Raw genomic sequence first — 55537 nt, 5'->3', positions numbered from 1 at the left:
GTCAGGGCGTGCTGGGCGTACTTCGCGGCGTTGTAGCCGCCCCCTCCTTCGTAGACCGCCAGACCGGCCGTGGACGTCAGGTTCAGGACCGTGCCTTCACCGTTCTCGCGCAACATCGGCAGGAAGGCCCTCGTGAGCTTCATGGTGCCCAGGACGTTGACCCGGTACATCCAGTCCCAGTCCTCGGTCACGGCCTCGCCCACGCGGTCCGCCCCGCGCGCACCGCCGGCGATGTTGACCAGGGTGTCGATCCCGCCGGCGGAGGTCACCTCGGCCAGCAGGCGGGCCACGTCCGCATCCTCGGAAATATCCGCGGCCAGGGCAACGGCGCCGGTCTCGGCCTCCAGCGCGGCCAGCCGTTCCTGGCGGCGGGCGACGGCGTAGACGGTCCAGCCGTCGGCACGGAGCGCACGCACGGTGGCCTCGCCAATGCCGGAGCTGGCGCCGGTGACCAGGGCTGCTTTGTTGGTGGACACGTCGGAGTTTGCGGAAACGTCAGTCATGGCACCACCCTAACGGGCTGCCAGGAACTCCAGCAGCACCCTGGCATGGTTCACCTCCGGATCCCGGGCGGCGTACAGCAGTGTCACCTTCCGGTGCTTTGCGGCCAGTTCCAGGAGCTGGCCGACGGCGGGGTTGCCGGCAAGTTCGTCCTCGTACTGGGTGCGGAAGTCGTCAAACCGCTCCTGCATGTGGGCGAATTCCTGCCGCAGCGGCGGCGAGGGGGCAACGTCCTTCAGCCACAGCTCCAACTGGGCCCGTTCCTTACTGACCCCGCGCGGCCAGAGCCTGTCCACCAGAACCCGGCAGCCGTCGTCGTCCGCGGGTTCCTCATAGATGCGCTTAATCGCGAAGGAAGCGTCTGCTTTGGCCATAGGCCGCATGCTACTCCGGCAGGAAACAATTGGGCGGCATGGAACAATTGGAGACATGGCTGAATCAACGCAGGGTACAGACACGCCCGCCACCACCCCCATCAACGTTCCCGACAAGCCGGCCCTCGAAGGCCTGGAGGCTGCCCTCACGCAGCGCTGGCTCGCGGAAGGAACCTACCGGTTCGATCCCAACACCACCCGGGAACAGGTCTACTCGATCGACACTCCCCCGCCCACCGCGTCCGGCTCCCTCCACGTGGGACACATGTTCTCCTTCACGCAGACCGACGTGCAGGCCCGCTACATGCGCATGACCGGCAAGAACGTCTTCTACCCCATGGGCTGGGACGACAACGGCCTGCCCACCGAGCGCCGGGTGCAGAACTACTACGGTGTCCGCTGCGATCCCGCCATCCCGTACAACCCGGACTACCAGCCCCCGGCCCAGCCGGCGAAGAACCAGCGGGACTTCGACGTCGTCTCCCGCCAGAACTTCATCGAACTGTGTGAGGAACTCGCGGTCGAGGACGAGAAGGTCTTCGAAAACCTGTTCCAGACCCTTGGCCTGTCCGTCGACTGGAACCTCACCTACCGCACCATCGATGACACCTCCCGCGCCGTCTCCCAGCGTGCGTTCCTTGCCAACCTTGCTGCCGGCGACGCTTACATGGCCGAGGCCCCCACGCTGTGGGACGTCACGTTCCGCACTGCCGTGGCCCAGGCGGAGCTCGAGGACCGCGAGGTGCCCGGCGCGTACTACCGCTACCCGTTCTTCACGGCCGACGGCGAGAAGATCTTCATCGAGACGACCCGTCCCGAACTGCTGGCGGCCTGCGCCGCGCTGGTGGCAAACCCCGACGACGAGCGGTACCAGCCGCTGTTCGGCAAGACAGTGAAGTCCCCCCTGTTCGACGTCGAACTGGAGGTCAAGGCGCACCCGCTGGCCAAGGCCGACAAGGGCTCGGGCATCGCCATGGTCTGCACCTTCGGTGACCTGACCGACGTGACCTGGTGGCGTGAACTGCAGCTCCCCACCCGCGCGATCGTGGGCCGCGACGGCCGCATCCTCGCCGAGACTCCGGAGTGGATCACCACCGACGCCGGCCGCGAGGCGTACGCTGCCATCGCCGGCAAGACGGTCTTCTCCGCCAAGGAGGCCGTGGTGGAGCTGCTCACGGCAGCGGACCTGCTCGACGGCGAGCCCAAAAAGATCACCCACCCGGTGAACTTCTTCGAAAAGGGCGACAAGCCCCTCGAGGTTGTCACGTCCAGGCAGTGGTACATCCGCAACGGCGGCCGCGACGAGGACCGCCGCGAACGCCTGATCGGCCGCGGGCAGGACATCGACTTCCACCCGTCCTTCATGCGCTCCCGCTACGAGAACTGGATTGCCGGCCTCAACGGCGACTGGCTGGTGTCCCGCCAGCGCTTCTTCGGCGTGCCGATCCCGGTCTGGTACCCGCTGGACGCCCAGGGCAACCCGGACTACGACAACCCCGTCCTGCCGTCCGACGACCTGCTGCCCGTTGACCCGGCAGCGGACGCCGCGCCCGGTTATGACGAGTCCCAGCGCGACCAGCCCAACGGATTCACCGGCGACGCCGACGTGCTGGACACCTGGGCCACGTCCTCGCTGACCCCGCAGATCGTGGGCGGCTGGAGCCGGGACGAGGACCTGTTCGCCAAGGTCTTCCCGTTCGACCTGCGCCCCCAGGGACACGACATCATCCGGACCTGGCTGTTCTCCTCCGCCGTCCGCGCCGACGCCCTGCAGGACGTCGCCCCCTGGAAGCACGCCGCCATCTCCGGCTGGATCCTGGACCCGGACCGCAAGAAGATGTCCAAGTCCAAGGGCAACGTGGTGGTGCCGACGGATGTCCTCAACGAGTACGGCTCCGACGCCGTCCGCTACTGGGCTGCCTCCGCACGCCTGGGCGCCGACACGGCCTACGAGATTGCGCAGATGAAGATCGGCCGCCGCCTGGCCATCAAGCTGCTGAACGCCTCGAAGTTCGTCCTGAACCTCGGCGCCACTGAGAACTCGGTGGTTTCCACGGACCTGTCCGTCCTGACGAACCCCCTGGACCGTGCCCTGCTGGCCCAGGTTTCCGACGTCGTGGCCCAGGCCACGAAGGCGTTCGACAACTACGACTACGCCCGTGCACTGCAGATCAGCGAATCGTTCTTCTGGCAGTTCACCGACGACTACGTCGAGCTGATCAAGGACCGCGCCTACGGTGCGGCCGGCGAGACCGAGCAGGCTTCCGTGCTGGCTGCCCTGGCCACGGCGCTGGACTCGCTGCTGCGCCTCTTCGCACCGTTCCTGCCCTTCGCCACCGAAGAGGTCTGGGGCTGGTGGCGGGCCGGTTCGGTGCACCGCGCCGCGTGGCCGGCCCCGCTGGAGATCGCCGACGGCGACACCGGCATGCTGGGCACCGTGGGCCTTGCGCTCAGCGGCATCCGGAAGGCCAAGTCCGAGGCCAAGGTCAAGCAGCGCACTGAGGTCCTCGCGGCAACGATCACTGCCCCGGAACCGCTCGTGGCCCAGCTCCAGGCGGGGCTCGGGGACCTGAAGGCAGCAGCCAACGCTCAGGAGATCTCGCTCAGCACGGGCGAGGGCGAGCTCACGGTCAGCGACGTGGAGCTGGCCCCGGCCGAGGAACCGGCGCAGGCCTGACAATAAAATAGGCCCGGACTAAATCCGGGCAGCCCATTTTTGGGCAGTCCCATTTTCGGGCAAAGGGGAAGCCCCATCAGCGTTTTGCCGTTGGTGGGGCTTCGACTTTTCGGCTGTCTGGTGACATCTTTGACAGTCTGGCAAGATCCTTAGAATTTCAGGTCTTCCTACCTTGTCACTGGTAGCCTGCTTCTAACTTCGCCAAAGGCTGCGTTGGAAGCATGTCACTGAATCTTTGGTTCCTGCGTCTCACTTCTTTCGAAGTGGGTAAGAACTATCTTTGTCCTCCGGTTCCGGATGCGCAAGAGCCCCGGCAGAACTACTCTGATGTAGTTCTGCCGGGGCTCTGACCCAATTCAGTCGAAGGCGGGGCTTTCGGTGCGGCTGCGCTTGATCTCGAAGAAGTGCGGGTAGGCAGCGAGGGTAACCGACGCGTCCCAGATCTTGCCGGCTTCCTCGCCCCGCGGGATGCGGGTGAGGACGGGGCCGAAGAAGGCGGTGCCGTTGAAGGCGACCACGGGGGTTCCGACGTCCTGGCCCACCAGGGAGATGCCCTTTTCGTGGCTGGCACGCAGTTGCTGGTCGTACTCGTCCGAGTCCGCGACGGCGGCCAATTCAGCCGGGAGGCCGCACTCGGCCAGGGCCTTGCTGATGACGATCGGGAAGTCCTTCTGGCCGCCGTCGTGGATCTGCGATCCCATGGCGTCATACAGCGGCTTGACCACGTGGTCGCCGTGCTGTTCCTGCGCGGCGATGATGACCCGTACCGGACCCCAGGCCTTGTCCATGGCTTCGCGGTACTTCGGGTCGAGGTCCCGGCCCTCGTTGAGCACGGACAGGCTCATGACGTGCCATTCCGTCTGGATGTCGCGGACGCCCTCCACTTCACCGATCCAGCGGGAGGTGATCCAGGCGAACGGGCAAAGGGGGTCGAACCAGAAATCGGCCTTGTTGGCGGCGTTCTCAGACACAGCAAATCTCCTCAGGAAAGTCTTCGGGGTGTGGCGCGCCGCAAAAGGGCTACAAGCAGGGCACGCTAAAGCGACAGCAACGGACGCGGTGAATTTATTCCGGCTGGGCTTGCTCCGGTCAGGCGGACTTGTTCCGGCGCTTGGCCACGACGTCGTGCGTGATCATGGTTGGCTGGGCCTTCTTGGCCACCACGTCGGCGGTGATGACCACGCTGGCGATGTCGTCCCTGCTGGGCAGGTCGAACATGACCGGCAGGAGGACTTCCTCCATGATCGCGCGCAGTCCGCGGGCTCCCGTTCCCCGCTCCAGCGCCTGGTCGGCAATCAGGTCCAGGGCGGCGTCGTCGAACACCAGCTCCACGCCGTCCAGCTGGAACATCTTCTGGTACTGCTTCACCAGGGCGTTCTTGGGCGTGGAGAGGATCTGGATCAGCGCGGGACGGTCAAGGTTGGACACCGTGGTGATGACCGGCAGGCGGCCAATGAACTCCGGAATAAGGCCGAACTTCAGCAGGTCCTCCGGCATCACTTCGCCGTAGGAGTCGGTGTTCTTGACCTCGTTCAGCGGCGCACCGAAGCCGATGCCCTTGCGTCCGGACCGGGAGCCGATGATGTCCTCCAGCCCGGCGAAGGCGCCGGCAACGATGAAGAGGACGTTGGTGGTGTCGATCTGGATGAATTCCTGGTGCGGGTGCTTGCGGCCGCCCTGCGGCGGAACCGAGGCTACCGTTCCTTCGAGGATTTTCAGCAGAGCCTGCTGCACACCCTCGCCCGAGACATCGCGGGTGATCGAGGGGTTTTCGCTCTTGCGCGAGATTTTGTCGATCTCGTCGATGTAGATGATGCCCTGTTCGGCCTTCTTGACGTCGTAGTCGGCGGCCTGGATGAGCTTGAGGAGGATGTTCTCCACGTCTTCGCCCACATAGCCGGCTTCGGTCAGGGCGGTGGCGTCGGCTACGGCAAAGGGGACGTTCAGCCGGCGGGCCAGGGTCTGCGCAAGGTAGGTCTTGCCGCAGCCCGTGGGACCAATCAGGAGAATGTTGGACTTGGCGATTTCCACGTCGTCATGGTGGCCGCCGTCGGCCAGCGTGCCGCTCTTGGGCGAATGGCCGGCCTGGATCCGCTTGTAGTGGTTGTACACCGCGACGGCGAGGGAACGTTTTGCCGGTTCCTGGCCGATGACGTATTCCTGCAGGAAGTCAAAGATCTCACGGGGCTTGGGCAGTTCGAAACTGCCCAGGTCGGCGACTTCTGCGAGTTCTTCCTCGATGATCTCGTTGCAGAGCTCGATGCACTCGTCGCAGATGTAGACGCCGGGCCCGGCAATGAGCTTGCGCACCTGCTTCTGGCTCTTGCCACAGAAAGAGCACTTGAGCAGATCCGCGCTCTCGCCAATCCGAGCCATATGTGAACCCCTTTAGTATCTTGCCGCAAGGGCAGCTTTGCACCGGTCGCTTCTGGTCACGGCCGTGAACCGGCAATGACTACATCCACTCTAGGTCACATTCGGCCCGAGGGGTGGAAACCGGACGCCGGTGCGGTTCAAAATTCTCAACCGCACCGGCGTCCGTTACTGCTGTTTACCCGGCATGTGCCCGTATTTACCGGGCGAGTGCCTGCGGCTTGATCTTGCGGGAATCGAGGACCTGGTCGATCAGGCCGTAGTCCTGCGCCTCGGCGGCGGTGAGGATCTTGTCCCGCTCGATGTCGTTGTTGACCTGTTCCGGCGTCCGGCCGGAGTGCTTGGCCAGGGTGTCTTCCAGCCAGGTCCGCATGCGCATGACTTCAGCCGCCTGGATCTCCAGGTCGGACGCCTGTCCACCCTGGCCGCCGGAGAGTGCCGGCTGGTGGATCAGGACACGTGCGTTGGGCAGGGCGAGCCGCTTGCCCGGCGTTCCAGCGGCCAGCAGGACGGCCGCCGCACTTGCCGCCTGGCCCAGGCACACGGTCTGGATCTCAGGGCGGATGTACTGCATGGTGTCGTAGATCGCTGTCATGGCGGTGAAAGAGCCGCCTGGCGAGTTGATGTAGATGGTGATGTCGCGGTCCGGGTCCGTGGACTCCAGCACCAGCAGCTGCGCCATGATGTCGTCGGCAGAGGCGTCGTCCACCTGCACACCGAGGAAGATGATGCGGTCCTCGAAGAGCTTGGTGTACGGGTCCTGGCGCTTGAAGCCATATGGCGTCCGCTCCTCGAACTGCGGCAGCACGTAACGGCTTGTCGGCAGGTTACCGGCAGACGATCCGAAATTGTAGTTCATGTTCATTGCTCCTGGATTCAGTTCTGTCGTGATGCCGGTTAGCTCTGGCCGTTGGATGAAGCGTTCTGGGTTCCGCCGCCGCCGGCGACAGACCCTGCGTGCGCCGAGATCTTGTCGAAGAAGCCGTATTCCAGCGCCTCGGTTGCGGTGAACCACTTGTCGCGGTCATTGTCCTTGAGGATGGTTTCCACGGTCTGGCCGGTCTGGTCGGCCGTCAGCTCAGCCATGACCTTCTTCATGTGGAGGATCAGCTCGGCCTGGATCTTGATGTCCGATGCCGTTCCACCGATGCCGCCGGAAGGCTGGTGCATCAGGATGCGGGCGTTCGGGGTGGCGTACCGCTTGCCCTTGGTGCCCGAGGACAGCAGGAACTGACCCATGGAGGCAGCGAGGCCGGTGGCGACGGTAACGACGTCATTGGGAATGAACTGCATCGTGTCATAGATGGCCATGCCGGCAGTCACCGAGCCGCCGGGCGAGTTGATGTAGAGGTAGATGTCCTTGGTGGGGTCCTCGGCGGACAGCAGCAGCAGCTGCGAGCAGATCGCATTCGCGTTCTCGTCGCGGACCTCGGAGCCAAGCCAAATGATGCGCTCTTTCAGCAGGCGGTTGTAGATGTAGTTGTCCTGGGCTGCAGGATCGACGGTTGCCATGCGGGGGGCCGCTGCTTGCTGTGACATTTGTACTTACCTCTCGCTGGTGACGGTGACGTTACTGTTCGACATCACTGAACTTCACTACTTGGACACTAACCGCTTTCGCAGCGGATTTGTTCGCCGGAATCGCGCTGTTCGCTGACGGCGCACGATTGCCCGCAGGAGCCGCACACCGGCGGTTAACGCACCAGCCCCCGGATCCAAGGACCCGGGGGCTGGCGCCACTGCTCAATGTAGCTGCTAGAACTTCACGGCCGCGGGATCGTCGTTTGCGACGGTCTCGTCGGCTGCCTCTTCAGCGTCGGTTACTTCTTCGGCCTCGACGGCCGGAACCTCTTCGCCGCCGGGGCGGACGAAGTCGCTGAGGTCAACCTTGTTGCCCTCAGAGTCGGTGACCTCGGCCTGGCCCAGGACGACGGCCAGCGCCTTGCGGCGGCGGACCTCGGAGACCATCATGGGGACCTGGCCGCTCTGATCGATGATCTGGGCGAACTGGTTCGGGTCCATGCCGTACTGGCTGGCGGTGGTGACGATGTAGTCGATCAGCTCGTTCTGGCTGACGCCCACTTCTTCCTTCTCGGCGATGGCGTCGAGGATGATTTCGTTCTGGAAGGCCCGCTCGGTGTTGGCCTTGACCTCGGCGCGGTGCTCCTCGGTGTCGTGCTCGCCTTCACCGTGGGAGTTTCCGGCCTGGAAGTGCTGCTCCAGCTGCTCTTCGACGACGGATTCCGGAACCGGAACCTCAACCAGCTCGACGAGCTTGTCCAGGACCTTGTCGCGGGCTTCGACGCCCTGCTCCACGACCTTGGAGTCGGCGGCCTGCTTGGCGAGGTCCTCGCGCAGTTCGGCGAGGGTGTCGAACTCGGAGGCCAACTGGGCGAAGTCGTCGTTCGCTTCGGGGAGCTCGCGCTCCTTGACGGACTTCACAACAACCTTGACCTGCGCGGCTTCGCCGGCGTGGTCGCCGCCCACGAGGGTGGTGTCGAAGATGGCGTCCTCGTCAGCGCTGAGGCCGGTCACGGCCTCGTCCATGCCCTCGAGCATGGTGCCGGCACCAACCTGGTAGGACAGGCCGGAAGCGGAATCCACCTCGGCACCGTCCACGCTGGCCGTGATGTCGATGCTCAGGAAGTCGCCGTCAGCGGCCGGGCGCTCAACGGTCTTCAGCGTGCCGAAACGGCCGCGCAGTTCATCCAGGGCCTTGTCGACGTCGGCGTCGGAGGACTCGGCAGCGGCAACCTCAACCTTGATGCCGGAGTAGTCAGGCAGTTCGATCTCGGGGCGGACGTCAACCTCGGCCTGGAACTTCAGCTCACCATCGGTGGCGGACGGGTCCGGAACCTCGGTGATCTCAACCTCGGGACGGCTCAGGGGGCGGATGCCGGACTCCTGGACAGCAGCCTGGTACCAGCCGTTGAGGCCCTCGTTGATGGCGGTCTCCAGGACGTAGCCGCGGCCGACGCGCTGGTCGATCAGCTTGGCAGGAACCTTGCCCTTACGGAAGCCAGGAACCTGGATCTGCGAAGCAACAGTCTTGTATGCCTCGTCGATGCTGGGCTTCAATTCCTCAAAGGGGACCTCAACATTGAGCTTGACCCGCGTGGGGGTGAGGTTCTCGACAGCGCTCTTCACGGTCTAAGTACTCCTGGTTTTGTTGGATGGTTTCTGCAAACGCGTTGTTGTGACCAGGCCTGGGGCCCGGGCCGCAGAGTCGGGGTGACAGGATTTGAACCTGCGACTTCCTGCTCCCAAAGCAGGCGCTCTAGCCAAGCTGAGCTACACCCCGTAATGCACAGGACAGTCTACGTTCATCCCTGCCGCGATTGCACATTTGACACTTGGGGCATGAATTAGGTTTAGTTATATCCGGCTTGAACAGCCGCCGAAGAAAAGCCCGAAGGCCAGTGCGCCGGAACGCTTTCCTCGGGGACGTAGCTTAATGGTAAAGCCTCAGTCTTCCAAACTGATTACGCGGGTTCGATTCCCGTCGTCCCCTCCACAACAAAGAGGCCCCTCGCTGGAGGGGCCTCTTGTCGTTGAGCCGAGGTTTTCATTAAGCCTCGTGACATCGCCGGCCGTCGTTGGGCAAAGTCAGGGCTGCTGGCAGGACGGGCACCAGTACAGCTTGCGTGCGGCGTGTTCGGCGAGGGCAACCGTGGTGCCGCAGACCCGGCACGGCTGGCCGTGGCGGCGGTAGACAAAGTGCGCCTCCTCCCCCGGCGGAAGCTGTCCGCTCCGGGTCCAGAAGCCGGCGGTGGTGGTAATAATCCGCCCGTCGCGGACGCCGTCGGACATCACCGCCGCCGTGTCGTCCCAGAGGAGGCCGGCGGCGTCCTCAGTGAGCGCGCGGCCGGGGAGCAGGGGGTCGATCCTGCCCCGGAACAGCACCTCGGCCCGGTAGACGTTCCCGACGCCGGCAATCACCTTCTGGTCCATCAGCAGCGTGGCCACGGGCGTCCGCTTCGTCAGGATGCGCCGGATGAAGTCATCCCTGCTTGCGCCGGAGTTGTGGAGCGGATCGGGACCCAGCCTGTCCAGCACCGCGGCCGCCTCGGCCTCGGTGATGGCCGCGCACGTGGTGGCGCCGCGGAGGTCGGCCCAGCCGTGGGCACTTGCCAGCCTGACCCGTACAGCGCCCACCGGCGCCGGCGGACCGGCGTACCCGGCAGGAGCAGGATCGCCGGTGCTACCGGCCACTTCCCGCTCCCCCACCCGGCGGGGCGCGCCGATGCTGGAGGCCCCGCGGAACTGGCTGTCCCCGCCGAAATCCCAGGCCCCGTAGAGGCCCAGGTGGACGTGCAGTACCAGCCCGTGTTCGAAGTGCAGGAACAGGTGCTTGCCGTGTGCGGACGCGTCCAGCATGGCGTGCCCGTCCAGCAGGGCGGCTCCGGCGGCAAACCGGCCCTGCGGGCTGCTGACGGCTAACCGCTCGCCGGCGAACACGTCACCGAACTGGCGGGCCAGCCGGTGGATCGAGTGGCCTTCCGGCACTATTCGACGATCTCGCCGGTGGTTTCGTAGGTGGCGATCTTGCCGATGCGGCGGACGTGGCGCTCATCGTTGCTGAAGGGCTCCTGCAGGAAGGCTTCGATCAGCGCCGTGGCTTCCTCAACGCTGTGCTGGCGCCCGCCGACGGCGACGACGTTGGCGTCGTTGTGCTCGCGGGCCAGCGTGGCGGTGGCGTGGTTCCAGGCGAGGGCCGCGCGGACCCCCTTGACCTTGTTGGCCGCGATCTGCTCGCCGTTTCCGGATCCGCCCAGCACGATGCCCAGCGCGTGGACGCCGGCTTCCTGGTCCGCCACGACTGCGAGCGCCGCGTTGATGCAGAACGACGGGTAGTCGTCCAGGGCGTCGTATTCCTTGGGGCCGTGATCCACCACGTCGTAGCCGTTCGCCGTCAGGTGCTTGACCAGATGGGCGCTCAGCTCCATGCCGGCGTGGTCGGTGGCGATGTGGACCCGCGGAAATGCAGGGTTTGTTGTCACGGTAGCTTCCGTTCAGTTCTGAGCACCGGGGCACGGCCGGGCTGGTACAGGTCAAATCAACAGATCCAAGAGTACTCGGTGCGCTTCCCGCGGCGGGGTGCCGCCCGGGCCGTTACGCGGCAGTTACGCCGCGGTGCCTACGTCTCTGCGCCGCCCTGGGCTGGCGGGCGGGTGTCCGGCGGGCGTGTGTCGCGGCGCGCCCTCGCCGCAACGCGGGTCAGGACCTCCGCGAGAAGGGCAGCCGAGTCGGGGTTTTTGCCGCTAACGGCGAGCCGGTGGCCGTCGGTCTTGCGGACGACGACGGCGGGGCCGCTGCTGACGAGCACTGCTGCGGTTCCGTCGTGGTTGCGGTAGCCCCACCCGCCGTAGTCGGCGGCGCGGACGTCAGCCGGCTGGGCCGCGGAGATGGCGGTGGCGGGGACATCGATGACGCGGAGGATGCCGGCAAGGAAAACGCGAAGCCCGCTGCGGTCCGCGGTCACCCTGGCGAACAGGAACGCGGCCCCGACCAGGGCGGCCGCCACCAGCAGGGCCCCCAGCCACGGCACGGCGATGGCGATCAGCGAAGCGGGAAACAGGCTGGCGACGGCGATCATGACAAAGACGGAGCTGCGCGCATGCACCCAGAACCGCACGGAATCCCCGGCAAGGTCGGGGTCGAGCTCCTGCTCCAGCGCCCGCTGCAGGGCGAGGTCATCCTCCGGCGTCCATTGGTGGTCCGCCTTGAAGACGAACCCGATGATGACGCCAAGGGAAAGCGCAGCCCCGCTGCCAGAGGCCAGGACAATCACGTCCACACTGGACTCCCTGGCGTCTGTTACCCCGGCCTGGCCCACGAGAGCCGCCGCCAGCACGGTGGTGACGAACAGGCTCACCGTGAGCCCTGCGCCCATCATGATCCGGCGCATCACGGTTGGCCGCGAAAGCGGCACGGACTGCAGCAGCACCAGCCAGCCGACGAGGACAATCAGGGCAGCCCCGCCGCCGGCAAAGGCGGGGAACGGCGCAAAGGCGGTGCCGCCGTCGTTATTCCACATGACCGCCAGCGGTTCCGGCAGATCCGGCCGCAACAGCACGGCACAGACGGCGAACCCCGCGGCAAGCAACACTGGGAAGCCGATCGCGAACCGCAGCGCCTTGGTGTCCACAGCATCGAGGATCTTTCCCATGCCTTAACGCTACCCCTGCGCCTGCCGGCTGGAGAGTGGGCTGCAGCGAACCGGCCCGGGAAGTGAGCTGCGCAACTTGCCAAGGGGCGCCGGAATGAAACAATGGCTTCACAGTGATGCAACCGCGCGTGTGAACACCGTGCGCGGCAGCCGGCGGGCCGGGGCAGTCCGGCCACCACAACCTCTGGAGGCACAACCTTGCCAGGCATGAACCTGACCCGCGCCGAAGCACGCGGGCGCGCCGCCCTGATCGCCGTCGACTCCTACGATGTCAGCCTGGACCTGACCAGGGGCGAGGCGGTCTTCGGATCCACCACCACCGTCAGGTTCACGGCGTCGCCGGGATCGTCGTCGTTCATCGACGCCGTGACGGACACTGTCCACACCGTGATCCTGAACGGCCGCGAACTGGACCCGGCCGAGGTTTCCGACGGCATCCGGATCCAGCTGCCGGACCTCGCTGCGGACAACGAGCTGACCGTGGTGGCGGACGCCCCCTACATGAACACCGGCGAAGGGCTGCACCGCTTCGTGGACCCCGTGGACGGCGAGGTGTACCTGTACACGCAGTTCGAGGTGCCGGACTCGCGCCGGATGTTCGCCGTGTTCGAACAGCCTGACCTGAAGGCCACTTTCCGGTTCCGCGTCACCGCGCCGTCCCACTGGGACGTCGTCTCCAACTCGCCGACGCCGGAGCCCGTGCCAACGTCGCCGGCGGACGACGGCGGTGCGCGCTCGGTCTGGGACTTCGCCCCGACGCCCCGCCTGTCCTCCTACGTCACCGCGCTGATCGCCGGCCCGTACCAGTCGGTGCGCAGCGACGTCACCAGTTCGGACGGCCGCGTCGTGCCGCTGGGCGTCTTCGCCCGCAAGTCCCTCATGCAGTACCTGGACGCGGACAACATCTTTGAGCTCACCCGGCAGGGGTTCGAATTCTTCGAGGCCCAGTTCGGCTGCCCCTACCCGTTCGAGAAGTACGACCAGCTGTTTGTGCCGGAGTTCAACGCCGGCGCCATGGAAAACGCCGGCGCGGTCACCATCCTCGAGGGCTACGTCTTCCGCGGGAAGGTCCCGGAGGCTCAGGTGGAACGCCGTGCCATCACCGTGCTGCACGAACTGGCCCACATGTGGTTCGGTGACCTCGTGACCATGCGCTGGTGGAACGACCTCTGGCTCAACGAGTCCTTCGCCGAATACATGTCGCACCTGGCCGCCGTGGAGAACACGAAGTTCCAAAGCGCCTGGACCACGTTCGCCTCGGTGGAAAAGTCGTGGGCCTACCGCCAGGACCAGCTCCCCACGACCCATCCGATCTTCGCGGAGATCAACGACCTGCACGACGTCGAGGTGAACTTCGACGGAATCACCTACGCCAAGGGCGCCTCGGTGCTGCGGCAGCTGGTGGCCTGGGTGGGACCGGACAAGTTCATGGCCGGCGTGCGTGAATACTTCGCCAAGCATTCCTGGCGGAACACCGAGCTCGGCGACCTGATGGTTGAACTCGAGGCGGCCAGCGGACGCGACCTGGACCAGTGGGGCCGCCTGTGGCTGGAAACAGCCGGGGTGAACTCGCTCAAGCCGGAGCTGGCCGTGGACACGGACGGCACCATCACGTCATTCGCCATCCTGCAGTCCGCCGTGGCCGAGCAGCCCACCATCCGGCCGCACCGCCTCGCGGTGGGGTTCTATGACCTCACCGAGGAGGGCACGCTCGAGCGCGTGCACCGTGAGGAACTGGACGTCGACGGCGAACGGACTGAGGTGCCGGAACTGGCCGGGCTGAAGCGGCCGGACCTGATCCTGCTCAACGACGACGACCTCGCCTACGCCAAGGTGCGCCTGGATGAGCAGTCCCTGGCCACCGCCACGGCGCACCTGAAGGATTTCCGCGAGAGCCTGCCGCGGACCCTGGTGTGGGGTTCGGCCTGGGACGCCGCGAGGGACGGGGAGAGCCCTGCCCGCGGCTACGTCGAGCTGATCCTGGCCAACATCGCGTCCGAGTCCGATTCCTCGGTGATCCTGGTGCAGCTGCGCCAGCTGGCCACCACGCTGACGTTCTACGTGGCGGAGGAGCACCGCGAAGCCACCACCGTTGCCGCCGTCGACCGTCTCTGGGAACTCGCCACGGACGTTCCGGGCGGCTCGGACGCGCAGCTGCAGTTCATCAAGTCGTTCGCGCTCCTGGCCCGCAGCGGGCAGCAGCTGGACCGGATCGCCGGGCTGCTGGACGGCTCGGCCACCCTGTCCGGGCTGACCGTGGACCAGGACCTCCGCTGGGAGCTCGTGGCCGCCCTCGTGGCGGGCGGCAGGCTGGGCCAGGAAGACATTGACGCGGAACTGGAACGGGACAACACCTCCAGCGGCCAGAATGCGGCCGCCCTGGCCAAGGCCGCCATCCCCACGCCGGAGGCCAAGGCGGAGGCCTGGGAATCGATCGTCGTCAAGGGCGAGCTCTCCAACGCCATCCAGGCCTCGGCCGTCGCCGGCTTCACACGCGTGCTGGACACTGCCCTGCTGGAGCCGTACGCGGAGAAGTACTTCGAGGCCGTGCCCGGGATCGTCGCCGAACGGACCTTTGCCCTGGCGCAGCAGATCGTCCTCGGACTGTACCCGGCGCAGCTGACCACCCAGGGCACGGTGGACCGGACCGACGAATTCCTGGCCTCATTGCCGGAGGAGAGCGCCGCGCTGCGCCGGATGATGCTGGAAAACCGCGACGGCGTGGCCCGGGCGCTGCGGGCCCGCGCGGCGGATGTCTGATGGCACTCGACGAGCACCACTATTCGCTGACGGTGCGCTGGACCGGCAACCTTGGAAGCGGCACGTCGTCCTACCGGGACTACTCCCGGGACCACGACATCGAGATTCCCGGACTTCCGGTGCTGCACGGCTCGGCCGACCCCACGTTCCACGGCGACCGCTCCCGGTACAACCCGGAGCAGCTGCTGCTGACGGCGCTGGCGCAGTGCCACATGCTGTCCTTCCTGCACGTCGCGGTGCGGCATGGTGTGGCGGTCCTGTCCTACGAGGACAACGCCACGGGCATGATGCGGCTGAACCGGGACGGCAGCGGCCAGTTCGAAACCGTGACGCTGCGCCCGCAGGTGACGGTGGCGGATACCGCGCACATTGCGCTCTCGGAACAGATGCACCAAGAGGCAAACCAGGTGTGTTTCATTGCCCGCAGCGTAAATTTCCCCGTGCTGCACGCACCTGTTACCACAGCCGGAAGTCGCTAGCCAGCGGCAGACCCCGCTAGGCTTAAAGGCGACCAAAGAGCGGCCGGCCTCCCCGGTAAGCGGGGAGACCGGCCGCCGCCGGACAGCAGCTAGGAGCCTTCCTGCAGATGTACAGCATGTTCACAACGCCCTCGGCCTCACTGGAACCCACCGGACTTGACCTGGCAGGCGTGGCGATCAGCCTCGGCGCGGGCATCGTCCTGTGGCTGGTCGCGAGTTTCCTGATCGCCAGGATCACCAAGCGCGTGGCGAGCGGCACATCGCTGTTCAAGAAGCCGCATTTCCGCTGGGTGGCCCCGGCGCTGCGCGCCCTGGACCACGAGCGGCGAGTACAGCGGGCCAACACGATCGGCTCGCTCCTGAAGAGCGGCATCGGCGTAATCATCGCCGTCATTACCAGCATCTACATCCTGAAGAACCTCGACGTCGATGTGGCGCCGCTGCTGACCAGCGTGGGAATCCTCGGTATCGCCATCGGCTTCGGCGCCCAGCAGCTGATCAGGGACTTCCTTGCCGGCATCTTCATCACCATCGAGGACCAGTACGGCATCGGCGACATCATTGAAACCAGCGAGGTGGTGGGTGTCGTGGAGTCGATCGGGCTGCGGATCACCCGTGTCCGCGACGAAAACGGCGCCATCTGGTACCTCCGCAACGGCGAGATCCTCCGCGTGGGCAACCGCTCCCAGGGTAACTACGTCGCGCCCGCGGAGCCCGAGGAATCAGCTGCCGAAGCCGAGCACGCACCCCAGCAGAAGGCCGGAGAATAGCCATGACCATGCCATCCGTTCCCACCCCGCCGGAGCCCGGGACCCGCCAGCCGCTGATGCGCAATGATCCGTTCAGCCAGCCGGGCTACACGGACAACTTCTATGACGCCGTCGGCGGCCACGAGACGTTCGTGAAGCTCATTGACGTCTTTTACGACGGCGTGGCCACGGACCCGTTGCTGCGCCCGATGTATCCGGAGGAGGATCTGGGACCGGCCAAGCGGCGGTTCCTGATGTTCCTGGAGCAGTACTGGGGCGGGCCCACCACTTACGGGGAGGAGCGCGGCCACCCGCGGCTGCGGATGCGCCACATGCCGTTCCGGGTCACGCCCGAGGCGAAGGACCGCTGGCTCCACCACATGCGGACGGCCGTCGATTCCCTCGGCCTGCCCCCGCTGTACGAGGGCACACTGTGGGATTACATGGAGCGGGCTGCCCTCTCCATGGTGAACAGCCCGGCAGGGGCCAACTAGAGGAGGCCGGCGCCCGTCCGCGCCAGTACGTGCCCGCGGCTGCCGCTGAGCCGGAACCAGCGCCCGGCCCGGTAGAGCTTCTGCTCGTCGCCCCCCAGGAATCCCAGCGCAAGGGCGGCAAACGCCGCTCCCGCCGGCACGCCGTGCCGACCCGCCAGTTCACGTCCCCAGACGGCGGCGCGGGCATTGTTCACGATCGCGGCGCCCGGATTGTCCGGAACGATCCCGGCCACCTCTGCCATGCCGTCTTCGGCGGCCAGCCGCAGTTCCGCATCGGGCACGGTGTCCACCAGTTCCCAGCCGCCGCGCGGGGCGCCCACGCCGGCCCATGATTCGGTGACGGTCGACGGCGGAACCGGCAGTTCGGCGTCGTCCTCCCCCGCCCGGGCCAGCCGGTCCAGAACGGCAGCAAGCGGAACCGTGACGTCGACGGCGGACGGCTCCGCCAAACCCATGGTGCGCAGGCCGAGGATCGTGGGTGTTGACTCTCCCAGGATCCGGGGCCGGAGCACGCAGACGTAGGCAGCCAGTACCGTGCCGGCCGCCTGCAGGCGGATGGCGCCGTCGTCGATGGCTTTGGCGCGGGTGACGAAGGTCTTGAGATCGGCGAGGTCGCGGGGGTCCGCGAAGCGGAAAGACTGGGTAAGGAGATCAGACACGTTAAGAACACTACCGGCTGGGGCCCGGTTGAGCGGTGCCGGGGCGCCGTCTAGAGTCAAACCATGACTGAAGCGGACGCCGGATTGCAGGCCTTGCCCACGAATGACCCCACCACTTCCCTCCTCGACCTGCTTGACCTCGGCGAGCTGGAAGGCGCCCGCACCGACGAGGACATCTTCATGGGTCCCTCGCAGCGCCAGCCGCACCAGCGGGTCTTCGGCGGCCAGGTCCTGGCCCAGTCGCTGATCGCGGGAATGCGCACCGTGGACGAGGAGCGCACCGTCCATTCCATGCACGGCTACTTCCTGCGGCCCGGCGACGCGAACAAGCCCATCACCTTCGGTGTCCAGCGCCTGCGGGACGGCCGCTCGTTCTCCGCGCGGCGCGTCCACGCCTATCAGGACGGCACGCCGATCCTGTCCATGATCGCCTCCTTCCAGGCCGGCGATGACGGGATCGAGCACCAGTCCGAGATGCCCGCCGGCATCCCCGACCCGGAGACGCTGCCCAGCACCGCCGACCTGCTGGGCAAGTTTGACCATCCCGTGGCCCGGCACTGGTCCTATGAGCGGCCGTTCGACATCCGCCATGTGGACCCCGCCCTGTACGTGGCGGCCACCGGGAAGAAGGAAGCGCGCAACGCCGTGTGGATGAAGACCTTCAGCCCCATGCCGGACAACGCCAACACGCACCGCGCCGCCCTGGCCTACGCCAGCGACTACACGCTCCTCGAGTCAATTCTCCGCAAGCACGGGCTGAGCTGGATCACCCCGGGCATGAGCGTGGCAAGCCTGGACCACGCCATGTGGTGGCACCGTCCCGTCCGCGTGGACGAGTGGCTCCTGTATGTGCAGGAATCGCCCAGCGCCCAGGGAGCGCGGGGCCTCGCGACCGGAAAGATCTTCAACCGGGAAGGCCTGCACGTGGCATCCGTGGCCCAGGAGGGCATGGTCCGGGTCCCGACGGACATCAAGAGCAAGGTGGCCGGGGCTGTCCAGTCAAAGATCCTGCAGCACCAGATGCGCAAGGCCTGACCGAATCCCGGCACGCAAAAGGCCGGCCCCGGGTTATTCTCCCGGGGCCGGCCTTTTCCATGCTCAGCGCTTGATTAGTCGCGGGTCAGCTTGCGGTGTGTGACGCGGTGCGGCTTGGCGGCGTCGGGTCCGAGGCGCTGCACCTTGTTCTCCTCGTAGGATTCGAAGTTGCCTTCGAACCAATACCACTTCGACGGGTTCTCCTCGTCACCTTCGTAGGCGAGGATGTGCGTGGCCACCCGGTCCAGGAACCAGCGGTCGTGGGAAACCACCACGGCGCAGCCCGGGAACTCCAGCAGCGCGTTTTCCAGGCTGCTGAGGGTTTCGACGTCGAGGTCGTTGGTCGGTTCGTCGAGAAGCAGCAGGTTACCGCCCTGCTTGAGGGTCAGCGCCAGGTTGAGGCGGTTGCGCTCACCACCGGAGAGCACACCTGCCTTCTTCTGCTGGTCCGGGCCCTTGAAGCCGAACGCCGCGACGTAGGCACGGGACGGCATTTCAACGTTGCCCACTTGGATGTGGTCGAGCCCGTCGGACACGACCTCCCAGAGGGTCTTGTTGGGGTCGATGCCGCCACGGCTCTGGTCCGCGTAGGAGATCTTGACTGAGTCGCCGATCTTCAGTTCGCCGCCATCGAGGGGCTCGAGGCCCACGATGGTCTTGAACAGCGTCGACTTGCCCACACCGTTCGGGCCGATGACCCCGACGATGCCGTTGCGCGGCAGGGAGAACGACAGTCCGTCGATCAGGGTGCGGTCGTCGAAGCCCTTCTGCAGGTTCTTGGCCTCGAGGACCAGTCCGCCCAGGCGCGGTCCCGGCGGGATCTGGATCTCTTCGAAGTCCAGTTTCCGGGTACGGTCGGCCTCGGCTGCCATTTCCTCGTAGCGGGCAAGACGTGCCTTGGACTTGGTCTGCCGCCCCTTGGCGTTGGAGCGGACCCATTCGAGTTCCTCCGCGAGGCGCTTGGCCTGTTTGGCGTCCTTCTTGCCCTGGATCTCCAGGCGGGCGCGCTTCTTCTCCAGGTAGGTGGAGTAGTTGCCCTCGTAGGGGTACAGGTGGCCGCGGTCGACCTCGGCGATCCATTCCGCAACGTGGTCCAGGAAGTACCGGTCGTGGGTGACGGCGAGGACGGCACCCTCGTAGGAGGAGAGGTGCTGTTCCAGCCACAGCACGCTTTCGGCGTCGAGGTGGTTGGTGGGCTCGTCCAGGAGCAGGAGGTCCGGCTTCTGCAGGAGCAGCTTGCAGAGCGCCACGCGGCGGCGCTCACCGCCGGAGAGCAGGGTGACATCTGCGTCGGCCGGCGGGCAGCGGAGGGCGTCCATGGCCTGCTCGAGCTGGGAGTCCAGGTCCCAGGCGTCGGCGGAGTCGATGGCCTCCTGCAGGTGGCCCATCTCCTCAAGGAGTGCGTCGTAGTCCGCGTCCGGGCTGGCCATCGCCTCGGAGATTTCGTTGAAGCGCTGGATCTTGCCGTAGATCTCGCCCACACCTTCCTGGACGTTGCCCAGGACGGTCTTTTCCTCGTTCAGCGGCGGTTCCTGCAGCAGGATGCCCACGGTGTAGCCGGGGCTCAGCCGGGCCTCGCCGTTTGAGGGGGTGTCCAGGCCGGCCATGATTTTCAGGATGGTGGACTTACCGGCACCGTTGGGGCCAACAACACCGATCTTGGCGCCCGGGAAGAAGGACATGCTTACGTCGTCGAGAATAAGTTTTTCGCCAACAGCCTTTCGGGCCTTGGTCATTGTGTAGATAAATTCCGCCATGATTCCAAATCTAGTGGGTTGGCGGGCATATCTCACATTCGCGTCAGGCTTACTTTTCGCATCAGGCCGGAGCGCCGACGAAGCACTTCCCGTTCGACAGCGCCGGCAGCACGGTCACCGTCACTTTTCCGTCGCGGATCTGGCCGACCACACATTCCTTGCCCTGGACCGCCGCCGCTTCCATGGAGTCCACGTCAAGTCCGGTGGGTGTCCGCCCCGCGGATACCTCAAGGTTCCTGGCCTGAACACCTGCCGTGGTGAGTGCCGAGGTGATATCGGCCGTAGCTGGCTTGGCGTTGGCTTTGACGACGTTGCCCAGGACCTCAGCCATGGTCCGCTGCAGAGCGGCCGTCGCGCCGGCAGAGCCGGAAGCGCTGGAGGCAGAGTCCGGGGCGTTGGACCCCGGCGCGGTTGCCGGCGGTTCGGCCGGCTTCGCCGCACTGGCCGTTGCTGCCTGGGTGGCCGCCGGCTGGTTCACCGTGGCCGAATCCTCTGGCGCCGTGCAGGCGGCGAGCGCCGACAGCAGTACAACCGCCACTGCCAGCCGGACGGCTACCCGGTTGCATCTCCCCCGGGCAGCAGTGGCATTGCTGCGGAGTGCACCGTTCCGCTGAAGTGTCGTCGCTCGAATCACGCTGCCATTCTGCCATGCGGCACCGCCAGGGGTGCGGTGCCGCACGCCTCCGGCGGTCAGGCAGCGGCTCCGGTGAGTTCTCCGGTATCGGGGTCCAGCTGCAGTTCGTCGCCGTTGTCATCCAGGAAGATGCCGGCCGCATCCTCATCCCGCCCGTCGCCCTCCTCCCGGTCCTCGTCCGGCCCGTCGTCGCACGGAGCCGAGGAAAGGCTTCCGTCACCACTCCCTGGACCGTATCCGTCGGCAGCCTGCGGGTTCCACGAATTGCGGAGGAAGTTGGCGGTGCCCCACCTGAGATCGTGGCCGACGGCGTCGGCGTCGATCTCGACGTCATGGTAGCTGCGGCCGTCCTTCTCCCAGCTGCGAATCTTCAGCTTGCCCACAACGATGACGCGCTGGCCCTTCTTGATGCTGCAGCCCATGTTCCCGGCCAGCTGGCGGTAGCCCTGGACGGTGAACCAGCTGATGTTGGTCTCCACCCAGTCGTTGGCGGTCTTGTCGAACCGCCGTGCGGGGGAGCCGAGCCGAAAAGAGGCGGTGGGAACGCCGCCGGGAGTTGTGGAACTCTTGATGTCCGTGGCCACGAAGCCGCGGAGCATAATGGTGTCGGTCATCTTGGTGTCCTGTCTCGAAATGTCGTGCCCTAGCAGGCATTTCAAGCATCAACCTCCGGCAGACTGACGGCGAGGGCCGAAGTTCCGTATGTGGAAAACCGCAACGTCAGGGCCTGTGCCGCAAAGGACAGCCCAGCGCCTGACGCTGGCGGCATGCAAGTCAATGTAGACTTTTTTAGGCGCCAGGAATGCGGCGCCCAGCCAGTGCCCCAGTAGCTCAGGGGATAGAGCAGCGGCCTTCTAATCCGCCGGTCGGGGGTTCGATTCCCTCCTGGGGCGCATTCTAAAACACCCCGGTCTTCGGACCGGGGTGTTTTCTTTGCCCGGAAGCTAATTGCAAGCATGCTTACTAACGTGCGCCAACTGTGTCTATGATCGGACTGGACGCCGGCGAAATGCCGGACCGGACAACCTGGACCCACCGTCGAGGAAGGAACACCCGCATGCAGCAAAGCCAGTCGGGCGGATACCCAACAGGCCCGGACGCTCCACGGCCCGCGGGCCCCCCGGCGGATCAGCCAAACGCCGCGGCTCCCCGTGACCGGACCCGGCAGGACGCGGCCGCGAATACGGCCGCCGCGGGCCGGCATCCCGGGACCGCCGCAATTCCGGGTTACGACGGCACCACGTCGCCGCAGCCCGGCGCGGCACAGTCCGAACGGCGCGTGACGCGGGCCGGCATGATCTGGGCGGCTGTGGCCTCGGCGCTGGTGGTGCTGGTGCTGCTGATCGTCTTCATCCTGCAGAACCAGGAACTCGTCCAGGTGAAGTTCTTCGGCCTGGAAGGAGCGGTCTCGCTCGGAGTCTCCCTCTTCATCGCGGCAGTCGGCGGCGGAGTGCTCGTGGCGATGGCCGGCGCAGCCCGGATCATCCAGCTGCGCGCCGCTGCCCACCGTCGCAGGGTGCGGGCCGTCCGCAAGCGGTAACCCCGGAAGGGCAGTCAGCCCTCCAGATACTCCTTGAGGTTGCCGAGCACCATGCCCCAAAGCTTTTCCGACTCAGCAGCCTCGCCGTCACTTTTGTTGTTGCCCTGGGTGATGCTGACCCGGGTGCCCTCTGCCACCGGCTCCAGCCCGTATTCCACGGTGTGGTAGCTGTCCGGCTCGTCGGGCAGTCCCGACAAGGGGCTGTAGTGGGTGATGCGCAGGCGTTCGTTCGGGCGGGCTTCCAGCACCGTCCCCTTGTCCTGGTATGACTTGCCCTGCCACTCCCCCTCGAACGTCACAGGATCACCTTCCCGCCAGGTCGAGGTGACGTGGGTGCCGAGGAAGTATTCCTTGACGGCGGCCGGATCTGTCAGCGCCTCCCAGACCCGCTCCGGCTGTGCCGCGACCACAACGCTCGCCTGCGCGTCCCTGAATTCCTTATCCATGGCTTCCCCTCCTGGCGCCACCCTACCCGCGGACGGCCGCGGTGGTAAGGGCACCGGGATTCGCGGGGCACGCAGGCAGAGGCCCGGTCCCGCTTCGGGAACCGGACCTCTGCTTGCGGTAGCCACTGCCTGGGTCTAGGCAAAGGGCAGGACGAGTTCGGCGTACCGGTCCTTCATCCGGGCCAGGACGTCGTCGCCGTCGGCATCCCAGATCTCCTTGTTGAAAATTTCCACCTCGATGTCGCCGGTGTAGCCGGCGTCCCGCACCCAGGTGCCGATCGTGGCGAAGTCGATCACGCCGTCGCCCATCATTCCGCGGGAAAGCAGGGCGTCCGCCGCGATCGGAAGGTTGAAGTCGCACACCTGGTAGGAGGCGATCCGGTTCTCCCTGCCCGCCCGTTCGATCTGGGCTTCCAGCTCCGGATCCCACCAGACGTGGAAGGTGTCGACGGCGACGCCCACTGCCCGGGCGTCGTACGGAGCCGCAAGGTCCAGTGCCTGCCCCAGCGTGGAGATGAGGGCACGGTCGGCGGCATACATCGGGTGCAGGGGTTCCAGCACCAGCCGGACGCCGTGTTCGACGGCGAACGGGATGAGGTCTTCGAGGCGGTCGGCCACGCGCTGACGGGCTGCCACGACGTCCTTCTCCCCCGGCGCCAGGCCACCGACCACGAGGAAGAGTTCCTGTGTATCGAGCGCGACGGCCTCCAGGACCGCGGCCCTGTTGTCGGCGAGGGCTGCCGCCTGGCCCTCGGCGTCCGGAGCCGTCAGGAACCCGCCCCGGCACAGCGAGGAAACCCGCAGTCCCGCGTCTTTGATCAGCCTCGCCGCCTTGTCCAGCCCGGCCTCCGCCACAATGTCCCGCCATGGCCCAATGGCGGGGATGCCGGCACGGGCGCACCCGTCGACGGCCTCGGCGAGAGTCCACTTCTTGGTGGTGGCGCTGTTGAGGGAAAGCCGTGAGAAGTTGCTCATACTCCCACTCCGTTGATGCGCAGGAAATCGGACATCCGGAACGCTGCGAGCGCAGGGTCCTTCAGCAGTCCGGCTTCGTCGGCCAGTTCAAAGGTCCTGGCGAGGTGCACCACTGAACGGCCCGAATGCAGTCCGCCCACCATCTGGAAGCCGGGCTGTTTGCCGTTGAGCCAGGACAGGAAGGCAATCCCGGTCTTGTAGTAGAACGTGGGGGCACTGAAGATGTGCTTGCCCAGTTCCCTGGTGGAGTCGAGGATGGCACGCGCCCTGCCGGCATCCCCGGCGTCGTAGCTCTGCAGCGCAGCCGACGCTGCAGGATAGATGGCCGCGAAGATGCCCAGCAGGGCATCCGAATGGCGGGTGCCGTCGCCGTCGATCAGTTCCGGATAGTTGAAGTCGTCGCCGGTGTAGAGGCGGACTCCTTCGGGAAGTGCCGCGCGCAGCGCGACTTCGTGCGAAGCATCCAGGAGGGAGACCTTGACGCCGTCCACTTTGTCCGCGTTTTCGCGGACGAGGGAGAGGAACGTCTCGGTGGCCGTGGAGACGTCGTCGGAGCCCCAGTAGCCGGCGAGTGCGGGATCGAACATGGTGCCGAGCCAGTGCAGGATGACCGGCTGCTCGGCCTCCTGCAGCAGCGTGGAATAGACCTTCAGGTAGTCATCGGGGCCGGCCGCCACCCGGGCCAGCGCCCGGGATGCCATGAGGATCACCTTGGGCCCTGCCTCGCTGACGACGGCGACCTGCTCGCGGTAGGCGGCCAGGACAGCCTGCAGCCCGGCCTCGCCGGACGGCAGGGCGGCAAGGTCCAGCTGGTCGGTGCCGGCGCCGCAGGACACGAGGTCCCGGACCGTCATGCCCGCGGTAGCGGTTCCGCCGGCGGTGACCACGGAGGCCGCCTCCGCGCCGGTGCGCTTGATCAGCTGCTGGGTGGCGGCCCAGTCCAGGCCCATGCCGCGCTGGGCGGTGTCCATGGCGTCGGCGACACCCAGCCCGTAGGACCACAGCTCATGCCGGTAGGCCAGCGTGGCATCCCAGTCGAGGCGGGCGGGAGCGCCCGGGGTGTTCTCGGCGGTGACTTCGGGGATCACGTGCGCGGCCGCGTACGCCCGGCGCGATGCCAGCGGTGCCGTCGGTTTGGCCCAGGTGGTGGCGGCGCGGAGGCGGTACTCGCGGGTACCGCCGTCGGAGGCGGGAAGGATCAGTGACGTCATCAGAGCGTGATCTCCGGGATGTCGATGGTGCGGCGCTCGTCGCTGGACTGCAGGCCGAGCTCGGCGAGCTGCACGCCGCGGGCGGCGGAGAGCAGCCCGAAGCGGTGCTCACGGCCGGCGACGACGTCGCGCAGGAACTCTTCCCACTGCAGCTTGAAGCCGTTGTCCAGCTCGGCGTTGGCCGGCACTTCCTGCCACTGGCTGCGGAAGGATTCCGTGACCGGCAGGTCCGGGTTCCAGACCGGCTTGGGCGTGTGGGCCCGCTGTTGCGCGACGCACTTGTTCAGGCCTGCCACGGCAGATCCGTGCGTGCCGTCCACCTGGAATTCGACCAGCTCGTCGCGGTAGACGCGGACGGCCCACGAGGAGTTGATCTGGCCGATGACGTCGTCCCCGCCGGGGGTCACGAGTTCGAAGATGCCGTAGGAGGCGTCGTCCGCCGTGGCCTTGTACTCCTTGCCGGCCTCGTCCCACCGGGTGGGGATGTGGGTGGCGGTCTTGGCGTTGACGCTCCTGACCTTGCCGATGATCCCCTCGAGGACGTAGTTCCAGTGGCAGAACATGTCCGTGGTCATGCCGCCGCCGTCCTCCTTGCGGTAGTTCCAGGACGGGCGCTGGGCCGCCTGCACGTCGCCTTCGAAGACCCAGTAGCCGAATTCGCCTCGGATGGACAGGATCCGGCCGAAGAAACCTTCATCCACGAGGCGGCGCAGCTTGACCAGGCCGGGGAGGTACAGCTTGTCGTGCACCACGCCGGCGGTGACCCCGGCTTCCTTGCCGATCCGGGCCAGTTCGATGGCCTCTTCCAGGGTTTCCGCCGTCGGCTTTTCGGTGAAGATGTGCTTGCCGGCCTTCATGGCCTTCTTCAGGGTCGCGGCCCGCAGGCTGGTCATGGAGGCGTCGAAAACGACGTCGACAGTGGGGTCGTTGATGACGCCGTCAAGGTCGGTGGTCCATTCCGAAATCTTGTGGAGCTCAGCCAGTTCGCGGATTTTCGCTTCGTTGCGGCCGACGAGGATGGGTTCGACCTGGACCTTGGTGCCGTCCTCGAGGGTGAAGCCGCCGGCGTCGCGGATCGGCAGAATCGAGCGCAGCAGGTGCTGACGGTAGCCCATCCGGCCGGTGATGCCGTTCATGGCGATACGGATCGTCTTTGTTTCGAAGCCCATGAGTCCTCATTCAGTCGTTGTTGAAACCTAATCGGGAAAGCGCATTCCCTCCTGTTCTATAGTGCAGAACCGGAACCGATCTGGCAAGCGCTTTCCTAACCTTTTTGGAACTGCGATAATGTGGGCACCAGCCGAGTTTCCCGAACTGGGGCCCGTTGAAGAGGAGTTGCGTCTGTGGCCGCAAGCACGCTGACCGAAGTAGCCCGACTGGCCGGAGTCTCCCCCGCCACCGCCAGCCGTGTGCTGAACGGTTCTGCCAGGACCCCCGGACCTGACATCGCGGAGCGCGTGCGCAAGGCCGCGGACTCCCTGGGCTACATTCCCAACGCCCAGGCGCAGGGCCTCGCGAAGTCGAGCTCCGGCCTCATCGGGCTCATCGTGCACGACATTGCCGACCCCTACTTCTCGGCCATTGCCCGCGGTGTCCAGGCCGCCGCCCGGCACCAGAACAAGATGGTGCTGCTGGCGACGACGGCGGGCAGCCCCGCCGATGAGCGCGCGGCGGTGGCTGCCTTTGCAGCGCGCCGGGCGGACTCGATAGTCATCGCGGGATCACGTTCTGCACGGACTGCCGACAAGCAGGGCAACGCCGAACTGGCTGCTGAGCTTGACCGCTACTGCCGCAACGGCGGCCGGGTGGGCGTGGTGGGACACGCTGTGGTGGGCGCCGAATCCGACGAGGGCTATCACGTGGTTGAGGTTCCCAACGAGGAGCTCGCCGCGGAACTCGCCCGCGAACTGGCGGCCCTCCATGCCGGTGAGTTCGTCATTATTGCCGGCCCGGAGGGTCTCCTGACCTCTGACGACCGGGTCCGCGGCTTCCAGCGCGGCTTGTCGGACGCCGGGCTGCCGCCGGCAGAAGTCCTGCACACGGGGTTCGACCGGGCGGGCGGATACGAGGCCGGCACGGAGCTCGCCGCCCGCATCGGGCCGCACGGCGGAAGCGGCGAGGCCGATCCTGACTCCACAAGACCCCGCCTTTGCATCTTCGCCGTCAACGACGTCATGGCGATCGGGGCCACTGCCGCGCTGCGCTCCCAGGGACTGCGGATCCCCCGGGACGCCGCCATCGCCGGGTTTGACGACATTGAAACCCTGCGCGATTTCCGTCCTGCACTCTCCACTGTCCGGCTGCCCTTGGAGGAGATCGGCAGGCTGGCCGTTCCCGGCCCGGGTTCCGGTCAACCGGAACCCGCCGCCGTGGCGGTCACCGGCGAGGTGACGCTGCGCCGCAGCACCGGGCAGGCCGGCGAACCCGCTTCCTAGGTCCGGCAAACCCAGTCGAGGCGCCACCACAGTCCGGCAAACCCACTCGAGGCGCCACCACAGTCCGGCAATCCCACTCGAGGCGCCACCACAGTCCGGCAGCAAGGGAAGGCGGCCATGACAGAGCGTTCACACGGGGCAGCGGAAGGCATCACCACAGCGCCTGCCGAATGGCCCGCCGTCGAGCAGCTGTTCGGCGTCCGCGGTGAGCCGTCACGCCGCTGGTGCCGGTTTTTTTGCCCTGCGGGTGCGGATTTTGCGGCCACGCCACCCGCTGACCGGAAGGCACAGCTGAAACAAAAGTTCGACGCCGGCGGGCCGGCACCGGGGGTCCTGGCCCGCCGCGGCGGTGCGGCTGCGGGTGGGCTGAGCCGGTCTATTACGGCAGGGTCAGGATCACCGGCCCGTCCGCGGTGACGGCCACGGTGTGTTCGCTATGGGCGGCCCGGCGGCCGTTGGCTGACCGCAGCGTCCATTCGTCCTCGTCATGGAAGTAATCGCCGTTGCCGCCGAGAATGAGCATGGGCTCGATGGCGATCACCAGCCCCTCGGTGAGCTTGATTCCACGGCCCGGCCGCCCGTCGTTCGGCACGGAAGGCTCGGCGTGCATGGTGCGGCCGATGCCGTGGCCGCCGTGGTCAGCCAACAGGCCATAGCCGGCGCGGCGCGCTGCACCGCCGATCGCGTAGGCGAGGTCACCCATCTTGTTTCCCACCCGTGCGGCATCGATGCCGCGGGCCAGGGCGGCATCTGTCGCCTGGATGAGTGCCTGGTCCTCCGGGGTGGGCGTGCCAACGATGAAGCTTTGGGCCGCGTCGCCGCACCAGCCTTCCAGGAAGGCGCCGCAGTCGACGCTGAGCAGGTCCCCGTCGCGCAGCCGGTAGCCATTTGGAATCCCATGCACCACGGCGTCGTTCACGCTGGTGCAGATCACACCCGGGAACGGGACCGATGCCCACCGGGGCTTGTAGCCGAGGAACGCGGGCGTGGCGCCGGCGTCGGCAATGGTGGCGGCGGCAACGTCGTCGAGTTCCTTCAGCGAAACGTCCACCGCGGCGGCCTGCCGGACGGCTGCAAGGGCGTTCGCCACCACTCGCCCGGCGTCGCGCATCAGGGCAATTTCGTCGGGCGTCTTGATCATGGACATGGCTGGCCTCCCGGGATTCTCGGGCAGGCAGCAGGCGGTCCCTGCAGGCAGCCCTCATTCCCTGCCTACTTTAGGACCACACGGCGGCCGCGGCAGCAGCCGCTTCGGCCCGCCGCCTCCGGATCCGTGGACCGGCTATCTTGGCTGCATGGCAAATGAAGCGGTGCTGGCGTTGATTCGTTCTGAGCTGCGGGCGGCGGCTGACCCCGTCCGCGCCGCCGCGGCGCAGGCCTACATGAAATCCTCCACGCCATCCCTCGGCGTCCGTGTACCGGAGGTGCGCAAGACCACCAAGGCCGTGGCCGCCGCCCATCCCTTTGACTCGGCCGAGAACCTGCGGTCAACGGTGCTTGCCCTGTGGCGCCAGGCCCGTTACCGCGAGGAACGGTACGCGGCGATTGACCTGACGGGGCTCCGGAGCGTGGCCCGAGACCTCCGGATGCTCCCGGTGTACGAGGAGATCATCCGCACGGGCTCATCCTGGGACTATGTGGACGGCGTGGCCCACCGGATCTGCGCACTGCTCCAGGCCCACCGGGAGGAAATGACCGGCGTACTGCTCCGGTGGAGCGTCGATCAGGATTTCTGGATCCGGCGGGCGTCCATTACGGCCCAGCTGGGAGCAAAATTCCGGACGGACACCGGCCTGCTCACTGCCGTTATCGAGGCGAACATGGCCGACAATGAGTTCTTTATCCGCAAGGCGATCGGCTGGGCGTTGCGTGAGTTCGCCAAAACCGACCCCGAATGGGTCCTGGCGTTCGTGACCCGGAACGGACCGTCCCTCAGCCCGCTCTCCCGCCGGGAAGCCCTGAAAAACGTCCCGGTCGGCTCAACCCCGCCGGATAAGAGAACTTCTGCCGGTTAAGAGAACTCCTACCGGATCGGACGAACAGGTCAGATCACCGGGCGGGTCGTGACGGGCTGGTCCGCCTTGCTGAACAGCAGCTTGGTGCTGCGGTCCAGGAAGATAAGGTACAGCGCAAAGAGCAGCGCGATGATGGCGGCCGCGTTGCGGGCCAGCGCCAGGGCAAGGCCAAGGTCGTCGGTCTGCAGGTAGGGGAAGACTTCCAGCTGGTCGGAAATGGCGTAGACCATGAAGAAGGACACGATGAAGTACAAGGCCTTGACCTGCCAGTCGTCGCGGATGCCGGTGACGGCGAACAGCGGGATCAGCCACACCACATACCAGGACTGGATCATGGGCGCCAGCACCACAACCGCGGCGAACGCGAGCGTCAGGCGCCGCATGAGGCGGTCGTGCCCGCCCCGGAAAATCTGCCAGGCGACGATGCCCACGGCGAGGAGCTTTCCGGCGTCGTAAACCCATTTGGCGAGCCCCCAGCCGTCCAGGCTGAACGCGTTGGCGATGGAGGCCACCACCAACCCGAGCAGCCCCACGGGGGCGTACCAGATCCAGACGCTGCCCGGGGCCGAGAGGCCGTTGATCCAGCCGAACCCGAAGCCGTTCACCAGGCTCATGGCGTAGAGCAGGGCAACGCTGATCCCGGCCGTCAGGCCCCAGAACACGAACTTCCGGGGCCAGCTGGCCCCCTTGCCGGCCCAGAGCAGGCCAATGAACGGGAGGAACACCACGGTGATGGGCTTGACCGCGATGGAGGCAGTGACCAGGACAATGCCGAGGACAACCCGCCGCGTGGCGCAGTAGTACAGGCCCGCGAGGGCGAGCCCGATCATCAGTGAATCGTTATGGACGCTGGCGATGAAGTTGGTCAGGAAGAGCGGGTTCGCCGCCGTCAGCCAGAGGGCCCGGTGCGGGTTGACCCCGTGCAGCTCGGCCAGCTTGGGAACGTAGACAATGCACAGCACCACACCGGTGAGGGCGGCCAGACGGAACAGCATGATGCTGGCTTCCGGATGCACATTGGTGGACCACACCACGAACTGTTCGATCCACAGGAACAGCTGGCCGTAGGGAACCGGGGCCTCGGTCCACATCTTGTCCGCGCCCAGCTGGAAGTAGTTGGACAGCGCCGAGATGCCGTTCTCATACGGGTTGAAGCCCTCGACCATCAGCCGGCCCTGGCCAATATAGGCGTAGACGTCCCGGCTGAAGAGGGGGACCGTGAACATCATCGGAAGGCCCCACGCGACGACGGCCTGGAGCGTGGCTTTGCGGGCCTCACGGCCCCAGACGTTGACGTGCTGCCCAAGCCTGAGCCAGGCCCGGACCAGCAGCATGCCGCCCACCGCCAGCAGAACGATGGACAGCCCGACGCCGAACGCTTCGGTGCGCATCCAGATGAACAGCGGCATCCGCCGCAGCTCCGAAACGGGCGCCAGCCAGCCGACGCCGAGCGAGCCGATGAGCAGGAACATGGAACCGATGAAGCCGGAGAGGATCGGCGAGCGTGGGTTGTCCACTTCCGGCCGGGCCGGGTCCGTGGAAGTGCCGGTGGCCGTTTCCCCTATCGCAGGCACAGGCGCCGTCATCTCAGGATCGTCCAATCTCTTCTGCGCCTATTCTCTCTAGGCATGTTTCTTTTGGGCGTGCTGCCGGTGTAAAGCCAACCCAATGCAGCCAACCTGTGTGCATCCAAGCCGGTGCAGCCAAGCTGAGCGGCCAGCCAAATGGGGCGGCGCCGGGGACGCGGCCTCGCAATGACCCGTTGCCACGTACCCGAAATATTAGCATCGGAGCGCCTCTCCAAGGCTTGCCCGCGGCTAAACGGTAGGCTGAACAGGTGCCTATTACTAACGAACGCATCGTCTGGATTGACTGCGAAATGACCGGCCTCGACAGCGTCAACGACGCCCTGATCGAGGTCGCTGCCCTGGTGACCGACTCCGAGCTCAACATCCTCGGCGACGGGGTGGACGTGGTGATCAAGCCGGACGACGCCGCGCTCGCCCAGATGAACGACTTCGTCCGGGACATGCACACCCGGTCAGGCCTCCTGAAGGAGCTTCCGGCCGGCAAAACGATGGCCGAAGCAGAGGCCCTAGTGCTGGACTACATCCGCAAATGGGTTCCGGACCCCCGCAAGGCGCCCCTGGCCGGCAACTCGGTGGGAACGGACCGGGTGTTCCTTGCCAGGGACATGCCCTCGGTGGTGGAGCACCTGCACTACCGCATCATCGACGTCAGCACCATTAAGGAGCTGGCCCGGCGCTGGTATGCGCGGGCCTACTTCCAGGCGCCGGCGAAGCTCGGCGGCCACCGCGCCCTCGGCGACATCAAGGATTCCATCGACGAGCTCCGCTATTACCGGGAAGCGGTTTTCGTGGCCGCACCGGGACCGGACAGCGCCACGGCCCAGAAGATCTCCCAGCGGATCTCGGCGTCCCCCTCCGCCGTTGACCAGCAGGCGGAGGAAAGCGTTCCGCCGCCCGCGGCGCAGCAGCCGGGAAAGTAATCTGCGCCACATTTGAGGGAAATTTTGCCGAAACAGCCAAAAGTGGCAAAAGCGGGCTCCTGCAGCAGGTACACTATTTCTCGTTGCCTTTTCAGACGGCCCGGAAAACCGGAGAGTCTGCAGGGCACATGGTGGGCGTAGCTCAGTTGGCAGAGCGCCTGGTTGTGGTCCAGGAGGTCGCGGGTTCAACCCCCGTCGCTCACCCGCACCGAGGCCGGCAATTCCTTGCCGGCCAGCAACAAAGGCCGTACCGGTTACCCGGTGCGGCCTTTGTTGCTTTTCACCCGTTTCACCCCCTGCCGGCTGCCGCCCGGCAAAGCGCCGAAGGAATCTCTCGACATGACCGTTCTGCCCATCACCATCTGGGGTGAGCCGGTGCTGCACCGCCGGGCCACCGAAGTGGAGGAGTTCGACGACGGGCTTCGCCAGCTGATTGCCGACATGTTCGAAACGAACGACTTGGCAAACGGCGTCGGGCTGGCCGCGCCGCAGATCGGCGTGGGCAAGCGGATCTTCGTATACAAGTACGAGAACGAGGACGGCGCTCCCCCGGCCGGCGTGGTGGTCAATCCCGTGCTGACCCTCTCCAAAGTGTCCGGAGCGCTGCCGGATCCGGACGAGGAAGTGGAAGGCTGCCTCTCCTTCCCCGGCGAGCAGTATCCGCTCAAGCGCGCCGAGTGGGTGCGCGTCCAGGGATTTGACGGGCACGGAAATCCGGTGGACTTCGAGGCCACCGGCTGGTTCGCCCGCATTATCCAGCACGAGTACGACCACCTGGACGGCAAGCTGTACGTCAACCGCCTCATCGACAGGTACTCCCGCAAGGCGATGAAGCAGGCCAAGAAGAGCGGCTGGGGCGTCCCCGGGCTGACCTGGATGCCCGGCGTGGACCCGGACCCGTTTGGCCACTGACCCCGGCGCTTTCCCCTACCACGGCACCACCGTCTGCTGCTGCGGGCACGAATCCAGCACGCGGGCCATTGCGTCCTTCTCCGGCTGGGTGACCCAGAGTCCGTACGCTGCCTTCACCGAAATCTGCCGCGCCACATAGTGGCACCGGAGCGCCTTGTTCTTGGGCAACCAGGTGGCAGCATCCGACGCGCTCTTCTCCTGGTTGGCGTCCCCGTCCGCGGCAATCAGGTTGAGGGGGTCGTTGGCCAGGTTCTGCCGCTGCGCCGGCGTCAGTTGCTGGGCACCTTTCTGCCAGGCGTCGCCCAGTGCCACGACGTGGTCGATCTGCACGTCCTTGCTGGACCCTGCGCCGCGGACGAACCTGACCGCCAGCCCCACATACGGCTCATGCATGGCGCCGGAGGCAACTTTGCACATGGATCCCTTGGTGAACGCAACGTCGCGAAGGTCGCGGCGCAGGATGTCGTTGCGTGTGTCGCAGCCGTTGTGGTCTGCGTCCTGCCAGGCCTGGCCGAAGGCCGAGCGGTCATAGTCGCTGCCGGACGCCCTGCCCTTCACGGCCAGCGCTTCCAGGGCAGCGGCCGCGCCACCCCGGGGCACCGCGTGCGGGGGCGTCACGGGCTTCATCCAGGCGGCGTCAAACACCGGCGCCTCGGTGGGTCCGGACACGGCAGGTTCGACGGCGATGAACTGGCCGGCCGTAAAAAACCATGCCGCGGCGGCGATCACCGCAGCGGCAGCGACGGCGAGCAACGCCCACGCCTGCCGGGAATGGCGGCGTGAGCGCCGGTAAGCGGCCCAGCTGACGCTCACGGCGGCGTCCCGGGACGCCGGCAGGTTCGGGCAGGTTGTGGATCCACAACCAGGAGCCTAGGCCAAACCACCCGTGGCTGTGCGGGTATCCACAGTGTTGGGGACAGGTGCCCTGTGGAGGGCGGGTTGCCTACTGCTCCCGCATGACCCGATGAAGATCGGTGTTGGCGAGGTCAAGGAGGCGCTCCAGCTGGGCCACCCTTTCGTCGCCGATTTCCCCTGCCGCATGTGAAGTGCGCGCCTCGTCCAGTAGCCGCTGGGCTTCTTTCTGGTTGGCTTTTGCAACATCGAGGGCGTGTTCCAGGGTTGTCTCATGCTGGAGTGTCGGGTTCTGTTCCATGACACAAGTCTGTCCCCGATTTCCGGCCGATTCCAGAGAATTGCCCGGGAAGTTCCCGGGAATGGGTCAGCCCCGCCGGCACAGCTGTGCGGGCGGGGCTGACGAAAAGTTCCGTTAGACAGAGGCAGCCACGGCCAGGACCGGGGCGGCATCCTTGTCGGAGTCCTTGGCCGGGAAGGTCGGCGGGTTGACCCCGGCCATTTCCTCCATGACGCGGACCACCTGGCAGCTGTAGCCGAACTCGTTGTCGTACCAGACGTAGACAACCAGGTTCTTGTCATTGGAGATGGTGGCGAGGCCGTCAACGATGCCGGCACGGCGGGAGCCCACGAAGTCGGTGGAGACGACCTCCGGGGAGTCGATGTAGTCGATCTGCTTGCGCAGGTCCGAGTGCAGGGACATCTCGCGCAGGTAGTTGTTGACCTCGTCCTTGGTGGTGCCGCGTTCCAGGTTCAGGTTCAGCACGGCCAGCGACACGTCCGGGGTGGGGACGCGGATGGAGCTGCCGCTGAGCTTGCCCTGCAGTTCCGGCAGTGCCTTGGCCACGGCCTTGGCGGCACCGGTCTCGGTGATCACCATGTTCAGCGCGGCGGAGCGTCCGCGGCGGTCGCCCTTGTGGAAGTTGTCGATCAGGTTCTGGTCGTTCGTGAAGGAGTGGACGGTTTCCACGTGGCCGTGGATGACGCCGTACTTGTCGTTCAGCGCCTTCAGCACCGGGGTGATGGCGTTGGTGGTGCAGGATGCGGCCGTCACGATCTTGTCCGAATCAGTGATGTCGCGGTGGTTGATGCCGTGCACGATGTTCTTCAGGTCGCCCTTGCCCGGCGCGGTCAGCAGGACCTTGGCCACGCCCTTGCTCAGCAGGTGCTGGCCGAGGCCTTCGGCGTCGCGCCAGCGGCCGGTGTTGTCCACCACCAGGGCGTTGTTGATGCCGTATGCGGTGTAGTCGATGGTGGCGGGGTTGTCCGAGTAGATGACCTGGATCCGGACGCCGTTGGCCGTGATGGTGTTGGCCTCGGTGTCCACCCGGATGGTTCCCTCGAAGGAGCCGTGCACCGAGTCGCGGCGCAGCAGGCTGGCGCGCTTGGTCAGGTCGTTGTCCGAGCCGCGCCGGACCACGATGGCGCGCAGGCGCAGGCCGTGGCCGCCGCCGGCCTTTTCGATGAGCAGGCGCGCCAGCAGGCGGCCGATCCGGCCGAAGCCGTAGAGCACGACGTCGGTGCTGGTGCGCTCGTCGGCGCCCCGCTTGCCCACAATCTCAGCCAGCTCGGCGCGGAGGAATTCCTCCAGAGTCAGGTCGCCGCCGTCGGACTTGAACTTCTGGTTCAGGCGGGCAATGTCGATGGCAGCGGCACCAAGGTCCAGCTGTGCCAGCGTGTTCAGCAGCGGCGCCGTCTCCTCAAGGAGCAGCTCATCCTTGCTCATCCGGCGCGCAAAGCGGTGCGCCTTCAGGATGTTCATGGTGGACTTGTTGATCAGGCTGCGGCCGTGGATGGAGGTAACCACGTTGTTTTCACGGTACAGCCGGCCGATAACCGGGATCATGGCCTCGGCGAGCGCCTCTCGGCTCATCCACGTATCAAGACAAGAATCTGACGTCTGGCTCACAGAACTACCTTCCTTGGTTCAACCGGCTACGTCCTCGTAAACCGGATGGCGGCCACTGGAAGTTATCCAGGGCAAGCTGGCACCGGCGGGGTTTCGGTCCACCCCGGATGCCGTTGGACGTGCAAAGAAAAACCGCCGGCTGCGAACGCAGCTCCGGCGGAAGAACTTCTACGTTCACCATCCATTCTAGGGTGGCCCGGGCACCTGAAACGGCCGTCCGCCCGTGAAATCACTCACACAGCCAAGTGGATGGGTTGACCGGTACGCCGGGTTCTGTGCTCCCGAGCCGTTGCCGGCGCGGGAGTAGCGGCCATCCATCTACGAGCGCCGTTGCCGACGCCCTCCAGCGGCCTACCCGGGCACTCGGGCGGGCAGCCCTCAAACGTGCCCTGTCTGGCCTTGCTCCGGGTGGGGTTTACCTAGCCTTTCCGGTCACCCGGAAAGCTGGTGGTCTCTTACACCGCCGTTTCACCCTTACCTGCTTCGTGCCGCTTTCAAATCGGCGCGATGCAGGCGGTCTGTTTTCTGTGGCACTGGCCTGCGGGTTACCCCGAGTGGGTGTTACCCACCACCCTGCCCTGTGGAGCCCGGACGTTCCTCGAGCCACTTGCGTGGCGCGCGGCCGCCTGGTCAACCCATCCGCAGTCCAGTTTACGGGCTTTCCCGAAGTACCCGCGCCGCGCACGCCGGTTCCCCGGGCTTAGGATCGGAAAATGGATCAGTCGTCTTTTCCGCGGCCGCCCTTTCCACGGCGGCGCATGCTGCAGCTGGCAGGTGTCGCTGCCGGACTGACCGCGTCCTCAGCCTGCACCGCCCGTCCCCCAACTCCACCGGTTCCGGTCCCCGACGCGACACGCCCCGCAACGACGCCGGGCATCCCGACGCCTCCCCCGTCCGCCGTGCGGCCTTCCACCGTGTCCACCCGGACCGGGGCGTTTGTGTCCCGCTTCCGTCCGTCGGTGACAACGCACTGGTCCCTGGCCGTGCCGCTTCCGGAGCAGGCCGGCCAGTTGCTGCCGGTGGCAGTCTTCCTGCACGGGCGCGGTGGCAGCAGCGAGGTGCTGCTGCACGACCTCGCGGCGGACCAGGCCCTGCAGCGCCACCTCGACGACGGCGGCACTCCCTTTGGTGTTGCCGCCGTGGACGGCGGCAACACCTGGTGGCACGCCCGCGCCGACGGCAGCGACACCCAGTCGATGCTGGTGCTGGAGTTCCTGCCGTTCCTGGCCGAGCAGGGATTCGATCTTGGAAGGGTGGGCCTCTTCGGCACGTCGATGGGAGGGTTCGGTGCCCTCCTGCTGGCGTCGCTGGGCAGGGTGTCCGGGCTTCGCGCCGTTGCGGCCATGAGCCCGGCCGTCTGGTCCAGCTACGACGCGGGGATGCAGGGCGCCTTCGACGGCCCGGCCGATTTCGGGGCGAACAACGTTTTCGCGCTGCGGCCGCGGCTGGCGGCGATTCCTAAGCGGATCGACTGCGGCAGCGAGGATGACTTGGCCCCGGCAGTGCGCGATTACCGGTCGGGACTCCCCGGCCGGGTGGAGGGAGGCTTTGAGCCCGGCGGGCACGACGCGCCCTACTGGCGGTCCGTCCTGCCGGACGTGCTGGACTTCCTGGGCCGCCATGTGGGCCGTTCCAGCGGCTGATGGCACATCCGCCCGGCCGGGAGGGGCGGAGCCGGCCGGTAAGATCGTACGGTGCTGATTCTGCTCCCCCCTTCCGAAGGCAAGACTCCGGCTGTCCACGGCGACGCCATGGACTGGGATTCGTTGAGTTTCCCCGTGCTGAACACTTACCGGGCAAAGGTGCTTGACGCGCTGGGAACAGTCAGTGCGCACGAGGATGCCCTCGCCCTGCTGGGCGTCGGAGCGTCACTCAAGGACGACGTCGAGCGTAATACCCGGCTCCACGCCGAACCGGCGGCGCCGGCACACCAGGTGTATTCGGGGGTGCTGTACGACGCACTCGGCTATAAGTCGATGACGCCGGCGCAGCGGCGCCGGGCCGATGGGTCGGTGCTGGTCATCTCGGCGCTGTGGGGCGCCATCAGGTTCGCCGACTCCGTGCCCGCCTACCGGCTGTCCATGTCAACGGCACTGCCCGACGTCGGACGCCTTGCCTCGTTCTGGAAACCCCAGCTGACCGACGCCCTCGGCGGTGTGGCCGAAGGCCACCTGCTGGTCGATTGCCGCTCCAGCACCTACGCTGCCGCCTGGGCTCCCCCGCCGGCACGCACCGTGACGGTCAACGTGTTCACGGAGGTGAACGGCGCACGCAAGGTGGTCAGCCATTTTGCCAAGCACACCCGGGGCGAGCTGGCGCGGCACCTGCTGTCCCGGCGCGGCAAGGCCCCGGAGACGCCGGAGCAGCTGCGGAAGGCCGCGGCCGAAAAGTGGCCGGCCGAACTGGTTCCGGGGACGGCGCGCAAGGCCCACGCCCTCAACATCATCCTGCCCAACTAGCTGGGTGCAGCGGTCACACCCACTCGGCGGAGCGCACCAGGATGCAGCCGGAGTCCGGGCAGAACACGATCTCGTCCTCGGCGGCGGCCTTGATCTCGGCCAGGTCACCGGGGCTAAGCTGCATGCCGGACCCTTCGGAGGTGCCGTGGAAGAGCCGCGCCGCGCCCACTCCGCGCTTGGCCAGCGTCTTCTCGTAGACCGCAAGCATTCCGGTGTCCAGCCCTGCGGCGAAGTCCGTCCGCTTGCCGGCCACCTCATTCTCCTCTGCCCCAACCTCGGCCAGGGCGGCGTCGAGCTCGGCCCGGATCCCGCCAAACGAGCCCTGGATGTCGTCCACGATGCTCTGCTGGGCGGCCTGCCGTTCACGCAGGACGTCCAGGCGCTCGAGGACCTCCAGTTCGACGTCCTCCAGGTCTGAACGGCGCTTGTTGAGCGAGGCTATGTCCTTCTGCAGTGCTACGAGGTCCTTGGACAGGCCGGTGCCGCTGTTGAGCCTGGCCTCGTCCTTTTCGATCCGCGTTGCCACCTGCTCCACATCTGCCTCGGCACGCTTCAGCTCCGCTTCGGCGTCGTGCACGGCGAGCTTCGCGGCGCCCAACTCCCCGTTGGCTACGTTGAGGGCGGCCTCGAGGTCGGTGATCCGGGGATCGGTTTCAAGGCCGCGGCGGCGGTTGGACAGTGACTTCAGCCGGGCGTCCAGGCCCTGGAGCTCGAGCAACTTCAATTGTTCCGCCGGTGCTGCCTTGGCCACGTTTTACCTCCGCTTGATCCCATCCGGCCGCCGGCCGGCACCCCTGTGGGGTTTTCTAGACTCTAGCGCCTAACGCGCTCCCCAGCCTCGCTACGCATCCCAACCGGCTCCCAAACCTCGCTGCGCTCGGCGTGGGCCCTCGCACGTGTGGGCCCTGCGACGGACTTCGCACGCCAGGCTTAGCCGGGAGTCAGTATGAAGTCCCACGGGTCGCTGTTGGTGGTGCTGACGCGGATCTCGACGTCGAGGCCCTGGTCTGTGAGCACGTTGCCCAGCGCTTCGGCCGCTGCCGGCAGCCACAGCCATTCGCTGGCAAAGTGCGAGACGTCGATGAGGTAGGGACGGCCGTTTGCAGCTGCCTCCCGGGCTTCCGACGCCGGGTGGTGGCGCAGGTCAGCGGTGACATACAGGTCGGCGTTGCTCGCCCGCACCTCGTCGAAGAGGGAATCGCCTGCCCCGCCGCAGACGGCAACCCGCTGCACCAGGCCGTCCTTGTCCCCGGATACCCGCACCCCGCCTGCCACGGACGGCAGGATGCCGAACACCCGCGCGGCAAAATCGCCCAGGGTCATTGACTCGCCGAGATCCCCGACGCGCCCGATGCCCTCCTCCGGAAGGCCGTCGGCTGCTGGGGTCAGCGGCGATACGTTCTGCAGGCCGAGGGCATCGGCCAGGACGTCGGAAACCCCGCCCACGGCGGAGTCGCCGTTGGTGTGGACCGTCAGCAGCGCCGTGCCGGATTCGATCAGGCGGTGGACGGCCCTGCCCTTGGGGGTGTTGGCGGCAACCGAGGTGACGCCTTTGAGGAGCAGCGGGTGATGGGTGATGAGCAGTTCCGCGCCCCATTCGATGGCCTCGTCGATGACCTCGAGAGTGGGATCCACGGCGAACATGACGCGTGTGACGTCAGCGGACGGATGGCCGGCAACGAGGCCCACTTCGTCCCATGACTCTGCAAGCGACTCCGGCCAGAGTTCCTCCACGGCCAGCATGAGCTGCCCCAGGGTTGCAGCTGCGGGTGACTCGGCGGCGTCGGGAGCTTCTTCCGGTTCCGCTGCAACGTCGCTGTTCACAGGTTCCATACTCATATTTTTACCCTACAGTCGGCGCCGGCCCCTGATTTTCTACATGACTCTGCCCGGCTCATGACTCTAAGGTGGGCTGCGGGAATCATTGGCGCGCGTGAACCATTGAAGAGGACATGAAAACTTTTGTGCTTGGCGGGGGCTGCTTCTGGTGCCTGGACGCCGTCTACCAGAAAACGAAGGGCGTCACGTCGGTGGTTTCGGGATACACCGGCGGCCACGAACGCCACCCCGACTACTACTCGGTCTGCTCCGGCACCACGGGGCACGCGGAGGTGGTCGCCGTGACGTTCGATGAGGATGTCATCCCCGCCGAGGTCATCCTGGACATGTTCTTCGCCCTGCACGACCCCACCACGCTCAACCGGCAGGGATACGACGTCGGCACACAGTACCGCTCGTCGATGTTCTATGAGACCACCGAGGAAAAGATCCTCTTCGAGGAGGCGATCGAACGGAACCAGCCGCTGTGGTCCCGGCCGATTGTGACCGAGGTCAGCCGGCTCCCGGTTTTCTATCCGGCAGAGAACATTCACCAGAACTACTACGCCAAGTTCCCGGAGCAGGGGTATTGCCAGGTCATCATTAACCCGAAGCTGGCCAAGGCGCGGAAATATTACTCTGCATGGCTTAATGCGTAGCAGGGGCGCTTACCCCATCGTTAGGCTGGCCAAAGTATTCCCTCCTGAGAGATAGGCGCAAGTACACATGGCACGGATCTACGACGATGTAACACAGCTGGTGGGCGGCACCCCACTGGTCAAGCTCAACCGCCTGACCGAGGGCCTGGACGCCACCGTTGCGGTCAAGCTTGAGTTCTACAACCCGGCCAACAGCGTCAAGGACCGCATCGGCGTCGCAATCATCGACGCTGCTGAAAAGTCCGGCGCACTGAAGCCCGGCGGAACCATCGTCGAAGGCACCTCCGGCAACACCGGCATCGCCCTGGCCATGGTGGGCGCAGCCCGCGGCTACAAGGTCATCCTGACCATGCCGGAAACCATGTCCACCGAGCGCCGCGTCATGCTCCGCGCCTTCGGTGCCGAGATCGTCCTGACCCCGGGCTCCGAAGGCATGCGCGGTGCCGTGGAAAAGGCCCAGGAGATTGTGGCCAACACCGAAAACTCCATCTGGGCCCAGCAGTTCGCCAACGAAGCCAACCCGGAGATCCACCGCAAGACCACCGCTGAGGAGGTCTGGGCGGACACCGACGGCAAGGTTGACATCTTTGTCTCCGGCATCGGCACCGGCGGCACCATCACCGGCGTCGGCCAGGTCCTCAAGGAGCGCAACCCGGACGTCCAGATCGTGGCCGTGGAACCCAAGGACTCCCCGATCCTCAACGGCGGCGCCCCCGGCCCGCACAAGATCCAGGGCCTCGGCGCCAACTTCATCCCGGAACTCCTGGACACCAACGTCTACGACGAGGTCCTGGACGCCACCCTGGAGGACTCCGTGGCTGTGGCCCGCGAACTCGGCATCAAGGAAGGCATCCTGGGCGGCATCTCCTCCGGCGCCATCGTTTGGGGCGCCCTCGAACTGGCCAAGCGCCCGGAGAACGCCGGCAAGCTGATCGTGGCGGTCGTCTGTGACTTCGGTGAGCGTTACATCTCCACCGTGCTCTATGACGACATCCGGGGCTAGGCCTTAGCCAGCCGCTTTCCGTTTCCTGTAGAAAGATCTTTGTGGGTTTCTTCGCAAGACTTAAGGAAGACCTCGACGCCGCCCGGTCACACGACCCGGCGGCTCGAGGTTCTTTTGAGAACTTTTTCGCCTACTCCGGGCTGCACGCCATCTGGGCACACCGCCTGACGCACAAGCTGTGGCAAAACCCGGCCACGCGGTTCCCCGCGCGGCTCATCTCGCAGCTGACACGCTTCCTGACCGGCATCGAGATCCATCCCGGCGCCACCATCGGACGACGCTTCTTCATCGACCACGGCATGGGCGTGGTCATCGGCGAAACCGCCGAGATCGGCGAGGACGTCATGATCTACCATGGCGTCACCCTCGGCGGCCGCTCCCTCGCCAAGGTCAAGCGCCACCCCACCATCGGGGACCGCGTCACGATCGGGGCGGGCGCCAAAATCCTGGGCCCGATCATCATCGGCAACGACAGCGCCGTGGGGGCGAACGCCGTCGTGGTTAAGGACGCTCCGCCCGAGTCCATCATCACTGGCATCCCGGCAAGCTGGCGGCACCGCGATGCGCAGCGGGAGACCAAGCCAGCTGTGGACCCGGCAGAGTATTACATCGAGTACCGGATCTGACGGCCTGAGGCCTGGACCTCAGCGGGCGATGCGTTTCAGCACCGCCGTCACCGCCAGGTCATAGACCCGGTCGGGCAGGAAGCGCCGCAGCGCCGTGATGGCGCCGGCGCCCCTGCCCACCGGGTACCGCGTCCGGGGGCGCACCGCCGTGGCCGCCTGAAGCACCGCTCCTGCGACGACGTCGGGCCGGGTGGACGTTTCCAGCCTCCCCGTGGATGCCAGCACCGCCGCCATCTCCCTGGCCTGGGCCGCGTACGGTCCGCCGGCTGAGCTGGCCAGCAGCCCCTCGGCGGCAATCCGCCCCCACTCCGTGACAGTGCTGGCGGGTTCGATGATGGCCACGCCGATCCCGTGCGGCTTCAGTTCCAGGCGCAGCGAATCGCTCAGGCCCTCCACCGCGAACTTGGTGGCGTGGTACCACGTGCCCAGCGGCTCATAGAACTTGCCTCCGATGGAGGAGATGTTGATGATCCTGCCCCGCCCGGCGGCACGCATCGCGGGCAGGACCAGCTGCGTCATCCGCGCCAGGCCGAAGACGTTCACGTCGAACTGCCGCCGGCCCTCAGACAGCTCCATCTCCTCCAGCGCACCGAACGAGCCGAAGCCGGCATTGTTCACCAGGACATCGATCCGGCCCTGCTCGCGGACCACCGTGGCCACCAGGCCCCGCATGGAGCCCTCGTCCGTGACATCCAGCGGCAGGACCCTGATCCCCTGCGCCCTGAGCGGCTCCATCCTGTCCACCCGCCTGGCACCGGCGTAGACCGTGAACCCGTTGGCGCTCAGCAGCTTGGCCGACTCGAATCCGATCCCTGTGGAGGCTCCGGTGACAATCACAACAGGCTGGGACATTCGGCACTCCCGGGGACGGATCGGCGTCGTCGTGAAAGACGGCCGGACACACGAACGGCCGGCACCCCCAGAGTATCCGGGAGGGCCGGCCGTTCCTGCGCTACAGGGAGGGTGTGGCTAGTGGGTGTCCACTGCCTCGACCTCGGACTTGTCCTCGCCCCACAGGGTGTGGAACGTGCCTTCGGCGTCGACGCGTCCGTAGGTGTGGGCACCGAAGAGGTCGCGCTGGCCCTGGATCAGGGCAGCGGCGACGCGCTTGCGGCGCAGGCCATCGTAGTAAGCCAGCGACGACGAGAAGACCGGAACCGGGATGCCCAGCTGGACGGCGACGGCAACCACACGGCGCCATGCCGGCAGGGCCTCGGCGATGGCCTTGGTGAACGCCGGAGCGAACAGCAGGTTGGCCGGCTTTTCGTCGGCAGCGTAGGCCTTGGTGATGTCCTTGAGCAGCTCGGCGCGGATGATGCAGCCGGCGCGCCACAGGGATGCAATCTCGTCCAGCTTGAGGTCCCAGCCGTATTCCTTGGCAGCGGACGTCAGCATGTCCAGGCCCTGGGCGTAGGAGACCAGCTTGGAAGCGTACAGTGCCTGGCGGACGTCCTCGACGAAGGTCTCGGGGATCTCCACGGTGGCCTCGTTGCCGGCCAGCAGCTCCTGGCCCAGCTTGCGCTGCTCGGACTGGGAGGACAGTGCGCGGGCGAACACCGATTCGGCGATGCCGGAAACCGGCGAGCCCAGTTCCAGTGCGGAGATAACCGTCCAGCGGCCGGTGCCCTTCTGGCCGGCGGCGTCCACCACGACGTCGACAAACGGCTTGCCGGTCTTGGCGTCCACGTGGCCCAGGACTTCAGCGGAGATTTCGATCAGGAAGGAGGAGAGGTCGCCCTTGTTCCATTCAGCGAAGATCTTGGACTGCTCGGCGGGCTCGATGCCGGCGCCGGAGCGAAGGAGGTCGAAGGCTTCGCCGATGACCTGCATGTCGGCGTATTCGATGCCGTTGTGGACCATCTTCACGAAGTGGCCGGCACCGTCGGTACCGACCCAGGCGCAGCAGGGTTCGCCGTCGACCTTGGCGGAGATCTTCTCCAGCAGCGGGCCCAGGGCCTTGTAGGACTCCTTGGAACCGCCGGGCATGATGGACGGGCCGTTGAGGGCCCCTTCCTCACCGCCGGAAACACCGACGCCTACGAAGTGCAGGCCCTTGCCGGCCAGCGCAGCCTCGCGGCGGCGGGTGTCCTCGTAGTGCGAGTTGCCGGCGTCGATGACGATGTCGCCCTCTTCCAGGAGCGGAACCAGCTGGTCGACGACGGCGTCAACGGGAGCGCCTGCCTTGACCATGATCAGGACGCGGCGGGGCTTTTCGAGCGAGTTGACCAGTTCCTCAAGGGATTCGGTCCGGACGAAGTCGCCCTCGTGGCCGTGCTTTTCGAGCAGGGCGTCGGTCTTGCCGACCGAGCGGTTGTGCAGGGCAACCGTGAAGCCGTTGCGGGCAAGGTTGCGGGCCAGGTTGGCACCCATCACCGCGAGGCCGGTGACACCGATGTGTGCTGACATCAAAAACTCCAATTCAGTGTGTGCAACGAGTGTGCAGTGGGTCCCGCATGGGCTGCGGAACCCACTTCAGAAAAGCAGGTTGTGAATAAAGCATATATATTCGCGGTCGAGGGCGAAAGCGTGTGACCACTCCTTGGACGCCGATCGCGCCATAACGAGTCTATGATGCGCCGCTCCGGCCGCGTCCAGGGTGCCTGGGTGCGGGGCAACAAAGCCTCCCGGCCCGATTATGCTTACCACTATGTCAACCAGCCTCCACCACCGTGCCGTCGAGCACCTGGGTACCAGAATCGTCGACGGCAGCCTCCCGCCAGGACACGTAATGCTGGCGGAGCAGCTGGAGGACGAACTGCAGGTATCCCGGTCCGTGATCCGCGAAGCTGTCCGCGTGCTGCAGTCACTGGGACTGGTGGAGACCACCAAACGCGTCGGCATCAAGGTCCTGCCCGCGCACCGCTGGAACCCGTTCGACCCGCTCGTGATCCGGTGGCGGCTGGCCGGGGACGGGCGCGGCGCCCAGCTGCGTTCCCTCGCGGAACTCCGCTCCGCCGTCGAGCCCGTGGCCGCCGAACTCGCGGCGGCCAATGCGCCGCAGGAGCTGCGGCAGGAGCTGCTGGACGTTGCCCTGGCCATGCGCGACGCCGGCCAGGCCGGCGATGTGCCCCGCTTCCTGGAGCTGGACATCCAGTTCCACTCCCTGCTGCTCAGCGGCTCCGGCAACGAGATGTTCGCCAACCTTGTGGGCCAGGTGGCCGAAACCCTCACCGGCCGCACTGTGCACGGCCTCATGCCGGACCGCCCCAGGGACCTCACGCTGCAGTGGCACCTTGACGTGGCCGAAGCCATCTTCGACGGCCACGCATCGGAGGCCCGTGAGGCGTCCAGCAGGATCATGCGCCGCACCATCTCGGAAATGGAGCCGGTGTGGGTTGAGCAGCCGAGGGTCTTCGTTCCGCTGCAGCGGCGGGCGCAGTCCGCGTAGCCCGTACTTTCACCCTCCGAAGTTGAGGAGGACTTTGCCGGATTGGGCGGAGTTGCGGGCGGTGTCGAACGCTTCGAGGGCGTCGGTGACGGGGTAGTCGTGGGTGATGACCGGGTCAATGTGCAGGGATCCGTCGGCGAGGGCGGTGATGACCTCGTCGATTTCGTCGTTGAACCGGAACGAGCCCTTGAGGTCCAGTTCGCGGGTGATGGCCAGGGAGATCAGGACCGGCTGGGGCCCGGTGGGCAGCAGCCCGACCATGACCACGGTCCCGCCCCGGCCCGCACCGGTGATGGCGGAGGCCAGGCCGTGGTGGTTGCCGGAGGATTCGATCACGACGTCGGCCTGAACCGCGGCGATCGCGTCGGTGTCGGCGGCGTTGAGGACCTCGTCCGCGCCCACCGCCGTGGCGATCTCCAGCGGCTTGGCGTGCATGTCGACCGCGACGATCCGGCCCGCCCCGGCACGCTTGAGCACAGCCACGGTCAGCGCCCCGATCGGGCCGGACCCGATCACGAGGGCCGTTTTGCCGGCCACGTCCCCGGCCCGGAACACCGCATGCCACGCCACAGACGCCGGTTCGATCAGCGCCGCGGTCCGCAGGTCCAGGGTTCCGGGCAGGGCACGGAGCATCCGGACCGGCAGGTTCACGTACCGGCTGAACGCCCCGTCCGTGTGCGGGAACCGCGCCGCGGAGCCCAGGTACGTGCACCCCGGGGACAGGTTCGGCCGCTCCTGCGGGTACTTCACCGTCCCGTCACCGGGTCCCGGGGTGGCCGGGTGCACCGCCACCGGCGTCCCCGCAGCCGGCCCGGACCCATTGGACGCGGCCTTGACGACCCGGCCTGAAATCTCATGGCCCAGCACCAGCGGGGCCTTCAGGATCGACTCCCCCGCCGCGCCGTGCAGCCAGTAATGCAGGTCCGACCCGCAAATCCCCCCGTACAGGACCTCCACCACCGCCTCATCAGCGGCCGGCTCCCTGACCGGGAGCTCATCGATCCGCAGGTCCCCCTTGCCGTGCGCGACCACCGCCGGACCCGACACCGGAAGCGCCGTTTCCACTGCCGCCGCTGTTTCTGTTGTGCGTGTCATCAGACCACCACCGTCATTCCGCCGTCGATAAAGATCGTCTGCCCGTTCACGAAATCAGACCCCGCCGAGGCCAGCCACACCGCCGGGCCCGCCAAATCCTGCACCGTGCCCCACCGCGCCGCCGGGGTCCGGCCCAGGATCCAGGAATTAAACTGCTCATCGTCCACCAGGTTCTGCGTCATCTCGGTATGGATGTACCCCGGCGCGATCCCGTTGATCTGCAGCCCCGACCCCGCCCACTCCGCGGTCATCGCCCGGGTCAGGTTCCGCAACCCGCCCTTCGCCGCCACATACGGGGCGATCGTGGGCCGGGCCAGGTCCGTCTGCACCGAACAGATATTGATGATCTTCCCGTGACCGCGGCCAATCATGCGCCGGGCCGCCGCCCGCCCCACCAGGAACGCACTGGTCAGGTCCGTGGAGATCACCCGCTCCCAGTCCGCGACATCCAGCTCCAGCATCGGCACCCGGTGCTGGATCCCGGCATTGTTCACCAGGACCTCCAAAGGACCCACATGCTCCTCCACCCACGCCACACCGGCCGCGGCCGCGGCATCATCGGTGACATCAAACGCCACACTGTGCACCCGGCCCGGCGCGTAATCAGCAGCCATCACCGCCTCCGCCGCCTTCAACCGCTCCGGATTAACACCGTTCAACACCACCGTCGCCCCCGCATCAGCCAAACCCCGCGCCAACGCGTTACCAATCCCCCGGCTCGAACCAGTCACCAAGGCAACCCGCCCGGTCAAATCAAAAAGTGAAGTCATGAAACGGTCCCGTCTGCGGCGCTCATGGCGCCGGGTCTGCTGAGGTTGGAAATGGTTTGCCGCACAACGGCCAGGTCCTGGTCGCCCAGGCCCTGCCGCTTCAGTTCGGCATAAAGCTCGATGCCGGCCCGCGCCATCGGAACGGCAGCCCCCGTAGCGTCGGCCGACTCCACCACGAAGGACAGATCCTTGTGCATGAACTTCGCCGGGCCGGTGGGGGCGTAGTCCTTCCGGACAATCCGCGGGCCCACCTGATCCAGTACCCGGCTTCCGGCGAGGCCGCCGGACAGGACCTCGTAGAGGGCCGCAACATCGACGCCCGAGCGCTCGGCGAGCTCGGCGGCTTCGGCGAGTGCCGCCGTCGTGGTTCCCACCACCAGCTGGTTGCAGGCCTTGGCCAGCGATCCTGCGCCGAGCGGCCCCAGGAGCCTGACGGTGGTGCCCATGGCATCGAAGAGCGGAAGCAGGCGGCGGAAGTCGGCCTCATCGTCCGCGCCGGCCATGATGGCCAGGGTGCCGTCCATGGCTCCCTTCGTCCCGCCGCTGACGGGCGCGTCCACCACCGCGGCGTTGCCTGCACTGGCTTCCTGGACCTTTTGCCCGAAGGCCCTGACCGCGGCAGGGGAAACGCTGCTCATGACCACTACAGCCGTGCCGGGAGCCGGTGGAGACGATTGCCAGCTCGAAAGCAGCCCCGTAGCAGCGTCCTCGATGAAGGCGAGGTCCGGCAGCATGAAGACGATGACCGGCTCGTCCCTGAGCTGTTCAACACTGTCAGCGGGCGATCCGCCGAGTTTACGGAATTCCTCGAGCGCGCCCGGCGAGCGGTTCCACGCTGCTACGGCCCAGCCCTTCTTCACCAGGTTCGCCGCCATCGGCGCCCCCATCAGGCCCAGGCCCACGAAGCCTGCCTTCGGTCTATCCATCTGCAATGCGCCTCACTTCGTTGTGGTCAAAGATTGGTTAATCCGTCGAAATCTGTTCAGTATTCTAGCCCCCATTCAGTATGATGAACAGCATGACGACTGAAACCACCGTCGCGATCGCCGTCCCGCTCGAAGCCGAGTTCGTGGAACGCATCCGCGCCGTAGATCCCTCCGTGACCGTTCTCTACGAACCCGACCTGCTGCCGCCCGAGCGGTTCCCGGCAGACCATGCCGGCGACCCCGACTTCAAGCGCACGCCCGAGCAGGAAGAGCGCTACTGGGAGATGCTGGGCAAGGCCGATGTGCTGTACGGCTTTCCGAACGAGAGCCCGGCTGGCCTGGCGCGGATCGCGAAGGAAAACCCGCGTCTGCAGTGGATCCACGCGATGGCGGCAGGGGCCGGCGGAGCAGTCAAGGCCTCCGGGCTCGACGCCGGGACCCTGAACAAGTTCAAGGTGACCACGTCCGCCGGCGTGCACGCACTGCCCCTCGCGGAGTTTGCGGCACTGGGCATCCTCAACGGCTTCAAGCGCACCGCGGAGCTGGCCCAGGACCAGGCCGCAAAGGTGTGGCCGGAGCTGCGGATACCCACCAAGCTGGTGAACGGGTCCACCCTGGTGGTCACGGGACTTGGCGAAATCGGGCTGGAAACCGCCCGCATCGCCCGCGCACTCGGCATGAAGGTCAGCGGAACCAAGCGCTCCGTCGAGCCGATCGACGGCATCGAGGAAGTCGTGGACAACAGCGGCCTGGCCGGCCTGCTCTCCTCGGCTGACGCCGTCGTGAACACGCTGCCGGGAACCCCGTACACGGAGAAGCTCTTCAGTCGCGAGGTGTTCGCGGCGATGAAGCCCGGCACGGTGTTCGTGAACGTGGGCCGCGGAACCGTGGTGGACGAGGACGCGCTGCTCGAGGCGCTGGAGAACGGCCAGGTGGCCTACGCCTGCCTGGACGTGTTCGCCGTCGAACCGCTGCCGCAGGACAGCCCGCTCTGGAACCACCCCCGCGTTATGGTGTCGCCGCACACCTCGGCCCTGAGCGCAGCCGAGAACCGACTGATCGCAGAGCGTTTCTGCAGCAACCTCAGGACGTTCCTCGACGGCGGCGAACTCCCCCACCTCGTGGACACGGTGCACTTCTACTAAACGTTCCACCAAACCGCCTGCCGCGCGAACGCTGCAGAGCCAACACCGGAGAGCCGGGCACCCCAGGGTTGCCCGGCTCTCCTGTTGCGCCCCCAAACCGGAGCGCGAACGTACACTTGCGGCCCCTCCCTTGTTGTCGGGAGGGGCCGCAAGTGTACGTTCGCGCTGTGTGGCTTCTGGAAGAGTGCCTGCTAGCGGGCGTCCGCGATGTCGACCAGGTCACGGCCCTTGGTTTCCGGCGTGAAGAAGGTGCTCACGAAGGAGATCAGTGCGAGGACCAGTGAGTAGATCGCCAGGACCAGCCACGAGTAGCCGGTGGCCGCCAGCAGGGCCGCCCCCACCAGCGGAACCAGGCCGCCGGCCAGCACGGCGGAGAGTTCGCGGGCCATGGCAACACCGGTGAAGCGGTACTGGGACCCGAACAGTTCGGGCAGCAGGGGGCACTGCGGTCCCAGCATGGACTGCACGCCGAGGGCAATGCCAACCACCATGACCATCCATACCAGCGTGACGTTGCCCAGCGTCACCAGGTAGAAGGCCGGGAAGGCGATGACGGCCTGGAACAGGGCCCCGTAGCGGTAGACCGGAACGCGGCCAAAGCGGTCGGACAGCGCACCGAAGGTGACCACCATTAGGGCGGCGAAGCCGGCAGCGATCAGGAGACCGACCGGGCCGATGAATTTGTCACCGGGAAAAACACCCGCCGGGGCTGCCAGGAATGCAACCAGCAGCGCCGAGTAGATGGATGAGTTTCCGTTCTCACCCATGCGCAGGCCGATGCCCACCAGGACGTTCTTCTTGGAGTGCTTCCAAAGCTGCCCCACCGGGTTCTTGACGACGTTCTTGTGCTTCTCCAGCTCCTGGAACACCGGGGTTTCCTTGAGGCGCAGGCGGATGAAGACCGCAATCGCGATGAGGATCACGCTGGCCAGGAAGGGCACACGCCAGAGCCAGCCCTCCAGGACGGCCTTGTTGGCGGTTGCGATGAGTGCGAATGTGCCGGCACCCAGGAGGGTGCCCAGCTGGATTCCCACGAACGGCAGGGAAGCGAAGAAACCACGACGGCGGGGCGGGGCCACTTCCGAGATCAGCGTCGTAGCGCCGGCCTGCTCCGCGCCGGCACCGAGGCCCTGGACGATCCGGAGGATCACCAGGAGCACCGCGCCCAGCATTCCTGCCTGCTCGAAGGTCGGCAGCAGGCCGATCGCGAAGCTTGCCGCTCCCATCAGGCCAATGGTCAGGATCAGCACCATTTTCCGGCCGAACCGGTCTCCGATGTAACCGAAGACGATCCCGCCGAAGGGCCGGGCAGCGAAGCCTACGCCGTACGTGGCGAAGGATGCGATCAGCGCACCCTCATCGCCGAGCGGCTTGAAGAACAGCGGCCCGAAGATGAGCGCCGACGCCAGGCCGTAGATGTAAAAGTCGTAGTACTCCAAAGCGGAGCCTACGGAGCTGGCAAGCGTTGCCCTCCGCAGCTGTTCCGGTTCGACGACGGCGCCGTCCGCATCAGCCAGCGGTGAATCAGTACGAGTTGTCACTAGCACTCCCTCAAAGACACCAGGCCCCCGTTGGCCTGGTGAGTAGTGACAACACTGTTGCGTCGATCACTATGTTGAACAGAGTACAACATGTTGAACGACTCGCCAATAGTGCCGCAATATTCGCCTAGCCCATGGGGTTACCAAGGGATCTCGCCAGCTCGTTCAGCTCCTTGACCATCTGCGCGCCCTGCTCCTGCGAGTACGTCGCCTTCAGCGCGGTAACAGACAGGCCGAGGCTGGGGCCGTGCGCGCCATGGGTGGGTACAGTCACGGCAAGGCACACCACGCCCGTGGTGGATTCCTCGTCTTCAAACGCGTAGCCCTGCTCGCGGATCTGCTCCAGTTGGGCTTTCAGCTCCGCGCCCGTGCGCAGTGACTTGGGCGTCAACACAGGGAGCTCTTCGTCGTCCGCGAACATCGCATCAATGTCGTGGTCATGAAGCCTGGCGATCAGGGCCTTGCCCACGGCGCACAGGGAGACCGGCATCTTGTCGCCGATATTGGAGGTCAGCCGGACGGCCGGGTGGCCCTCGTAGCGTGCCAGGTAGATGACGTTGGTGCCGTCCAGCATGGCGATGCGCACGGTTTCCCCGGACAACGTGGGCGCCTGCTCGCAGAAACGGTAGAACTCCTGGACCTCGTCCAGCCGGCTCAGGTAGGCGGCGCCCAACTCCACGAGCTTGCGCCCCAGTGTGTATTCGGCGCCCTGCCTGCTGATGAGCCTGGCCTCCTCGAGGGCCAGCAGGAGGTTGGAGGTGGAGGATTTGGGGATTCCGAGGTCCCGGGCGAGGTCGCTAAGCGTGAGCCGCCCAGTGGCGGACGCCGCAAGCGACTCCAGGACGGCGGCAGCCCGCGTCACGGCCGGCGCCGGGGACGCGCTGCCCAGTCCGTCACTGGCTTTGGGGGTGCGGGAATCGGCCATGATTCTCCTTTTCGATACGCGCTCGGACAGCGGGGGTCGTCAGGTTGCATCGCGCACGAATCCCGGCGACGATGCCAATACCGTCCAGTCAACTGAACACCTACCATCATACTGGCTGGTTGGCGGCTGATGAAGGCCAGTTGGATTCAACCGCCGGCGAACGGAGAGCGGCGCCCCGCCACTTCGGAGCGCCACTGCTGTTAATGGTTTCGTGTTTCCGAAAGTTCACGGTATATTCAATGTCAAGCCTTCCACCGCGGCATCCCCCAATAGTCGCGGTGGAAGGCTTATCCAATTCCCGGGGCTAACCAGCTTCGCGAACTGGTCCAGTTTTCGCGATCCCCCGTTCTCAGGCCGCATCCGCCACGGCGCTCCGCAGCCGCCACCCGCCGCCAAGTCCGTCGCGGATGATCTCCATGGTGGTCAGCGCCGATCCGGCATTCCGCCCAAGCCTGGCCTGCAGCCGCCACACCTCGACGTCCACGCGGCTGAGTCCCAGCGGCATCCGGCGCTCCGCCTCCCACCAGCTGACGCGTTCAAACCACCGGAGCGGTTCCGCGCCCACGGTCCACTCCTGGCCGCCGCGGATGACGGCCCCCGGCTGCCCGTCGGCAGCAGTCCTCACAAGTACGTGTTCCATGCCCGCAGGCTACGGCCGGGCTCAGACATTTTCCGGAGAGGATTGCGGCACGGGCACAGCGGCCGCTTCGGGATGCGCCGGAAACACAAAACCCCGCCCGACCAAGCTCAAAGCCATGGCCAAACGGGGTTTTCGTGGTGGGTCCTACCGGGATCGAACCGATGACATCCACGGTGTAAACGTGGCGCTCTACCAGCTGAGCTAAAGACCCAAATGACGGGTTTTCGCACCGAAGCGCTCCAACCAACGAACATAGACTCTACCTGAACAGTGCCAGCAAACGCTAATCGGGCGTGCCTGCGGACGGCGCCGGCAATTCTTCTGCCAGCCAGGCGAGGGACTCGCCGACGCCGGCTTCAAGTTTGATCGTGGCGAGGTCGTCGCCGCGTGTCTGGCCACGGTTGACGATCACCACGGGTTTTCCCTGCTTGGCGGCATGACGGACAAACCGCAGTCCGCTCATGACGCTGAGTGAGGAACCGGCAACAAGCAGGGCGCCGGCCTCATCCACCATGGCGTAGGCACGTTCCACGCGCTCCTTGGGGACGTTTTCACCAAAGTACACAAAGTCCGGCTTCAGGACGCCGCCGCACGCGGGGCAGCAGGCAACCGTGAAGCTCCGGATGAGGCGCAGGTCCTCGACAGTGGCATCTGCGTCCGGCGCCATCTCAACAAGGCCGGACTTCATGGCATGGTCAAGGAAGTCCGGATTCAGCTCTTCCAGAACCTTGGCAAGCAGTTGCCTTGAGTACGTGCGGCGGCACTCCAGGCAGATCACCTGGTCAAAACGTCCGTGCAGGTCCACCACGTTAACACTGCCGGCGTCCTCGTGGAGCCTGTCCACGTTCTGGGTGATCAGTCCGGTCAGGAGTCCGCGCTGTTCGAGGACGGCGACGGCGGCATGGCCGGCATTGGGGCTGGCCCGCCTCAGGTGGGACCAGCCGATGTGGTTGCGCGCCCAGTAGCGCTGCCTGTTGGCAGCATCAGCGACGAACTCCTGATAGGTCATGGGTGAGCGCGGAGGCGAATCCGGCCCGCGGTAGTCCGGGATGCCAGAGTCGGTACTTAGTCCGGCACCGGTCAGAAGCGCCAGCGGCAGGCCGGCCAGCAGGTCACGGATCCCGCCCAGCACAACGAGGTCCCCGATGGATGACTCGGCGCGCTGGGCGGGAGGCAGACTGGCGAAGCCTGTCAGGCCGATGCCTGTCCGCCGCTGGTCCATGGGCCGGCCCTGACGCCTAGGCCTGGGCCAGTTCTGCCAGCACGCGGCGGTATTCGGCGAGGTCACGGGCCTGGCCCCGCGGATTCACCACGACGTACCGGACCATTCCGGCGGCGTCGATAATGAACGTTCCCCGCCGTGCCATGCCGGTTTCGGCGTCGAACACGCCGTATTGTTCTGCGACCGCGCCGTGGGGCCAGAAGTCGGCCAGCAGGCTGAAGCCGTAGCCCTCCTGCTCGGCATAGGCGCGGAGGGAAAACTTGCTGTCCACCGAGACAGCCAGCACCTCGGCGTCGGCATGCTCGAAGACGGCGAGGTTGTCCCGGATCTCACACAGTTCGCCGGTGCAGATGCCGGAAAACGCGAAGGGGTAGAAAACCACCACCACGTTGCGTCCGCGGAAGTCGGAGAGCCGGACGGGTTCGCCGAACTGGTTAACCAGGGTGAAATCCGGCGCCTGCTGCCCTGCCGCGGGCACTCCCGCCAGATCTACTGATGCGACGGCGGCCTGTCCGGTCACTTGTTCTTCCTGGTCACCAGGCGCGTGGCGCTCCAGTCCTTGGAAACGCCCGCTGAGGTGGTGCAGTGCAGCCCGGCGGTGGGCGCGGCGTCCTGGATATCGGAGGGCGAAACATATCCGGCACGGCCGGACTTGGGTGTGAGGACCCACACCACTCCGCCTTCGGTGAGGGTGGTGAGCGAGTCGACCAGCGTGTCCACGAGGTCGCCGTCGCCGTCGCGCCACCAGAAAATCACGGCGTCGACGACGTCGTGATCATCCTCATCCAGGAGCTCTGACCCCGTCAGGTCCTCTATGTCATCACGCAAGTCGAGATCGACGTCGTCGTCGTAACCGAACTCCTGAATCAGATCCCCGTCCTTGAAACCCAATTTTTCCGCCACATTTACCGAAGTGGCGGCGTCGGCCTCGCTCACGTGTTCCTCCTATGCATAGTGATTTCGATTACTCCAAGCCAACACCCTTTGGGCCCGGGCTTCAAGCTACGTGCGCCGCGGTGCGGCTTATTGTGCTTCACACAACAAGTATGACGGTCAAATAGGGCAGGGGGTTCAGGTGCGGCTACGCATCGGCAGGCCGTCGGAGCTACAGTGACTGTTGACAACTATGCCTAGAGGGGCGACCGCCCCGGACAATTAGGCAGTCATACACACGAGATAGAACCCTGCCCGGCGCACATGACCGGGCTGTTGTAACCGATATGACGCACACGACGCGTTCACGCCGGGCAGCTACCCTGCCGGACCTGAGTGCGCCGATGAATGCGCGCAAAGAGAGGTTGGACGTGGCTGCAGGAGAAGATACCTCCCATATCCTCAGCGGGTTGACTAACCAGCTGCCTGATCGTGATCCGGAAGAGACCGCCGAGTGGGTTGAGTCCCTGGATGCGCTGATCAGGGAACAGGGCACGGAGCGTGCCCAATACATCATGCGCAGTCTCCTGCAGCGTGCCGGCGCGCAGAGCGTCGGGGTTCCGATGGTGACCACCACGGATTATGTGAACACGATCCCGGTGGACCAGGAAGCGCAGTTCCCGGGCAACGAGGAGTTCGAGCGCCGGTACCGGGCGTACATGCGCTGGAACGCCGCGGTGATGGTGCACCGGGCGCAGCGGCCCGAGATCGGGGTCGGCGGGCACATCTCCACCTACGCCGGCGCCGCGACCCTGTACGAGGTCGGGTTCAACCACTTCTTCCGCGGCAAGGACGCTCCCGGCGGCGGGGACCAGGTGTTCTTCCAGGGCCACGCGTCCCCGGGCATGTACGCCCGGGCGTTCATGGAAGGCCGGCTTTCCGAGGAGGACCTGGACGGGTTCCGGCAGGAAAAGTCGAAGGA

54 protein-coding genes, 5 tRNA genes, 1 other RNA gene and 1 pseudogene (1 of these 61 cut by a window edge) are annotated in these 55537 nt (G+C 66.3%); 22 read left to right on the top strand and 39 right to left on the bottom strand.

Features of this window, described 5'->3' with window-relative positions; translation table 11 throughout:
* Nucleotides 1–503, bottom strand: partial view of an SDR family oxidoreductase gene (locus ACFRAH_RS21180; RefSeq protein ID WP_377992875.1) — the 5' portion only. It extends 277 nt beyond the left edge of the window; only the first 503 of its 780 coding nucleotides appear in the window; its start codon is at nt 501–503; the stop codon falls past the left edge of the window.
* Between the two features lie 9 nt (nt 504–512).
* Entirely contained in the window at nt 513–875 is a 363-nt protein-coding gene (locus ACFRAH_RS21175) for a DUF488 domain-containing protein (RefSeq protein ID WP_377992874.1), read from the bottom strand.
* Nucleotides 876–930: 55 nt separating this feature from the next.
* Here ACFRAH_RS21175 and valS point away from each other — a divergent pair, with 55 nt between their 5' ends.
* Complete coding sequence (gene valS / locus ACFRAH_RS21170) at nt 931–3552, top strand: valine--tRNA ligase (RefSeq protein WP_377992873.1); 2622 nt, start codon at nt 931–933, stop codon at nt 3550–3552.
* A gap of 356 nt (nt 3553–3908) precedes the next feature.
* Here valS and ACFRAH_RS21165 read toward each other — a convergent pair whose 3' ends face one another.
* The 6 genes from ACFRAH_RS21165 to ACFRAH_RS21140 all read right to left on the bottom strand — a co-directional run bounded on the left by ACFRAH_RS21165 (nt 3909) and on the right by ACFRAH_RS21140 (nt 9226).
* Complete coding sequence (locus tag ACFRAH_RS21165; RefSeq protein WP_377992872.1) at nt 3909–4523, bottom strand: DsbA family protein; 615 nt, start codon at nt 4521–4523, stop codon at nt 3909–3911.
* 118 nt (nt 4524–4641) lie between these two features.
* A complete protein-coding gene (gene clpX, locus ACFRAH_RS21160) occupies nt 4642–5928 on the bottom strand; it encodes an ATP-dependent Clp protease ATP-binding subunit ClpX (RefSeq protein WP_377992871.1) in 1287 nt (428 codons plus the stop codon).
* A 196-nt stretch (nt 5929–6124) separates the two neighbouring features.
* A complete protein-coding gene (locus ACFRAH_RS21155) occupies nt 6125–6784 on the bottom strand; it encodes an ATP-dependent Clp protease proteolytic subunit (protein WP_377992870.1) in 660 nt (219 codons plus the stop codon).
* A 38-nt stretch (nt 6785–6822) separates the two neighbouring features.
* Nucleotides 6823–7437: an ATP-dependent Clp protease proteolytic subunit gene (locus ACFRAH_RS21150; protein WP_377992882.1), complete on the bottom strand. Its 615-nt coding sequence runs from the start codon at nt 7435–7437 to the stop codon at nt 6823–6825.
* Between the two features lie 243 nt (nt 7438–7680).
* Nucleotides 7681–9072: a trigger factor gene (gene tig, locus ACFRAH_RS21145; protein WP_377992869.1), complete on the bottom strand. Its 1392-nt coding sequence runs from the start codon at nt 9070–9072 to the stop codon at nt 7681–7683.
* Nucleotides 9073–9151: 79 nt separating this feature from the next.
* Nucleotides 9152–9226: transfer RNA gene (locus ACFRAH_RS21140), tRNA-Pro, on the bottom strand.
* Nucleotides 9227–9365: 139 nt separating this feature from the next.
* Here ACFRAH_RS21140 and ACFRAH_RS21135 point away from each other — a divergent pair.
* A tRNA-Gly gene (locus tag ACFRAH_RS21135) sits at nt 9366–9439 on the top strand.
* 92 nt (nt 9440–9531) lie between these two features.
* Here the strand turns inward: ACFRAH_RS21135 and ACFRAH_RS21130 are convergent.
* The 3 genes from ACFRAH_RS21130 to ACFRAH_RS21120 all read right to left on the bottom strand — a co-directional run bounded on the left by ACFRAH_RS21130 (nt 9532) and on the right by ACFRAH_RS21120 (nt 12094).
* A complete protein-coding gene (locus ACFRAH_RS21130; protein ID WP_377992868.1) occupies nt 9532–10431 on the bottom strand; it encodes an Fpg/Nei family DNA glycosylase in 900 nt (299 codons plus the stop codon).
* On the bottom strand, nt 10431–10925 hold the full coding sequence (locus ACFRAH_RS21125; protein ID WP_377992867.1) for a ribose-5-phosphate isomerase: 495 nt from the start codon (nt 10923–10925) through the stop codon (nt 10431–10433). Before ACFRAH_RS21125 ends, ACFRAH_RS21130 begins: the two co-directional genes overlap by 1 nt.
* 137 nt (nt 10926–11062) lie before the next feature.
* Nucleotides 11063–12094 (bottom strand): hypothetical protein, encoded by a 1032-nt coding sequence (locus tag ACFRAH_RS21120; RefSeq protein WP_377992866.1) that lies wholly within the window; start codon nt 12092–12094, stop codon nt 11063–11065.
* Nucleotides 12095–12301: 207 nt separating this feature from the next.
* On the opposite strand from ACFRAH_RS21120, the gene pepN reads away from it, so the two are divergent.
* The 4 genes from pepN (at nt 12302) to ACFRAH_RS21100 (ending at nt 16576) form a co-directional block, all read left to right on the top strand.
* On the top strand, nt 12302–14854 hold the full coding sequence (pepN, locus tag ACFRAH_RS21115) for an aminopeptidase N (protein ID WP_377992865.1): 2553 nt from the start codon (nt 12302–12304) through the stop codon (nt 14852–14854).
* Nucleotides 14854–15333, top strand: coding sequence for an OsmC family protein (locus ACFRAH_RS21110; protein WP_377992864.1), 480 nt, complete (start codon nt 14854–14856; stop codon nt 15331–15333). The genes pepN and ACFRAH_RS21110 overlap by 1 nt, the downstream gene beginning before the upstream one ends.
* A gap of 107 nt (nt 15334–15440) precedes the next feature.
* On the top strand, nt 15441–16103 hold the full coding sequence (locus ACFRAH_RS21105; protein WP_377992863.1) for a mechanosensitive ion channel family protein: 663 nt from the start codon (nt 15441–15443) through the stop codon (nt 16101–16103).
* A gap of 2 nt (nt 16104–16105) precedes the next feature.
* Nucleotides 16106–16576 (top strand): globin, encoded by a 471-nt coding sequence (locus tag ACFRAH_RS21100; protein ID WP_377992862.1) that lies wholly within the window; start codon nt 16106–16108, stop codon nt 16574–16576.
* On the opposite strand, the gene ACFRAH_RS21095 is transcribed toward ACFRAH_RS21100, so the two are convergent.
* A complete protein-coding gene (locus ACFRAH_RS21095; protein WP_377992861.1) occupies nt 16573–17235 on the bottom strand; it encodes a hypothetical protein in 663 nt (220 codons plus the stop codon). The genes ACFRAH_RS21100 and ACFRAH_RS21095 overlap by 4 nt on opposite strands.
* 63 nt (nt 17236–17298) lie before the next feature.
* On the opposite strand from ACFRAH_RS21095, the gene ACFRAH_RS21090 reads away from it, so the two are divergent.
* The gene (locus ACFRAH_RS21090; protein ID WP_377992860.1) at nt 17299–18270 is read left to right on the top strand and encodes an acyl-CoA thioesterase; all 972 of its coding nucleotides are present in this window, start codon (nt 17299–17301) and stop codon (nt 18268–18270) included.
* 74 nt (nt 18271–18344) lie between these two features.
* On the opposite strand, the gene ettA is transcribed toward ACFRAH_RS21090, so the two are convergent.
* The 3 genes from ettA to ACFRAH_RS21075 form a co-directional block, all read right to left on the bottom strand.
* On the bottom strand, nt 18345–20027 hold the full coding sequence (gene ettA / locus ACFRAH_RS21085) for an energy-dependent translational throttle protein EttA (RefSeq protein WP_377992859.1): 1683 nt from the start codon (nt 20025–20027) through the stop codon (nt 18345–18347).
* 61 nt (nt 20028–20088) lie between these two features.
* Entirely contained in the window at nt 20089–20661 is a 573-nt protein-coding gene (locus ACFRAH_RS21080; protein WP_377992858.1) for a DUF6993 domain-containing protein, read from the bottom strand.
* A 56-nt stretch (nt 20662–20717) separates the two neighbouring features.
* Nucleotides 20718–21275, bottom strand: a complete 558-nt coding sequence (locus tag ACFRAH_RS21075) for a single-stranded DNA-binding protein (RefSeq protein ID WP_377992857.1) — start codon at nt 21273–21275, stop codon at nt 20718–20720.
* Between the two features lie 206 nt (nt 21276–21481).
* Between ACFRAH_RS21075 and ACFRAH_RS21070 the strand changes: the two genes are divergently transcribed.
* Together ACFRAH_RS21070 and ACFRAH_RS21065 are read left to right on the top strand one after the other, a co-directional pair.
* Nucleotides 21482–21554: transfer RNA gene (locus ACFRAH_RS21070), tRNA-Arg, on the top strand.
* A gap of 164 nt (nt 21555–21718) precedes the next feature.
* Nucleotides 21719–22201 carry a lipopolysaccharide assembly LapA domain-containing protein gene (locus ACFRAH_RS21065; protein WP_377992856.1) on the top strand — a complete coding sequence of 161 codons (483 nt, stop codon included), beginning with the start codon at nt 21719–21721 and terminating at the stop codon, nt 22199–22201.
* A gap of 14 nt (nt 22202–22215) precedes the next feature.
* On the opposite strand, the gene ACFRAH_RS21060 is transcribed toward ACFRAH_RS21065, so the two are convergent.
* From ACFRAH_RS21060 to ACFRAH_RS21045, 4 genes are all read right to left on the bottom strand, one after another.
* Nucleotides 22216–22647: an SRPBCC domain-containing protein gene (locus ACFRAH_RS21060; protein ID WP_377992855.1), complete on the bottom strand. Its 432-nt coding sequence runs from the start codon at nt 22645–22647 to the stop codon at nt 22216–22218.
* Nucleotides 22648–22782: 135 nt separating this feature from the next.
* Entirely contained in the window at nt 22783–23622 is an 840-nt protein-coding gene (locus tag ACFRAH_RS21055) for a sugar phosphate isomerase/epimerase family protein (RefSeq protein ID WP_377992854.1), read from the bottom strand.
* Nucleotides 23619–24833, bottom strand: a complete 1215-nt coding sequence (locus tag ACFRAH_RS21050) for a dihydrodipicolinate synthase family protein (RefSeq protein ID WP_377992853.1) — start codon at nt 24831–24833, stop codon at nt 23619–23621. The genes ACFRAH_RS21055 and ACFRAH_RS21050 overlap by 4 nt, the downstream gene beginning before the upstream one ends.
* A complete protein-coding gene (locus tag ACFRAH_RS21045) occupies nt 24833–26002 on the bottom strand; it encodes a Gfo/Idh/MocA family protein (RefSeq protein WP_377992852.1) in 1170 nt (389 codons plus the stop codon). The genes ACFRAH_RS21050 and ACFRAH_RS21045 overlap by 1 nt, the downstream gene beginning before the upstream one ends.
* A gap of 174 nt (nt 26003–26176) precedes the next feature.
* On the opposite strand from ACFRAH_RS21045, the gene ACFRAH_RS21040 reads away from it, so the two are divergent.
* The gene (locus ACFRAH_RS21040) at nt 26177–27268 is read left to right on the top strand and encodes a LacI family DNA-binding transcriptional regulator (protein WP_377992851.1); all 1092 of its coding nucleotides are present in this window, start codon (nt 26177–26179) and stop codon (nt 27266–27268) included.
* Nucleotides 27269–27647: 379 nt separating this feature from the next.
* Here the strand turns inward: ACFRAH_RS21040 and map are convergent, their stop codons facing one another.
* Nucleotides 27648–28415: a type I methionyl aminopeptidase gene (map, locus tag ACFRAH_RS21035; RefSeq protein WP_377992850.1), complete on the bottom strand. Its 768-nt coding sequence runs from the start codon at nt 28413–28415 to the stop codon at nt 27648–27650.
* 148 nt (nt 28416–28563) lie between these two features.
* Here map and ACFRAH_RS21030 point away from each other — a divergent pair, with 148 nt between their 5' ends.
* Nucleotides 28564–29283 carry a DNA alkylation repair protein gene (locus tag ACFRAH_RS21030; RefSeq protein WP_377992849.1) on the top strand — a complete coding sequence of 240 codons (720 nt, stop codon included), beginning with the start codon at nt 28564–28566 and terminating at the stop codon, nt 29281–29283.
* 29 nt (nt 29284–29312) lie between these two features.
* Here the strand turns inward: ACFRAH_RS21030 and mptB are convergent, their stop codons facing one another.
* Nucleotides 29313–30869, bottom strand: coding sequence for a polyprenol phosphomannose-dependent alpha 1,6 mannosyltransferase MptB (gene mptB, locus ACFRAH_RS21025; protein ID WP_377992848.1), 1557 nt, complete (start codon nt 30867–30869; stop codon nt 29313–29315).
* A gap of 293 nt (nt 30870–31162) precedes the next feature.
* Here mptB and orn point away from each other — a divergent pair, with 293 nt between their 5' ends.
* The 3 genes from orn (at nt 31163) to def (ending at nt 32704) form a co-directional block, all read left to right on the top strand.
* Nucleotides 31163–31792, top strand: coding sequence for an oligoribonuclease (gene orn, locus ACFRAH_RS21020; protein WP_377992881.1), 630 nt, complete (start codon nt 31163–31165; stop codon nt 31790–31792).
* A 131-nt stretch (nt 31793–31923) separates the two neighbouring features.
* A tRNA-His gene (locus ACFRAH_RS21015) sits at nt 31924–31996 on the top strand.
* 135 nt (nt 31997–32131) lie between these two features.
* Nucleotides 32132–32704, top strand: coding sequence for a peptide deformylase (gene def, locus ACFRAH_RS21010; RefSeq protein ID WP_377992847.1), 573 nt, complete (start codon nt 32132–32134; stop codon nt 32702–32704).
* A gap of 15 nt (nt 32705–32719) precedes the next feature.
* Here def and ACFRAH_RS21005 read toward each other — a convergent pair whose 3' ends face one another.
* The 4 genes from ACFRAH_RS21005 to rnpB all read right to left on the bottom strand — a co-directional run bounded on the left by ACFRAH_RS21005 (nt 32720) and on the right by rnpB (nt 36103).
* Nucleotides 32720–33517, bottom strand: a complete 798-nt coding sequence (locus ACFRAH_RS21005) for an HNH endonuclease family protein (protein ID WP_377992846.1) — start codon at nt 33515–33517, stop codon at nt 32720–32722.
* A gap of 130 nt (nt 33518–33647) precedes the next feature.
* Nucleotides 33648–33857, bottom strand: coding sequence for a hypothetical protein (locus ACFRAH_RS21000; protein WP_377992845.1), 210 nt, complete (start codon nt 33855–33857; stop codon nt 33648–33650).
* A gap of 114 nt (nt 33858–33971) precedes the next feature.
* Nucleotides 33972–35465 (bottom strand): glyceraldehyde-3-phosphate dehydrogenase, encoded by a 1494-nt coding sequence (locus ACFRAH_RS20995; protein WP_377992844.1) that lies wholly within the window; start codon nt 35463–35465, stop codon nt 33972–33974.
* Nucleotides 35466–35711: 246 nt separating this feature from the next.
* Nucleotides 35712–36103, bottom strand: an RNA gene (gene rnpB, locus ACFRAH_RS20990) — RNase P RNA component class A.
* 75 nt (nt 36104–36178) lie between these two features.
* Here rnpB and ACFRAH_RS20985 point away from each other — a divergent pair.
* Together ACFRAH_RS20985 and ACFRAH_RS20980 are read left to right on the top strand one after the other, a co-directional pair.
* On the top strand, nt 36179–37108 hold the full coding sequence (locus ACFRAH_RS20985) for an alpha/beta hydrolase (RefSeq protein WP_377992843.1): 930 nt from the start codon (nt 36179–36181) through the stop codon (nt 37106–37108).
* Between the two features lie 51 nt (nt 37109–37159).
* Nucleotides 37160–37924 carry a YaaA family protein gene (locus tag ACFRAH_RS20980; RefSeq protein WP_377992842.1) on the top strand — a complete coding sequence of 255 codons (765 nt, stop codon included), beginning with the start codon at nt 37160–37162 and terminating at the stop codon, nt 37922–37924.
* 13 nt (nt 37925–37937) lie between these two features.
* On the opposite strand, the gene ACFRAH_RS20975 is transcribed toward ACFRAH_RS20980, so the two are convergent.
* Nucleotides 37938–38675, bottom strand: a complete 738-nt coding sequence (locus ACFRAH_RS20975; RefSeq protein ID WP_377992841.1) for a zinc ribbon domain-containing protein — start codon at nt 38673–38675, stop codon at nt 37938–37940.
* A gap of 179 nt (nt 38676–38854) precedes the next feature.
* Nucleotides 38855–39757: a Nif3-like dinuclear metal center hexameric protein gene (locus ACFRAH_RS20970; RefSeq protein WP_377992880.1), complete on the bottom strand. Its 903-nt coding sequence runs from the start codon at nt 39755–39757 to the stop codon at nt 38855–38857.
* 119 nt (nt 39758–39876) lie between these two features.
* On the opposite strand from ACFRAH_RS20970, the gene msrA reads away from it, so the two are divergent.
* From msrA to epsC, 3 genes are all read left to right on the top strand, one after another.
* Nucleotides 39877–40401, top strand: coding sequence for a peptide-methionine (S)-S-oxide reductase MsrA (gene msrA / locus ACFRAH_RS20965; protein ID WP_377992840.1), 525 nt, complete (start codon nt 39877–39879; stop codon nt 40399–40401).
* 67 nt (nt 40402–40468) lie between these two features.
* On the top strand, nt 40469–41404 hold the full coding sequence (gene cysK, locus ACFRAH_RS20960) for a cysteine synthase A (RefSeq protein ID WP_377992839.1): 936 nt from the start codon (nt 40469–40471) through the stop codon (nt 41402–41404).
* Between the two features lie 41 nt (nt 41405–41445).
* Complete coding sequence (epsC, locus tag ACFRAH_RS20955; protein WP_377992838.1) at nt 41446–42030, top strand: serine O-acetyltransferase EpsC; 585 nt, start codon at nt 41446–41448, stop codon at nt 42028–42030.
* Nucleotides 42031–42048: 18 nt separating this feature from the next.
* Here the strand turns inward: epsC and ACFRAH_RS20950 are convergent, their stop codons facing one another.
* Together ACFRAH_RS20950 and gndA are read right to left on the bottom strand one after the other, a co-directional pair.
* Complete coding sequence (locus ACFRAH_RS20950) at nt 42049–42882, bottom strand: oxidoreductase (RefSeq protein ID WP_377992837.1); 834 nt, start codon at nt 42880–42882, stop codon at nt 42049–42051.
* Nucleotides 42883–42999: 117 nt separating this feature from the next.
* Nucleotides 43000–44436: an NADP-dependent phosphogluconate dehydrogenase gene (gene gndA / locus ACFRAH_RS20945; protein WP_377992836.1), complete on the bottom strand. Its 1437-nt coding sequence runs from the start codon at nt 44434–44436 to the stop codon at nt 43000–43002.
* Nucleotides 44437–44677: 241 nt separating this feature from the next.
* On the opposite strand from gndA, the gene ACFRAH_RS20940 reads away from it, so the two are divergent.
* Nucleotides 44678–45418, top strand: coding sequence for a FadR/GntR family transcriptional regulator (locus ACFRAH_RS20940; protein ID WP_377992835.1), 741 nt, complete (start codon nt 44678–44680; stop codon nt 45416–45418).
* 9 nt (nt 45419–45427) lie between these two features.
* On the opposite strand, the gene ACFRAH_RS20935 is transcribed toward ACFRAH_RS20940, so the two are convergent.
* From ACFRAH_RS20935 to ACFRAH_RS20925, 3 genes are read right to left on the bottom strand one after another with little or no spacing between them, the layout of a single operon-like run.
* On the bottom strand, nt 45428–46513 hold the full coding sequence (locus ACFRAH_RS20935; protein WP_377992834.1) for an L-idonate 5-dehydrogenase: 1086 nt from the start codon (nt 46511–46513) through the stop codon (nt 45428–45430).
* Nucleotides 46513–47283: an SDR family oxidoreductase gene (locus ACFRAH_RS20930; RefSeq protein ID WP_377992833.1), complete on the bottom strand. Its 771-nt coding sequence runs from the start codon at nt 47281–47283 to the stop codon at nt 46513–46515. Before ACFRAH_RS20930 ends, ACFRAH_RS20935 begins: the two co-directional genes overlap by 1 nt.
* Nucleotides 47280–48209, bottom strand: a complete 930-nt coding sequence (locus ACFRAH_RS20925; protein WP_377992832.1) for an NAD(P)-dependent oxidoreductase — start codon at nt 48207–48209, stop codon at nt 47280–47282. Before ACFRAH_RS20925 ends, ACFRAH_RS20930 begins: the two co-directional genes overlap by 4 nt.
* Before the next feature lie 80 nt (nt 48210–48289).
* On the opposite strand from ACFRAH_RS20925, the gene ACFRAH_RS20920 reads away from it, so the two are divergent.
* On the top strand, nt 48290–49354 hold the full coding sequence (locus tag ACFRAH_RS20920; protein ID WP_377992831.1) for a D-2-hydroxyacid dehydrogenase: 1065 nt from the start codon (nt 48290–48292) through the stop codon (nt 49352–49354).
* Between the two features lie 191 nt (nt 49355–49545).
* Here the strand turns inward: ACFRAH_RS20920 and ACFRAH_RS20915 are convergent, their stop codons facing one another.
* The 7 genes from ACFRAH_RS20915 to ACFRAH_RS20885 all read right to left on the bottom strand — a co-directional run bounded on the left by ACFRAH_RS20915 (nt 49546) and on the right by ACFRAH_RS20885 (nt 54618).
* On the bottom strand, nt 49546–50895 hold the full coding sequence (locus ACFRAH_RS20915) for an MFS transporter (RefSeq protein WP_377992830.1): 1350 nt from the start codon (nt 50893–50895) through the stop codon (nt 49546–49548).
* Nucleotides 50896–51022: 127 nt separating this feature from the next.
* Nucleotides 51023–51820, bottom strand: a complete 798-nt coding sequence (locus ACFRAH_RS20910; protein WP_377992829.1) for an IclR family transcriptional regulator — start codon at nt 51818–51820, stop codon at nt 51023–51025.
* A gap of 349 nt (nt 51821–52169) precedes the next feature.
* Nucleotides 52170–52460 carry a hypothetical protein gene (locus ACFRAH_RS20905; RefSeq protein ID WP_377992828.1) on the bottom strand — a complete coding sequence of 97 codons (291 nt, stop codon included), beginning with the start codon at nt 52458–52460 and terminating at the stop codon, nt 52170–52172.
* 135 nt (nt 52461–52595) lie between these two features.
* Nucleotides 52596–52671, bottom strand: a tRNA-Val gene (locus tag ACFRAH_RS20900).
* A gap of 72 nt (nt 52672–52743) precedes the next feature.
* Entirely contained in the window at nt 52744–53682 is a 939-nt protein-coding gene (locus ACFRAH_RS20895; protein ID WP_377992827.1) for an NAD-dependent protein deacetylase, read from the bottom strand.
* Between the two features lie 16 nt (nt 53683–53698).
* Nucleotides 53699–54202: a peroxiredoxin gene (locus ACFRAH_RS20890; RefSeq protein ID WP_377992826.1), complete on the bottom strand. Its 504-nt coding sequence runs from the start codon at nt 54200–54202 to the stop codon at nt 53699–53701.
* Nucleotides 54199–54618 (bottom strand): DUF3052 domain-containing protein, encoded by a 420-nt coding sequence (locus ACFRAH_RS20885; RefSeq protein ID WP_236803745.1) that lies wholly within the window; start codon nt 54616–54618, stop codon nt 54199–54201. Before ACFRAH_RS20885 ends, ACFRAH_RS20890 begins: the two co-directional genes overlap by 4 nt.
* A 341-nt stretch (nt 54619–54959) precedes the next feature.
* Between ACFRAH_RS20885 and ACFRAH_RS20880 the strand changes: the two are divergent.
* Nucleotides 54960–55537, top strand: a pseudogene (locus tag ACFRAH_RS20880) (pyruvate dehydrogenase (acetyl-transferring), homodimeric type); the annotation flags it as partial.

The organism is Arthrobacter sp. NPDC056727 (assembly GCF_042790555.1).
Lineage (GTDB): Bacteria > Actinomycetota > Actinomycetes > Actinomycetales > Micrococcaceae > Arthrobacter.
This window is presented reverse-complemented; position numbering and strand designations above follow the sequence as displayed.

Coding starts and splice junctions, on each gene's coding strand:
- ACFRAH_RS21175 (WP_377992874.1), bottom strand. CDS start 875: ATGGCCAAAGCAGACGCTTCCTTCGCGATTAAGCGCATCTATGAGGAA.
- valS (WP_377992873.1), top strand. CDS start 931: ATGGCTGAATCAACGCAGGGTACAGACACGCCCGCCACCACCCCCATC.
- clpX (WP_377992871.1), bottom strand. CDS start 5,928: ATGGCTCGGATTGGCGAGAGCGCGGATCTGCTCAAGTGCTCTTTCTGT.
- ACFRAH_RS21155 (WP_377992870.1), bottom strand. CDS start 6,784: ATGAACTACAATTTCGGATCGTCTGCCGGTAACCTGCCGACAAGCCGT.
- ACFRAH_RS21150 (WP_377992882.1), bottom strand. CDS start 7,437: ATGGCAACCGTCGATCCTGCAGCCCAGGACAACTACATCTACAACCGC.
- ACFRAH_RS21120 (WP_377992866.1), bottom strand. CDS start 12,094: ATGGGAAAGATCCTCGATGCTGTGGACACCAAGGCGCTGCGGTTCGCG.
- pepN (WP_377992865.1), top strand. CDS start 12,302: ATGAACCTGACCCGCGCCGAAGCACGCGGGCGCGCCGCCCTGATCGCC.
- ACFRAH_RS21110 (WP_377992864.1), top strand. CDS start 14,854: ATGGCACTCGACGAGCACCACTATTCGCTGACGGTGCGCTGGACCGGC.
- ACFRAH_RS21105 (WP_377992863.1), top strand. CDS start 15,441: ATGTACAGCATGTTCACAACGCCCTCGGCCTCACTGGAACCCACCGGA.
- ACFRAH_RS21100 (WP_377992862.1), top strand. CDS start 16,106: ATGACCATGCCATCCGTTCCCACCCCGCCGGAGCCCGGGACCCGCCAG.
- ACFRAH_RS21090 (WP_377992860.1), top strand. CDS start 17,299: ATGACTGAAGCGGACGCCGGATTGCAGGCCTTGCCCACGAATGACCCC.
- ettA (WP_377992859.1), bottom strand. CDS start 20,027: ATGGCGGAATTTATCTACACAATGACCAAGGCCCGAAAGGCTGTTGGC.
- ACFRAH_RS21075 (WP_377992857.1), bottom strand. CDS start 21,275: ATGACCGACACCATTATGCTCCGCGGCTTCGTGGCCACGGACATCAAG.
- ACFRAH_RS21065 (WP_377992856.1), top strand. CDS start 21,719: ATGCAGCAAAGCCAGTCGGGCGGATACCCAACAGGCCCGGACGCTCCA.
- ACFRAH_RS21060 (WP_377992855.1), bottom strand. CDS start 22,647: ATGGATAAGGAATTCAGGGACGCGCAGGCGAGCGTTGTGGTCGCGGCA.
- ACFRAH_RS21055 (WP_377992854.1), bottom strand. CDS start 23,622: ATGAGCAACTTCTCACGGCTTTCCCTCAACAGCGCCACCACCAAGAAG.
- ACFRAH_RS21050 (WP_377992853.1), bottom strand. CDS start 24,833: ATGACGTCACTGATCCTTCCCGCCTCCGACGGCGGTACCCGCGAGTAC.
- ACFRAH_RS21045 (WP_377992852.1), bottom strand. CDS start 26,002: ATGGGCTTCGAAACAAAGACGATCCGTATCGCCATGAACGGCATCACC.
- map (WP_377992850.1), bottom strand. CDS start 28,415: ATGTCCATGATCAAGACGCCCGACGAAATTGCCCTGATGCGCGACGCC.
- ACFRAH_RS21030 (WP_377992849.1), top strand. CDS start 28,564: ATGGCAAATGAAGCGGTGCTGGCGTTGATTCGTTCTGAGCTGCGGGCG.
- mptB (WP_377992848.1), bottom strand. CDS start 30,869: ATGACGGCGCCTGTGCCTGCGATAGGGGAAACGGCCACCGGCACTTCC.
- orn (WP_377992881.1), top strand. CDS start 31,163: ATGACCGGCCTCGACAGCGTCAACGACGCCCTGATCGAGGTCGCTGCC.
- def (WP_377992847.1), top strand. CDS start 32,132: ATGACCGTTCTGCCCATCACCATCTGGGGTGAGCCGGTGCTGCACCGC.
- ACFRAH_RS21000 (WP_377992845.1), bottom strand. CDS start 33,857: ATGGAACAGAACCCGACACTCCAGCATGAGACAACCCTGGAACACGCC.
- ACFRAH_RS20985 (WP_377992843.1), top strand. CDS start 36,179: ATGGATCAGTCGTCTTTTCCGCGGCCGCCCTTTCCACGGCGGCGCATG.
- ACFRAH_RS20970 (WP_377992880.1), bottom strand. CDS start 39,757: ATGGAACCTGTGAACAGCGACGTTGCAGCGGAACCGGAAGAAGCTCCC.
- msrA (WP_377992840.1), top strand. CDS start 39,877: ATGAAAACTTTTGTGCTTGGCGGGGGCTGCTTCTGGTGCCTGGACGCC.
- cysK (WP_377992839.1), top strand. CDS start 40,469: ATGGCACGGATCTACGACGATGTAACACAGCTGGTGGGCGGCACCCCA.
- ACFRAH_RS20950 (WP_377992837.1), bottom strand. CDS start 42,882: ATGTCCCAGCCTGTTGTGATTGTCACCGGAGCCTCCACAGGGATCGGA.
- gndA (WP_377992836.1), bottom strand. CDS start 44,436: ATGTCAGCACACATCGGTGTCACCGGCCTCGCGGTGATGGGTGCCAAC.
- ACFRAH_RS20940 (WP_377992835.1), top strand. CDS start 44,678: ATGTCAACCAGCCTCCACCACCGTGCCGTCGAGCACCTGGGTACCAGA.
- ACFRAH_RS20935 (WP_377992834.1), bottom strand. CDS start 46,513: ATGACACGCACAACAGAAACAGCGGCGGCAGTGGAAACGGCGCTTCCG.
- ACFRAH_RS20930 (WP_377992833.1), bottom strand. CDS start 47,283: ATGACTTCACTTTTTGATTTGACCGGGCGGGTTGCCTTGGTGACTGGT.
- ACFRAH_RS20925 (WP_377992832.1), bottom strand. CDS start 48,209: ATGGATAGACCGAAGGCAGGCTTCGTGGGCCTGGGCCTGATGGGGGCG.
- ACFRAH_RS20920 (WP_377992831.1), top strand. CDS start 48,290: ATGATGAACAGCATGACGACTGAAACCACCGTCGCGATCGCCGTCCCG.
- ACFRAH_RS20910 (WP_377992829.1), bottom strand. CDS start 51,820: ATGGCCGATTCCCGCACCCCCAAAGCCAGTGACGGACTGGGCAGCGCG.
- ACFRAH_RS20905 (WP_377992828.1), bottom strand. CDS start 52,460: ATGGAACACGTACTTGTGAGGACTGCTGCCGACGGGCAGCCGGGGGCC.
- ACFRAH_RS20895 (WP_377992827.1), bottom strand. CDS start 53,682: ATGGACCAGCGGCGGACAGGCATCGGCCTGACAGGCTTCGCCAGTCTG.